General features: G+C 46.2%; 61 protein-coding genes and 1 tRNA gene (1 of these 62 only partly in view). 15 read left to right on the top strand and 47 right to left on the bottom strand.

Annotated elements, in window-relative coordinates:
• Nucleotides 1-650: 650 nt before the first annotated feature.
• The 6 genes from B092_RS0112955 to petA all read right to left on the bottom strand — a co-directional run bounded on the left by B092_RS0112955 (nt 651) and on the right by petA (nt 5,016).
• Nucleotides 651-726, bottom strand: a tRNA-Thr gene (locus B092_RS0112955).
• 100 nt (nt 727-826) lie between these two features.
• The gene (locus B092_RS0112960; protein ID WP_018575645.1) at nt 827-1,243 is read right to left on the bottom strand and encodes a ClpXP protease specificity-enhancing factor; all 417 of its coding nucleotides are present in this window, start codon (nt 1,241-1,243) and stop codon (nt 827-829) included.
• Between the two features lie 102 nt (nt 1,244-1,345).
• Complete coding sequence (locus tag B092_RS0112965) at nt 1,346-1,957, bottom strand: glutathione S-transferase N-terminal domain-containing protein (RefSeq protein ID WP_018575646.1); 612 nt, start codon at nt 1,955-1,957, stop codon at nt 1,346-1,348.
• A 104-nt stretch (nt 1,958-2,061) separates the two neighbouring features.
• Nucleotides 2,062-2,910 (bottom strand): cytochrome c1, encoded by an 849-nt coding sequence (locus B092_RS0112970; protein WP_018575647.1) that lies wholly within the window; start codon nt 2,908-2,910, stop codon nt 2,062-2,064.
• A gap of 15 nt (nt 2,911-2,925) precedes the next feature.
• Nucleotides 2,926-4,311 (bottom strand): cytochrome b, encoded by a 1,386-nt coding sequence (locus tag B092_RS0112975; protein ID WP_018575648.1) that lies wholly within the window; start codon nt 4,309-4,311, stop codon nt 2,926-2,928.
• A 57-nt stretch (nt 4,312-4,368) separates the two neighbouring features.
• Nucleotides 4,369-5,016: a ubiquinol-cytochrome c reductase iron-sulfur subunit gene (petA, locus tag B092_RS0112980; protein WP_018575649.1), complete on the bottom strand. Its 648-nt coding sequence runs from the start codon at nt 5,014-5,016 to the stop codon at nt 4,369-4,371.
• Between the two features lie 171 nt (nt 5,017-5,187).
• Between petA and mscL the strand changes: the two genes are divergently transcribed.
• Nucleotides 5,188-5,682, top strand: a complete 495-nt coding sequence (mscL, locus tag B092_RS0112985; RefSeq protein WP_018575650.1) for a large conductance mechanosensitive channel protein MscL — start codon at nt 5,188-5,190, stop codon at nt 5,680-5,682.
• A gap of 80 nt (nt 5,683-5,762) precedes the next feature.
• Here mscL and B092_RS0112990 read toward each other — a convergent pair whose 3' ends face one another.
• Nucleotides 5,763-6,542, bottom strand: a complete 780-nt coding sequence (locus B092_RS0112990; RefSeq protein ID WP_018575651.1) for a Nif3-like dinuclear metal center hexameric protein — start codon at nt 6,540-6,542, stop codon at nt 5,763-5,765.
• Nucleotides 6,543-6,561: 19 nt separating this feature from the next.
• Between B092_RS0112990 and B092_RS0112995 the strand changes: the two genes are divergently transcribed.
• Nucleotides 6,562-7,767: a S1C family serine protease gene (locus B092_RS0112995; protein WP_018575652.1), complete on the top strand. Its 1,206-nt coding sequence runs from the start codon at nt 6,562-6,564 to the stop codon at nt 7,765-7,767.
• 52 nt (nt 7,768-7,819) lie between these two features.
• Here B092_RS0112995 and tatC read toward each other — a convergent pair whose 3' ends face one another.
• From tatC to B092_RS0113090, 19 genes are all read right to left on the bottom strand, one after another.
• Nucleotides 7,820-8,581 carry a twin-arginine translocase subunit TatC gene (gene tatC / locus B092_RS0113000; RefSeq protein ID WP_018575653.1) on the bottom strand — a complete coding sequence of 254 codons (762 nt, stop codon included), beginning with the start codon at nt 8,579-8,581 and terminating at the stop codon, nt 7,820-7,822.
• Nucleotides 8,574-9,590, bottom strand: coding sequence for a Sec-independent protein translocase protein TatB (gene tatB, locus B092_RS14820; protein ID WP_018575654.1), 1,017 nt, complete (start codon nt 9,588-9,590; stop codon nt 8,574-8,576). The genes tatC and tatB overlap by 8 nt, the downstream gene beginning before the upstream one ends.
• Nucleotides 9,591-9,622: 32 nt before the next feature.
• The gene (tatA, locus tag B092_RS0113010; protein ID WP_018575655.1) at nt 9,623-9,883 is read right to left on the bottom strand and encodes a Sec-independent protein translocase subunit TatA; all 261 of its coding nucleotides are present in this window, start codon (nt 9,881-9,883) and stop codon (nt 9,623-9,625) included.
• 80 nt (nt 9,884-9,963) lie between these two features.
• A complete protein-coding gene (locus tag B092_RS0113015; protein WP_018575656.1) occupies nt 9,964-10,314 on the bottom strand; it encodes a phosphoribosyl-ATP diphosphatase in 351 nt (116 codons plus the stop codon).
• Between the two features lie 16 nt (nt 10,315-10,330).
• Nucleotides 10,331-10,732 (bottom strand): phosphoribosyl-AMP cyclohydrolase, encoded by a 402-nt coding sequence (gene hisI / locus B092_RS0113020; RefSeq protein ID WP_018575657.1) that lies wholly within the window; start codon nt 10,730-10,732, stop codon nt 10,331-10,333.
• Nucleotides 10,733-11,536: an imidazole glycerol phosphate synthase subunit HisF gene (gene hisF / locus B092_RS0113025; RefSeq protein ID WP_018575658.1), complete on the bottom strand. Its 804-nt coding sequence runs from the start codon at nt 11,534-11,536 to the stop codon at nt 10,733-10,735. It abuts the gene before it with no gap.
• A complete protein-coding gene (gene hisA / locus B092_RS0113030) occupies nt 11,536-12,294 on the bottom strand; it encodes a 1-(5-phosphoribosyl)-5-[(5-phosphoribosylamino)methylideneamino]imidazole-4-carboxamide isomerase (protein ID WP_018575659.1) in 759 nt (252 codons plus the stop codon). Before hisA ends, hisF begins: the two co-directional genes overlap by 1 nt.
• Nucleotides 12,295-12,544: 250 nt before the next feature.
• The gene (gene hisB, locus B092_RS0113035) at nt 12,545-13,132 is read right to left on the bottom strand and encodes an imidazoleglycerol-phosphate dehydratase HisB (RefSeq protein WP_018575660.1); all 588 of its coding nucleotides are present in this window, start codon (nt 13,130-13,132) and stop codon (nt 12,545-12,547) included.
• Nucleotides 13,133-13,158: 26 nt separating this feature from the next.
• A complete protein-coding gene (hisD, locus tag B092_RS0113040; protein WP_018575661.1) occupies nt 13,159-14,460 on the bottom strand; it encodes a histidinol dehydrogenase in 1,302 nt (433 codons plus the stop codon).
• A 2-nt stretch (nt 14,461-14,462) separates the two neighbouring features.
• Nucleotides 14,463-15,116: an ATP phosphoribosyltransferase gene (gene hisG, locus B092_RS0113045; protein ID WP_018575662.1), complete on the bottom strand. Its 654-nt coding sequence runs from the start codon at nt 15,114-15,116 to the stop codon at nt 14,463-14,465.
• Between the two features lie 2 nt (nt 15,117-15,118).
• A complete protein-coding gene (gene murA / locus B092_RS0113050; protein ID WP_018575663.1) occupies nt 15,119-16,378 on the bottom strand; it encodes a UDP-N-acetylglucosamine 1-carboxyvinyltransferase in 1,260 nt (419 codons plus the stop codon).
• Nucleotides 16,371-16,613, bottom strand: coding sequence for a BolA family protein (locus tag B092_RS0113055; protein ID WP_018575664.1), 243 nt, complete (start codon nt 16,611-16,613; stop codon nt 16,371-16,373). The genes murA and B092_RS0113055 overlap by 8 nt, the downstream gene beginning before the upstream one ends.
• A gap of 27 nt (nt 16,614-16,640) precedes the next feature.
• Nucleotides 16,641-17,513 carry an ABC transporter permease gene (locus B092_RS0113060; protein ID WP_018575665.1) on the bottom strand — a complete coding sequence of 291 codons (873 nt, stop codon included), beginning with the start codon at nt 17,511-17,513 and terminating at the stop codon, nt 16,641-16,643.
• Complete coding sequence (locus B092_RS0113065; RefSeq protein WP_018575666.1) at nt 17,506-18,300, bottom strand: ABC transporter ATP-binding protein; 795 nt, start codon at nt 18,298-18,300, stop codon at nt 17,506-17,508. The genes B092_RS0113060 and B092_RS0113065 overlap by 8 nt, the downstream gene beginning before the upstream one ends.
• Before the next feature lie 146 nt (nt 18,301-18,446).
• Nucleotides 18,447-19,061, bottom strand: a complete 615-nt coding sequence (locus B092_RS0113070; RefSeq protein WP_018575667.1) for an MlaC/ttg2D family ABC transporter substrate-binding protein — start codon at nt 19,059-19,061, stop codon at nt 18,447-18,449.
• A 162-nt stretch (nt 19,062-19,223) separates the two neighbouring features.
• A complete protein-coding gene (locus B092_RS0113075) occupies nt 19,224-20,171 on the bottom strand; it encodes an MlaA family lipoprotein (protein WP_018575668.1) in 948 nt (315 codons plus the stop codon).
• 49 nt (nt 20,172-20,220) lie between these two features.
• Entirely contained in the window at nt 20,221-20,688 is a 468-nt protein-coding gene (gene mlaD, locus B092_RS0113080) for an outer membrane lipid asymmetry maintenance protein MlaD (RefSeq protein WP_018575669.1), read from the bottom strand.
• A 15-nt stretch (nt 20,689-20,703) separates the two neighbouring features.
• A complete protein-coding gene (gene mlaE, locus B092_RS0113085; RefSeq protein WP_018575670.1) occupies nt 20,704-21,477 on the bottom strand; it encodes a lipid asymmetry maintenance ABC transporter permease subunit MlaE in 774 nt (257 codons plus the stop codon).
• A 1-nt stretch (nt 21,478) separates the two neighbouring features.
• Nucleotides 21,479-22,411 (bottom strand): ABC transporter ATP-binding protein, encoded by a 933-nt coding sequence (locus B092_RS0113090; RefSeq protein WP_018575671.1) that lies wholly within the window; start codon nt 22,409-22,411, stop codon nt 21,479-21,481.
• A 138-nt stretch (nt 22,412-22,549) separates the two neighbouring features.
• On the opposite strand from B092_RS0113090, the gene dbpA reads away from it, so the two are divergent.
• Entirely contained in the window at nt 22,550-23,944 is a 1,395-nt protein-coding gene (dbpA, locus tag B092_RS0113095; protein WP_018575672.1) for an ATP-dependent RNA helicase DbpA, read from the top strand.
• Nucleotides 23,945-24,108: 164 nt separating this feature from the next.
• Nucleotides 24,109-24,999 carry an RNA polymerase sigma factor RpoH gene (gene rpoH, locus B092_RS0113100; RefSeq protein WP_018575673.1) on the top strand — a complete coding sequence of 297 codons (891 nt, stop codon included), beginning with the start codon at nt 24,109-24,111 and terminating at the stop codon, nt 24,997-24,999.
• A gap of 226 nt (nt 25,000-25,225) precedes the next feature.
• On the opposite strand, the gene B092_RS0113105 is transcribed toward rpoH, so the two are convergent.
• A complete protein-coding gene (locus B092_RS0113105) occupies nt 25,226-25,858 on the bottom strand; it encodes an SCO family protein (RefSeq protein ID WP_018575674.1) in 633 nt (210 codons plus the stop codon).
• 136 nt (nt 25,859-25,994) lie between these two features.
• On the opposite strand from B092_RS0113105, the gene B092_RS0113110 reads away from it, so the two are divergent.
• The 8 genes from B092_RS0113110 (at nt 25,995) to B092_RS15795 (ending at nt 33,556) form a co-directional block, all read left to right on the top strand.
• Complete coding sequence (locus B092_RS0113110; protein ID WP_018575675.1) at nt 25,995-26,813, top strand: NUDIX hydrolase; 819 nt, start codon at nt 25,995-25,997, stop codon at nt 26,811-26,813.
• Nucleotides 26,814-26,851: 38 nt separating this feature from the next.
• Nucleotides 26,852-27,634, top strand: coding sequence for a PhaM family polyhydroxyalkanoate granule multifunctional regulatory protein (locus B092_RS0113115; RefSeq protein ID WP_018575676.1), 783 nt, complete (start codon nt 26,852-26,854; stop codon nt 27,632-27,634).
• 63 nt (nt 27,635-27,697) lie between these two features.
• Complete coding sequence (gene glmU / locus B092_RS0113120; protein ID WP_018575677.1) at nt 27,698-29,074, top strand: bifunctional UDP-N-acetylglucosamine diphosphorylase/glucosamine-1-phosphate N-acetyltransferase GlmU; 1,377 nt, start codon at nt 27,698-27,700, stop codon at nt 29,072-29,074.
• A 10-nt stretch (nt 29,075-29,084) separates the two neighbouring features.
• Nucleotides 29,085-30,512 (top strand): MFS transporter, encoded by a 1,428-nt coding sequence (locus B092_RS0113125; RefSeq protein WP_018575678.1) that lies wholly within the window; start codon nt 29,085-29,087, stop codon nt 30,510-30,512.
• A gap of 6 nt (nt 30,513-30,518) precedes the next feature.
• A complete protein-coding gene (locus B092_RS0113130) occupies nt 30,519-31,328 on the top strand; it encodes a glycosyltransferase family 2 protein (protein ID WP_018575679.1) in 810 nt (269 codons plus the stop codon).
• Nucleotides 31,329-31,524: 196 nt separating this feature from the next.
• Complete coding sequence (locus B092_RS0113135; RefSeq protein WP_018575680.1) at nt 31,525-32,076, top strand: methylated-DNA--[protein]-cysteine S-methyltransferase; 552 nt, start codon at nt 31,525-31,527, stop codon at nt 32,074-32,076.
• 18 nt (nt 32,077-32,094) lie between these two features.
• Nucleotides 32,095-32,919 carry a dGTP triphosphohydrolase gene (dgt, locus tag B092_RS15790; RefSeq protein ID WP_197933428.1) on the top strand — a complete coding sequence of 275 codons (825 nt, stop codon included), beginning with the start codon at nt 32,095-32,097 and terminating at the stop codon, nt 32,917-32,919.
• Entirely contained in the window at nt 32,903-33,556 is a 654-nt protein-coding gene (locus B092_RS15795; RefSeq protein WP_197933429.1) for a hypothetical protein, read from the top strand. The genes dgt and B092_RS15795 overlap by 17 nt, the downstream gene beginning before the upstream one ends.
• A 70-nt stretch (nt 33,557-33,626) precedes the next feature.
• Here the strand turns inward: B092_RS15795 and B092_RS0113145 are convergent, their stop codons facing one another.
• The 3 genes from B092_RS0113145 to B092_RS0113155 form a co-directional block, all read right to left on the bottom strand.
• Nucleotides 33,627-34,811 carry an acetyl-CoA C-acyltransferase family protein gene (locus B092_RS0113145; RefSeq protein WP_018575681.1) on the bottom strand — a complete coding sequence of 395 codons (1,185 nt, stop codon included), beginning with the start codon at nt 34,809-34,811 and terminating at the stop codon, nt 33,627-33,629.
• Nucleotides 34,812-35,021: 210 nt separating this feature from the next.
• Nucleotides 35,022-36,173: a baeRF3 domain-containing protein gene (locus B092_RS0113150; protein ID WP_018575682.1), complete on the bottom strand. Its 1,152-nt coding sequence runs from the start codon at nt 36,171-36,173 to the stop codon at nt 35,022-35,024.
• A 54-nt stretch (nt 36,174-36,227) separates the two neighbouring features.
• The gene (locus B092_RS0113155) at nt 36,228-36,551 is read right to left on the bottom strand and encodes an HPF/RaiA family ribosome-associated protein (RefSeq protein WP_018575683.1); all 324 of its coding nucleotides are present in this window, start codon (nt 36,549-36,551) and stop codon (nt 36,228-36,230) included.
• Between the two features lie 372 nt (nt 36,552-36,923).
• Here B092_RS0113155 and B092_RS0113160 point away from each other — a divergent pair, with 372 nt between their 5' ends.
• Nucleotides 36,924-37,667: a DUF3108 domain-containing protein gene (locus B092_RS0113160; protein ID WP_018575684.1), complete on the top strand. Its 744-nt coding sequence runs from the start codon at nt 36,924-36,926 to the stop codon at nt 37,665-37,667.
• 14 nt (nt 37,668-37,681) lie between these two features.
• Here B092_RS0113160 and B092_RS0113165 read toward each other — a convergent pair whose 3' ends face one another.
• Nucleotides 37,682-38,800, bottom strand: a complete 1,119-nt coding sequence (locus tag B092_RS0113165) for an extracellular solute-binding protein (protein WP_018575685.1) — start codon at nt 38,798-38,800, stop codon at nt 37,682-37,684.
• Between the two features lie 122 nt (nt 38,801-38,922).
• Entirely contained in the window at nt 38,923-40,200 is a 1,278-nt protein-coding gene (gltS, locus tag B092_RS0113170) for a sodium/glutamate symporter (protein WP_018575686.1), read from the bottom strand.
• Between the two features lie 199 nt (nt 40,201-40,399).
• Here gltS and B092_RS0113175 point away from each other — a divergent pair, with 199 nt between their 5' ends.
• Entirely contained in the window at nt 40,400-41,212 is an 813-nt protein-coding gene (locus B092_RS0113175) for a thioesterase family protein (protein ID WP_018575687.1), read from the top strand.
• A gap of 23 nt (nt 41,213-41,235) precedes the next feature.
• On the opposite strand, the gene pdxA is transcribed toward B092_RS0113175, so the two are convergent.
• A complete protein-coding gene (gene pdxA / locus B092_RS0113180; RefSeq protein WP_018575688.1) occupies nt 41,236-42,276 on the bottom strand; it encodes a 4-hydroxythreonine-4-phosphate dehydrogenase PdxA in 1,041 nt (346 codons plus the stop codon).
• Between the two features lie 82 nt (nt 42,277-42,358).
• Complete coding sequence (locus B092_RS0113185; RefSeq protein WP_018575689.1) at nt 42,359-43,105, bottom strand: DUF3540 domain-containing protein; 747 nt, start codon at nt 43,103-43,105, stop codon at nt 42,359-42,361.
• A 347-nt stretch (nt 43,106-43,452) separates the two neighbouring features.
• Between B092_RS0113185 and B092_RS14565 the strand changes: the two genes are divergently transcribed.
• Entirely contained in the window at nt 43,453-45,774 is a 2,322-nt protein-coding gene (locus tag B092_RS14565) for a nitric-oxide reductase large subunit (protein ID WP_051077740.1), read from the top strand.
• A gap of 94 nt (nt 45,775-45,868) precedes the next feature.
• Here B092_RS14565 and B092_RS0113195 read toward each other — a convergent pair whose 3' ends face one another.
• The 13 genes from B092_RS0113195 to B092_RS14570 form a co-directional block, all read right to left on the bottom strand.
• Complete coding sequence (locus tag B092_RS0113195) at nt 45,869-46,699, bottom strand: tetratricopeptide repeat protein (RefSeq protein WP_018575691.1); 831 nt, start codon at nt 46,697-46,699, stop codon at nt 45,869-45,871.
• Nucleotides 46,699-47,166 (bottom strand): cytochrome c-type biogenesis protein, encoded by a 468-nt coding sequence (locus B092_RS0113200; RefSeq protein WP_018575692.1) that lies wholly within the window; start codon nt 47,164-47,166, stop codon nt 46,699-46,701. Before B092_RS0113200 ends, B092_RS0113195 begins: the two co-directional genes overlap by 1 nt.
• Before the next feature lie 13 nt (nt 47,167-47,179).
• Complete coding sequence (locus B092_RS0113205; protein WP_040608617.1) at nt 47,180-47,725, bottom strand: DsbE family thiol:disulfide interchange protein; 546 nt, start codon at nt 47,723-47,725, stop codon at nt 47,180-47,182.
• Nucleotides 47,726-49,681, bottom strand: coding sequence for a heme lyase CcmF/NrfE family subunit (locus B092_RS0113210; protein WP_018575694.1), 1,956 nt, complete (start codon nt 49,679-49,681; stop codon nt 47,726-47,728).
• Nucleotides 49,678-50,166, bottom strand: coding sequence for a cytochrome c maturation protein CcmE (gene ccmE, locus B092_RS0113215; RefSeq protein ID WP_018575695.1), 489 nt, complete (start codon nt 50,164-50,166; stop codon nt 49,678-49,680). Before ccmE ends, B092_RS0113210 begins: the two co-directional genes overlap by 4 nt.
• Nucleotides 50,163-50,348, bottom strand: a complete 186-nt coding sequence (gene ccmD, locus B092_RS0113220) for a heme exporter protein CcmD (RefSeq protein ID WP_018575696.1) — start codon at nt 50,346-50,348, stop codon at nt 50,163-50,165. The genes ccmE and ccmD overlap by 4 nt, the downstream gene beginning before the upstream one ends.
• A gap of 2 nt (nt 50,349-50,350) precedes the next feature.
• The gene (gene ccmC / locus B092_RS0113225) at nt 50,351-51,121 is read right to left on the bottom strand and encodes a heme ABC transporter permease CcmC (RefSeq protein ID WP_018575697.1); all 771 of its coding nucleotides are present in this window, start codon (nt 51,119-51,121) and stop codon (nt 50,351-50,353) included.
• Nucleotides 51,122-51,125: 4 nt separating this feature from the next.
• The gene (locus B092_RS0113230) at nt 51,126-51,770 is read right to left on the bottom strand and encodes a heme exporter protein CcmB (protein WP_018575698.1); all 645 of its coding nucleotides are present in this window, start codon (nt 51,768-51,770) and stop codon (nt 51,126-51,128) included.
• A 3-nt stretch (nt 51,771-51,773) separates the two neighbouring features.
• A complete protein-coding gene (ccmA, locus tag B092_RS0113235; protein WP_160115312.1) occupies nt 51,774-52,445 on the bottom strand; it encodes a heme ABC exporter ATP-binding protein CcmA in 672 nt (223 codons plus the stop codon).
• Nucleotides 52,446-52,455: 10 nt separating this feature from the next.
• Nucleotides 52,456-53,199 carry a molecular chaperone TorD gene (gene torD / locus B092_RS0113240; RefSeq protein ID WP_232244291.1) on the bottom strand — a complete coding sequence of 248 codons (744 nt, stop codon included), beginning with the start codon at nt 53,197-53,199 and terminating at the stop codon, nt 52,456-52,458.
• 115 nt (nt 53,200-53,314) lie between these two features.
• Nucleotides 53,315-55,864 carry a trimethylamine-N-oxide reductase TorA gene (gene torA / locus B092_RS0113245; RefSeq protein WP_018575701.1) on the bottom strand — a complete coding sequence of 850 codons (2,550 nt, stop codon included), beginning with the start codon at nt 55,862-55,864 and terminating at the stop codon, nt 53,315-53,317.
• 18 nt (nt 55,865-55,882) lie between these two features.
• On the bottom strand, nt 55,883-57,124 hold the full coding sequence (torC, locus tag B092_RS0113250) for a pentaheme c-type cytochrome TorC (RefSeq protein WP_018575702.1): 1,242 nt from the start codon (nt 57,122-57,124) through the stop codon (nt 55,883-55,885).
• A 152-nt stretch (nt 57,125-57,276) separates the two neighbouring features.
• Nucleotides 57,277-57,312, bottom strand: the 3' end of a protein-coding gene (locus B092_RS14570; RefSeq protein WP_018575703.1) for a periplasmic nitrate reductase, NapE protein. 159 nt of this gene lie beyond the right edge of the window; 36 of the gene's 195 nt are visible here — the last part of the coding sequence; its start codon lies off the right edge, out of view — the gene reads right to left on this strand; its stop codon occupies nt 57,277-57,279.

Genomic DNA, 57,312 nt, shown 5'->3' on the forward strand with positions numbered 1-57,312 from the left:
ATTGACTTCGATAAGCAACTAACTTAAAAAGCTAATCACTCATCGCGCTTAATTACTTTATTACTCAAAGAAAAAGTACAGAGTTAAATATCACACAAGATATCAAACCTTACTATTTCTTCATAACTTAAGTATAAGCACTTAAAACATAATTTATTTGGCTCACCGTCGTGAAACGGTGACTGCACATTATGCCAAGTGCCCACACTTATCGGTTGTTAAATTGTTAAAGAACATATTGGCTGATTTCAACCAAGTAATTAATCAAACTAAATCGCATCCTAACGATGCACCATTTAATCAATTAATTTGTTGTCATCACCCTGTCACATCCGCCGTTAATAATAAAAACTAGAACTTATTAACTCGTGCTTCGTGAGCAGCAAAGATTTAAATTATGACTCATCTAAATCTCTTTGTCAACACTTTTTATCAAAAACTTTAAATTAATTTAAAAGCTTAATTCGAAGTGTTGTTTTCTTTTGCAAAGAGTTAATATCACTAACCACTTGTTTTGCGAAAGATGATAATTATGAATTAACTAACTATCCTTGTCAAGTCTTTTTGTTTAATTACACAAATCAATATAAACGGATAATCTTATTACCCAACGTCAACTTGACTATATATACCAAATCAACAAAAAGAATTGGTGCCGGCTACAAGAGTCGAACTCGTGACCTTCTGATTACAAATCAGCTGCTCTACCAACTGAGCTAAGCCGGCTGAAGAATGAAATTATAGACCTTTTAGAAAAATATGCAAGCCCTATTTTCATTCATTACCAAAAAAGATACGTTTTTGTACTTTTTACAACAAATAGTGTTTATTTAATGATTTGCAACACGGTAGCTTTCTTATTATTAGCGCCGTCTTTTGCAGCGGCATCCGAAGAATCGGCGCCGGCAGAAGGACTAGCCAGCTCATAATCCTCTTCAAAGGGAAAGCCCATACCCTCTTGAGTCTCTCGCGCAAAAAAACTGACAACAGTAGCGACAGGAAAATGTACATCTTGCGCCTGACCACCAAAGCGAGCACTAAATGAGACCCAATCATTATTAACCAAAAAATCTTTGGTCGCCATTGGCCCTACATTAAAAGTAATATAGCCATCTTTTACAAAGGCTTTTGGGACTTGGCAGTTTTTATCGACTCGCACAACAATATGAGGTGTTAAGCTCTCGTCATAACACCATTCATATAGCGCTCTAATTAAATATGGTTTACTAGATGCTGGAAACATAACCACCTCAACTATTTAATATGCCAATGTACAACAAGGTACGTTATAAAAAATACCCGAACATTAGTATAACAACTGTTCGGGTATTAACTAGACAAGTAATTAGCGACGCATTACTTTTTCGCTTGGTGTGAGCGCTTCAATAAATGAAGGTCGAGAAAACAATCTCTCTGCGTACTTCTGAATTGGTGCCGCACTGCGTGGCAGCTCAATACCATAATGCTCTAAACGCCACAATAATGGAGCAATAGCCACATCAGGCATAGAGAATTCCTCGCCTAATAAGTAATCGTTTTTACTCATTACCGGCGCCAATACAGTCAACTGATCGCGAATACGATTACGGGCAGCCTCCGTTTCTTCAGAATCTGGACTTAACTGACGATCCTCAAGTACGATAACGTGAGAAAAAAGCTCACGCTCAAAGTTATGCAAGAACAAACGCGTACGAGCTCGCATAATCGGTTCGGCCGGCATTAATTGTGGATGAGGAAATCGCTCATCGATATATTCATTGATGATATTAGACTCATATAGAATCAGATCGCGCTCTTCTAAAATAGGCACCTTACCATAAGGGTTCATCACTGAGATATCTTCCGGCATATTGAACAGGTCAATATCACGGATCTCAAAATCCATACCCTTTTCGTAAAGAACAAAGCGACAACGCTGTGAGAATGGGCAAGTTGTGCCTGAATGAAGAATCATCATATAAATTGGTCTCCGTTAAACAAATTAAGGTCAGCGCCCTAAGACACTGACCTCGTATGCCCTGCAAGTGCTTTGCAATTGCAGGAGGTGTTGTCCATGCTGAATTATTTTACATGCTTCCAGTATTGCTTGCTTAAGAACCAAGCAACAACAAAGAACAAGGCTAAGAAAATCATCACCCAAGTACCAAGTACTTTACGGAAATGTTGATCCGGCTCAGCCATCCAACCTAAAAAGGCGCTTAGATCGGCCATATCCTTATCAAAGGCTTCTTTCTTAGATTCATCTAAATACTTAATTTCAGCAGAATAGTCTTCGCCACCCTTATAGTTAGCTAATTCCTTTTCGCTTTCTAAGGTAGCAAACCCGTCTTTGTCAAAACGAGTAACTGTCTCTATCCACTTGATGCTGTCGCCATCTTCAACCGGCTTAACCTCAGTAATAATTGCCTCAACAGGGCCTTGCGCTTTCCAGAAAGGATTAGGCATTGCCGCATTTGGGAAAACTAGGTTATTCCAGCCGGAAACGCTACTTTGGTCACGGTAAAAAGTACGTAAATAAGTATATACATAGTCTTCGCCCGGCTGACCTAAGTTAGCAGATCGAGAGCGTGTGATAACCGATAAATCCGGAGGAGTAACACCCATCCATGCTTTGGCATCTTTGGCTGTCAAAGCGATATTCATCATATCGCCAACACGCTCACCAGTGAATAGCAAATTCTCTTCGATTTGCTCCTCGGTTAAACCGAGGTCCATCAACTTGTTATAGCGCATATAGTCAGCACTATGACAGTTCAGACAGTAATTAACAAATAGTTTGGCACCATTTTGCAACGCTGCTTTATCAGTCACTTTAACAGGCACCTCATCCCAAGCATAGCCTGAGGCAGCTGTCGACGTCGTAACCGCAGCAATAGTCAAAGCCAAAACACTTAATATCTTTTTAAACATGATTCACCCTTGCTCTTAGTGTGGCTTGTAAGTAACACGTTCCGGCACTTCTTTGAATGTACCCAAACGGCTCCAAATAGGCATAAAGAAGAAGAACGCTAAGTAGACTACAGTACTTATCTGAGAAATAAGGTTCAGCAAGTCACTAGGCACCTGAGTACCGATATAGCCTAAGATCACGAAGTTAATCATGAACACCGCGTAAACCAACTTGTGCCAGCCCGGACGATAACGAATTGACTTAACAGGTGACTTGTCTAACCAAGGCAAGAAACCAAGGATAACAACCGTACCACCCATCACCACAACGCCCCAGAACTTAGCATCAAACACGCGTAACGTGATAGCCACAGCAATTAACACGACCGGCCAAACAATCTTCCAAATACCGCGAGTATTTTTGCTGAAGAACAAACCAATCGCGAAGATCACGCAGAAAGCAACTAACGCCCAAGTAAACTGGTCAGTTGTTGCACGCAACATTGAATAGAACGGTGTGAAGTACCATACAGGCGCAATGTGCGCAGGCGTCACATACGGGTCAGCAGGAATAAAGTTATTGGCTTCGAGGAAGTAACCACCCATGGTAGGCGCAAAGAACATAATTGCCGCAAACACCAATAAGAAACCGGCCACACCAAGAATGTCATGCACTGTGTAATAAGGATGGAATGGAATACCATCAAGCGGACGACCTTTGTCATCTAGCTTGTCTTTAATTTCAACACCATCGGGGTTATTAGAACCTACTTCGTGCAACGCAATAACGTGCGCCACAATCAGACCGATTAACACTAATGGAATCGCGATCACGTGGAACGCAAAGAAGCGATTAAGTGTCGCGTCTGAAACAACGAAGTCTCCACGAATCCAAGTAGATAAACCCTCACCCACAAATGGAACAGCAGCAAAGAGGTTAACAATAACCTGTGAACCCCAGTATGACATTTGACCCCATGGTAATAAGTAACCGAAGAAGGCCTCAGCCATTAGACAGAGGAAAATTGCCACACCAAAAATCCACACTAACTCGCGTGGCTTACGATATGAACCATACAACATACCGCGTAGCATATGTAAATACACTACGACAAAGAACATAGATGCACCCGTAGAGTGCATATAACGAATTAACCAACCAAAAGGCACCTCACGCATGATGTACTCTACGGAGGCAAATGCCAATTCGCCATCAGGCTTATAGTGCATCACCATAAAGATACCGGTCAAAATCTGGATGACCAGTACTAACATGGCTAATGAACCAAAAAAATACCAGAAGTTAAAATTCTTAGGGGCATAATACTCAGTCATGTGATCTTTGACCATTTTAGTCAAAGGAAAACGTCTATCAACCCAACCAAGAAGACCTGTTGTTTCAACAACTTTCTCGCCGGCCATGTAAGGCTCCTTTTATAACTAGCTAAAAATTAAAAATCCCTGCAAGTTCCCAAGCGATTAAGCTGGACTATCCATACCAATCATGATGTTTGTATCATCGATGAAATAATATGGAGGAACAGGTAAGTTATCAGGGGCTGGCATGTTTTTAAACACACGGCCAGCAAAGTCAAACACAGAACCATGACACGGGCATAAGTACCCGCCCAACCAATCAGAGCCCATGCCCTGAGAAGTGCCTGCAGCAAATCGCGAAGATGGTGAACAGCCTAGATGCGTACAAATACCCACCATAACCATCCACTCCGGATTAATTGAACGATGCTCATTTTGAGCCCACTCCGGTGTAAAGCCCGGGCGCTGAGACATTGGATCTACTAAGTCATCAGTCAACTTAGAAAGCGTAGCTAACATCTCGGGCGTACGGCGTAAAATCCATACCGGCTTACCTTGCCACTCCGCAGTGATCATCTGCCCCGGAGCTACTGCTGAAATATCAACCTGCACAGGCGCCCCAGCAGCCTTTGCACGTTCTGATGGTGACATTGAAGCAACAAACGGTATCACCGTAGCAACTCCAGCAACGCCACCTACCGCACAGGCGGTACCTAACCAAAAACGGCGACTCGGATCATCAGGCAACACATCCGGTGACGCCTGCTCGAACTCTACCACCTCTTTTGAAAAAGTAGATTCTTGACTCATATCATTCCCTATTACTGCCAAGGTCTAAAAAAATAACGTATAGCGACCCAAACTGTCGCTATTATCGTACAAATAAAATCTTGAAACGTAAAAATATTACGATACGCAATACTAATTAACCCCTTATTATATACTTTATAAATCTGTTACAACCAAGAAAAGGAACTTTTTATGAGCAAGGCTTCTAATTTTGTACAAGAATTCAAAGAATTCGCGATCAAAGGAAATATGATTGACCTCGCTGTAGGGGTAATTATCGGTGCAGCGTTTGGAAAAATCATCGACTCCTTGGTAAAAGATGTCATTATGCCCCTGATTAGTTTCATCATTGGAGGCTCTGCTGATTTCTCCAATATGTACGTCGTTCTCTCACGACCTGAAGGATATAGTGGCCCCGAGACTTATCAAGCTCTGACAGAGGCTGGCGCCAACGTCTTTGCCTATGGCAGCTTTATCACCATCCTCATTAACTTTATCCTACTCGCCTTTGTCGTTTTTCTCTTAGTCAAAGTTATCGCAAAAGCTCGTGCCAGCTTTGAGGCAGAAAAACAAACAGTAGAGGAAGCCCCTGCGGAAGATCCTGCAGACGTCGCTCTACTCCGAGAAATTCGCGACTTATTACAAAAGCAAGAAAGTAACTTAACCTCGCCCAAGACGCTTGAGTAACATTAATTACTGACGATATTACACAATAAAGCGCGCCCTTAAATCAAGAGTGCGCTTTGTTTCTTTTGAGCTAAAGCAAATCAAACCGGATTATCTATATCCAAGTATTCTAATTCAAGCATCGGGTACTGCTGCTGCATCACTTGCATCAGTCCCTGCACACCGTAGCGCTCTGTGGCATGATGCCCGGCACCGTAATAAGCCACGCCATACTCTTTGGCCAGATGAAACACAGGCTCAGAAGCCTCGCCGGTAATATAGGCATCGGCACCCGCCAAGATAGCCTCTTCAAACATACCCTGAGCACCTCCTGTACACCATGCGACTGTCTCAACTTTTTGTTCCGGATCGCCAATAAATAATGGCTGACGAACCAACTTCTTTTCAATTGATTCGGCAAACTGTCCCGCATTTACCACACCCTCAGGCGCCCTACCGAGCCAGATAAGACCGCCCCTACCGAAAGTCTGTGGTTTATTATCCACATAATTTACACACAAACCTAAGACTTGCGCTAACATGGCATTATTGCCCCATTGGGGATGAGCATCCAGCGGCAAATGATATGCAATGAGGTTAATATCATGCTTGATTAGCTTAGCCAAGCGCTCATATTTGGCATTGATAATTTTGGGGTTTTCATTCTTCCAAAACCATCCATGGTGCACAATAATAGCGTCGGCTTGCTTTTTAATTGCTTGCTCAATAAAGTCCAAACTTGCTGTGACGCCAAAGACCACTCTTTTAAGTTCAGGCTTCCCCTGCACCTGTAGTCCATTAGGTGCATAATCCTGAAATAGTGTTGGTTGAAGCTGTTGGTCTAGCCAAGCAATAAGTTCTTTGACTGTAATTTTATCCACGATTGATTCCTAATAATATATGTACCGCTATTGGTTGATTTTCTCACAAGCAGTAACTATTGTTTTGGCGCTGATTTTTACAATTAGCACAGTCAGACCCGGTTGGCTTGGTCAGCAAATCGAAATCCAGTCACAACCGACTGCCACGGTCAAAATTCAAGCTGAAGCGATCCCAAATCCAACAAACTCCAATAAAGCTCAAGCACCAATTACAACCACTGCAACCGTTTTTACATCGTATGCAGATGCGGTTAAATTAGCTGCGCCATCGGTCGTTAATATTTATACAACTAAACGCATCAACTCGCCGCTGCGGGATCTCAATGATATCCCATCACTGCGTCCTTTTATTCAAGAACAAAATGAGCGTCAGCGCTTAAGCGATCCCACCAGCCTTGGCTCGGGAGTGATCGCCTCTGAACAAGGCTATATCTTAACCAATTATCACGTCGTTGAAGCAGCTGACGCGATTGAAGTCCTACTTCACGATGGCCAACGCGCCCCTGCTAAATTTATTGGCGCCGATCCGGACACCGATCTGGCCGTATTACAAATCACGTCAACCGGCCTTCAACCGATTAAAACCGATCCCAATCAGGCCCTTAATATCGGTGATGTCGTCTTGGCCATTGGCAACCCGTTTGGGGTCGGCCAAACAACGACCATGGGGATTATTTCAGCCCTTAACCGCTCAGGTTTAGGCATCAACACCTACGAAAACTTTATTCAAACAGATGCCGCCATTAATCCCGGTAACTCAGGTGGCGCACTCATTAATGTCAACGGCAGCTTGATTGGCATCAATACTGCCATTTATTCTGAAGCGCACTCCGGCGGCTCTTTAGGCATTGGCTTTGCCACACCGGCCAGCACAGCGGTGAAAATTATGGAAGAGATTATAGCCACCGGAAAAGTCTCCCGCGGTTGGCTCGGCGTAGAACCCCAAGACGTAACAGCCGATCTCGCCAAAGCTTTCAACCTGCCACAAGTACGCGGCGTGATTGTCGCTTCTATCGGTCAAAATAGTCCGGCCGCAAGTGCCGGCCTTGCCGTAGGCGATATCATCATCAAGATCAATGACCTACAGGCAATCAATACGCGCCAGATGCTTAACGAGGTAGCGACCTTAAAGCCAGGCACCGTAGTCAAGCTGGAAGTATTAAGAAGCGGCCGCCCGCTAGAGTTTAATGTCACGCTAGCACAACGACCGCAAACTTTTGAGTAACAAAGCGATATCTCTTATAAGGCTGAGCGCATCAATTTGAATTGCCGGTGCTCTACTCTGCCTGCGGTTTTCTTACCTTAACAAAACGGCATAAGAAAATACCCAGCTCATACAAAAGACAAATGGGAATGGCCATTAATAGCTGACTAATAACGTCAGGCGGCGTAATAACGGCAGCGACAACAAAGGCGCCGACAATCACATAGCCCCGGACTGACTTTAGCTTTTCGACCGTAATGACGCCAAATGACACCAACACAATAACCGCTACCGGGACCTGAAAAGTCACGCCAAACGCCAGAAACATGGTCATCACAAAACTTAAATACGCAGCAATATCCGGTGCTACGGTAATAGACTGTGGCGCGACCATCGCAATAAACTGGAACACCGTGTTAAATACCACATAGTAGCAAAACAGCATACCGACAAAAAACAACAGGGTGCTGGCCAAAATCAAAGGCAAAACAAGACGCTTCTCATGTCGATAAAGGCCGGGAGCTACAAATGCCCACGCCTGATACAACACGACCGGCAAAGCGATCACAAAGGCCAGCAACAACGTCACCTTCAAGGGCACCAAGAAAGGAGTAATAACGCCCGTTGCAATCATCGTATGATTTTCCGGCAAGGTATTGACCATTGGTTGCGCCAAGAAATCATACACTGCACCGGTCCCGGGAAATATGGTCAAGACAACAAAAACGCCCAGTACCGCAAGCAGCATGCGGATAATACGTGTGCGTAGCTCAATTAAATGCGAGAAAAAGCTTTGACCTACATCTTCTGCTGCAGACTTAACCTCTTTAGACATTTAAGCCACCATGATCATTAGAATTCTTTTTATCTTGCGTATTGGCATCGGCAATTGCCTGCCCATCCTGCCCTCTAACCACCTGCTCTTCGTCCGACGGCTCCTGAGGCATCTGTTCCCACAATGCCAATCCCTCTAAGCTCCTATCGGCATCAACAGGGCTAGCGCTGTCCTCGATAAACGCAGTCGAATCCTGACCCCAAGCTTCGCGCTCTTCAGGGCTAGGCTCCGGTGCTTCTAAAGGCTCAAACGTCGGACCATCATAAATACCTGCAACCTGCTGCGGTGCGGAGCCATCGGTGGACACCTGCTCGTCTGCGGCAGACCATCTTTGCTGAATCACATCAGCAGCGCTGGCTACGCTGTCATCATTTTCGTCGGGGTAAATCAGTGAACCACCCGCAACCGTAGACTGATGCGCATCCACCAGCGTACTGGTCGGCGCAAATGAAGCGGATGGATTAACGGAGAAGGCTTGCGAGGGCTCTATGACCTCCGCCTTAGCGTCAGAAACCACGCCCATGGCGGTAACGCCGGTTGTTTTACCGGCTTTAGCGACTGTATCGGTTGCTTTAACAGCTGCTGATTTAGAAGCGCTCGACAACGGATTGGCAACCGCTTCTTTGACCGATTTATCAATTGCCAACTCTTTTAAATCAGGTAGCGGATTAAGATCGCCCTTGAGCTGCTTTTCTAAATCCGTCACTTCCGACTTGACCGCATCTAAAGGATTACTGATTTTCTTTAAAGGATCTGTCACTGAAGCAATCTCCCCCTCAACAGAGGATTTCACCTGAGTGACATTAGACGCCACCTCATCCTTAAACTTTTTGATGTCTTCGACATGCATCTCACGCTCGATATCGCTTTTGATATCGTTAACATAGCGTTGAGCACGCCCCACCAACAGACCTAAAGCTCTTGCCGTTTTAGGCAAGCGCTCTGGTCCTATGACAATTAAAGCGACCAGCGCAATAATAAATATCTCGGAAAGACTTAAACCAAACATATTACCCTAATACTACCTATCACGTTACGTGCTTAAGCAGTAGGTTTATCCTCACGCTTAACCTCTTTGAACTCTGCGTCTTGGACATCGCCGGCTTTTACAGCCTTAATCTCATCTTCTGCACTGGCTTTCTGTGTGGTTGTATTGTCATCTTCCGCATCACCTAGGCCCTTTTTGAAGCCTTTGACTGCCGTGCCTAAGTCCTCGCCTACATTACGTAGCTTCTTAGTACCAAAAACCAAAGCAACTACCACTAAAACGATTAACCAATGCCAAATACTTAATGAGCCCATCTCATTCTCCTAAAGAATTTTTTGTTACTAAAAAATAGTATGTTAAATTTACACTCATCGATGAAACAAATCACCTATGCCTACTCACTGCGTGAGGCTTTTTCCACTAAACCGGATAAGCCCTCACGTCGAGCTAATTCATTTAATATCTGCTCAGGCTTAACACCATAATAAGTTAAAGCGACCAAGCTATGGAACCATAAGTCTGCCGCTTCGTAAATTATCTTATTCTGATCCGCCTCTTTGCAGGCCATAATTAATTCAGCGCTTTCTTCGGCAACCTTTTTTAAAAAAGCGTCTTCGCCCTTATGGTATAGCTTAGCCACATAAGAACTACTAGGATCACCGCCATTTGCCGGTAACCGACTCTCAAGCACCTGCTCTAACTGCTTTAAAATATGCTTTGCATCAAATTCCATGTGCTGTGACATTGAATACCCTATGTAACTACTCTGATGGATACATGGTGTCGGGATCAACCAGCACAGGATCGACATCTTCCCAATCCTGCACCTCGTTGCTGTGAGTTACTAACTTCTTATAGAAGCAACTTTCGCGACCCGTATGGCAAGCCACGCCGCCAATTTGTTCGACCTTGAGCAAAACGACATCCGCATCACAATCCAAGTAAATATCATGCACTATTTGCGTATGACCGGAGCTCTCACCCTTGCGCCATAACTTCTTGCGGGAACGTGACCAATAAACGCCGCGCTTTGAATTGACAGTTTCAACCAACGCCTCGTGATTCATCCAAGCGACCATCAGTACACGCTCTGACTGCCAATCCTGCGCAATCACCGGAATGAGTCCTTGCTCATTGAAGTTGACACGAGTAATCCACTGCATTTAATCTAACCTAACCGAAATACCTTGATCACGCATAAACTGCTTGCACTCCTCGATGGTATAGTCACCAAAGTGAAAAATACTGGCAGCTAACACAGCGCTTGCACCGCCAATAGTAACACCATCGGCCATATGCTGTAGATTACCGACACCACCTGAAGCAATCACCGGGATAGTGACAGCGTCGCTAATTGCTCGCGTCAACTCCAAATCAAAACCGTCTTTGGTGCCATCTCTATCCATGCTGGTGACCAAAATCTCGCCGGCACCATAATCTGCCATCTTAGAAGACCACTCAACCGGGTCTAAGCCGGTAGCGGTTCGCCCACCATGAGAGTAAACCTCCCATCGCAAAGGCTCGCCCTCTGCATTGACACGACCTGCGTCAACCGCAACCAGAATCCGCTCCGAGCCAAAGCGTTTGGCAGCGTCACGAATTAATTCCGGATTAGCGATTGCGGCACTGCCAATTGACACTTTGGAGGCACCAACATCTAAAAGACGCTGGATATCATCTACACTGCGTATGCCTCCACCAACAATTAAAGGAATCGAAATCACCGCAGCAGTTTGCTGAATAATCGGTAAAATCAAATCACGACCTTCACTTGTCGCCGTAATATCTAAAAAAGTCAGCTCATCAGCGCCCTGCTCACTGTAACGCTTCGCAATCTCAACCGGATCGCCCGCGTCACGCAGATCAACAAAATTTACACCCTTAACAACACGACCACCATTAACATCCAAGCACGGGATGACTCGCTTATAAGAACCAGATTGTTGGTTAGTTTGGTCGTGTTGCATTATGCCTGCTCCTCTATGCCATCAAAATAATCGTCAACATAATCTAAGGCTTCCTCAAAGTTTAAGGTACCTTCGTAAATGCTACGACCTAAAATCACCCCTTCGACACCCTCATCGGCTACCTTGCAAAGGGCTTCAATATCACGTAAATCTGTAACACCACCGGACGCAATCACCGGAATACGGGTCGCTTGTGCTAAACGCACGGTGGCTTCGATATTGACACCGCTCAACATGCCGTCTCTGCCAATATCAGTATAAATAATTGACTCTACGCCTAGGTCTTCAAAGCGTTTAGCCATCTCAATGACGTCATTTTTAGTCACTTTCGCCCATCCGTCGGTAGCGACCTTGCCATCTTTGGCATCTAAACCAACAATGATGTGACCACTGAATGCGCTACAAGCGTCTTGTAAAAAACCGGGGTCCTTAACCGCAGCGGTACCGATAATGACATAATCCATGCCAAGGTCAAGATAGCGCTCGATAGTTTCCATGTCGCGGATACCACCACCGATTTGCACCGGAATTTCGCGATCAATCACGTTTAAAATAGCTTCTATCGCGTCTTGATTTTTAGGGCGTCCCGCAAAAGCACCATTTAAATCAACTAAGTGTAAGCGCTCCGCACCTCGTTTGAGCCAAGTTTCAGCCATGGTGCCGGGGTTATCAGAAAAAATTGTGGTGTCGTTAAGATCACCTTGTCTAAGACGTACGCACTGGCCGTCTTTTAAGTCGATGGCTGGGATCAGCAGCATGATATTACAGAAAAATAATTTAGATTTAAATCAAATAGCAGCGATACGTTATTCGCCACCCCGTAAATAGTATTTATACCCTATTTTTGATGTCGAGGATAAATAATAACCGTCATAAATACAATTAAATTGTCCAAGCTCAATAATCACCGACAATTTGTCGTTCTAATCCGACGGAAAGAACTGATACACAAAAAATGAGGCCTCATAACAGAAGCCTCATTGCTTTATGGAATTACTAAACTCTCACTTAGAGTACACCCTTGGTGGAAGGAATGACACCGGCCATACGAGGATCCTCTGCTAGGGCCATGCGCAAAGCTCGTCCAAACGCCTTAAACACAGTCTCAGCCTGGTGGTGCGAGTTAATGCCCTTTAAATTATCAATGTGTAGTGTTACCGCAGCGTGATTAACAAAGCCTTGGAAAAACTCTTGAAACAAATCCACATCAAAACGACCAATAAGCGCTCGAGTAAAGGGGATGTTGTAATACAACCCCGGACGACCTGAAAAATCGATAACCACTCTGGACAGGGCCTCGTCTAATGGCACATAAGAGTGACCATAGCGCACAATTCCTTTTTTATCACCCACTGCTTTAGCAAAAGCCTGACCCAAGGTAATACCCACATCCTCTACCGAATGATGATCGTCAATGTGAGTATCACCATCACAGTGGACTTCTAAGTCAATTAAGCCGTGACGGGCGATTTGATCTAACATGTGATCTAAAAAAGGCACGCCCGTATTAATATCTTGCTTACCCGTACCATCCAAATTGATCGCGACGCGGATCTTGGTCTCTTGGGTATGACGACTAACTTCAGCACTACGCATTGTAACTGTAACTCCTCAAAAATAGATTAATTCTTATAACGATACTCTGCACTCTTGGCGTGGGCCTGCAACCCCTCACCATATGCTAAGGTGCTGGCGATTCGCCCTAATGTATCGGCTCCTCTCTTGGAGATATTGATTAAGCTTGATCGCTTTTCAAAATCATAAACCCCTAGAGGTGATGAAAAACGTGCTGTTCTTGATGTGGGTAAAACGTGGTTAGTGCCCGCGCAATAATCACCCAAGGACTCAGAACTATAGGGCCCAATAAAGATAGCGCCCGCATGTCGAATACGATCAACTAAAGGCTGGGGCTCTTGCACCGAGATTTCTAAGTGCTCTGCAGCAATGTGATTGGCAATATCACAGGCTTCATCCAAATCGCGAACTTGAATCAAGGCACCGCGATTAGCCAGACTGGTCGAAATAATCGCTTTACGCGACATCTCCGGCAACAATCGCTTGATTGACGCCTCAACCTCATCCAGATAAGCAGCGTCAGGGCACAGTAAAATGGCTTGAGCTAACTCATCATGCTCTGCTTGTGAAAACAGATCCATGGCAATCCACTCAGCAGGCGTTTTGCCATCACATATAATCAAAATCTCGCTTGGACCGGCAATCATATCGATACCAACCACGCCGAATACTCGTCGCTTCGCCTCCGCAACATAGGCATTGCCCGGACCGACAATCTTATCAACCTGTGCAATACTCTCTGTACCATAAGCTAACGCCGCCACCGCCTGAGCACCGCCGATCGTAAGCACACGATCCACACCTGCCACTGCAGCCGCAGCAAGCACGATAGGATTTTGCTCGCCACCGGGCGTAGGCGTGACCATGACGACTTCCCCAACGCCCGCAACCTTGGCCGGAATCGCATTCATCAGCACAGAAGAAGGATAAGCAGCCTTGCCCCCCGGCACATATAGCCCAACACGGTCCATCGGTGTAACCTTTACACCCAATACCGTCCCGTCTTCCTCTTCATAGGTCCAACCGGTGCTTTTTTGGCGCTCATGATAGGCGCAAATGCGTTTTGCTGCCTGAGTTAGTGCATCACGCTGCTCCTGAGGTAAAGCGGCAAGCGCTGCTTCACATGCTTCATTAGAAACCTCCAGCTCAGCCATATGCTCTGCGCTAACCCCGTCAAACTTACGACTATACTCAACGACGGCCGCATCACCATGCTCGCGCACATTGGCCAAAATCTCACTCACAGCAGACTCAATTTGTGAGTCTTGCGCTTCATCGTAGGCTAGCAACTGAGTTAATTGCTCATCAAAGCCCTGATCACTAGAATTTAAACGATTAATCACTGACATAACTATTCCAACGCGGCCTTTTCAAAGGCATCAAGAAATGGCTGTAAACTTTTACCACGGGTTTTTAACGCCGCCTGATTCACGATTAAGCGCGAAGAAACCGGCATCACATCCTCAACATCAATCAGATTATTGCCGCGTAAGGTGCCACCAGTGGAGACCACATCAACAATGGCGTCAGCCAAACCGGTTAGCGGCGCTAACTCCATCGAACCATACAACTTAATAATATCAACGTGTACCCCCTTCTTAGCAAAATGCTCGCGCGTGATATTGACATACTTAGTTGCGACCCTTAAGCGACTGCCTTGGCGTACCGCCTTTTCGTAGTCAAAGCCCTGGCGTACAGCGACTGCCAAACGACACTTGGCAATATTTAAGTCAATCGGTTGATATAAACCACCCGCATGGTCTTGGCTGTATTCATATAAAATATCCAAACCTGCCACGCCAAAATCTGCAGCACCATATTGCACATAGGTCGGCACATCCGAAGCCCGTACAATTAAAATCTGTAGATTTGGATCACTTGTCGGCAAAATCAATTTGCGCGACTTGCTGGGGCTCTCTGTCACCTCAATACCTACCGCAGCTAAAAGCGGTAAAGTGTCATCAAAAATACGTCCTTTGGAGAGGGCAAGCGTGAGCTTATCCATGATTAATTTATCCTTTCAATATTTGCGCCCACAGCACGGAGCTTTTCTTCCATATTGACATAACCGCGGTCAAGGTGGTAGATCCTATCAATGATTGTTTCACCCTCGGCAACCAAACCGGCAATCACCAAGCTGGCAGAAGCACGAAGGTCTGTCGCCATCACTATCGCACCAGAGAGCTTATCCACACCATTAATCACCGCAGTGGGGCCATCGAGTAAAATATCGGCGTTTAAGCGCAATAACTCCGACACATGCATGAAGCGGTTTTCGAAAATATTTTCTACTACAACACCGGTGCCCTCGGCAACAATATTCATCGCCATCATCTGTGCTTGCATATCGGTAGGAAATCCGGGGTGTTCGGCTGTACGAAAACTGACTGCCTTGGGCCGGGTAGGCATTTTAGCGCAAATCCAGTCTTTGCCCTGTTCGATTTGCAGCCCTGCTTCTTCTAACTTATCTAAGGTAGCACCCATGGTCGCCGGAGCGACATGGCGCAAAAGTAATTCGCCACCGGTAGCGGCAACTGCGCACAAGAACGTGCCTGCTTCGATCCGATCAGGAACAATCGAGTAGTCAGTACCATGCAAACGCTCAACCCCCTCGATCTCGATTCGATCGGTACCATGGCCGGTAATCTTTGCCCCCATCGCAATGAGGATATTAGCTAAATCAACGACTTCCGGCTCTCGCGCTGCATTTTCCAGCACGGTTGTGCCCTTGGCCAGTGCAGCTGTCATTAAAAACTGCTCAGTCCCGCCCACGGTCACCATATCGGTACGGATTGAACCACCCACCAAGCCGCCATCAGTGACTGCGCCAACAACATATCCGTGCTCAACCTCTAACTGAGCACCTAATTCTTTTAGGCCTTTGAGATGCTGATCCACCGGACGCGAGCCAATGGCACAACCACCCGGCAAACTGACTTTTGCTTGACCGATGCGAGCCAATAACGGCCCTAAGACTAATATGGATGCGCGCATGGTACTGACCAACTCATACGGCGCTTCATAGGAGCTGACTTCCTTTGTTTGTAAACGCAGCACATCATCGTCAAGCCACTCAGCTTCTACACCTAACTGCTGGAGGACAGCGACCATTGTTTCCACGTCTTTGAGGCGAGGAATATTGCGCAAAATAACCGGCTCATCAGTCAACAACGTCGTGCACAAAATAGGTAATGCTGCATTTTTTGCACCTGAAATAACGACCTCACCGTGCAGGGGTTGGCCGCCGATGATTTTTAATTTAGCCATTTTGTGCGAATTCTTCTGGTGTTAAGGTTTTCATAGATAACGCGTGAATTTCAGCCTTCATGCGATCACCCAATGCCGCATAAACCAACTGATGACGTTGAATCAAGCGCTTACCGGCAAATTCCGGACTGACAATAATTGCTTGAAAATGTGAGCCATCACCTACCACATGCACGTGCTCACAGGTCATATTACTCTCAATATATTCTTTGATCTGATCAGGTGTAGGTAACATAGTGATAAAACCCTTTAAACTTAAAAATTAATTTCTTAACTTATAACCGCTAACAATTAATCGTAAAGCGATGATTGAAACAAAAATAAAAACCCCGCCCACCACGAGTAAACAAAGCCATGGTGAGCTATCGGACACGCCGAAGAAACCATATCGCATCCCGTCGATCATGTAAAAAACCGGATTCCACTGGGACACTGCCTGCCAAAATGGAGGCAAGGAGTGAGTCGAATAGAACACACCCGATAAGAAACTCAGGGGCATGATTAGGAAGTTTTGGAATACCGCGAGCTGATCAAACTTCTCAGCCCATAAGCCTGCAACCAATCCTAAAGTAGACATAATACCGCAAGCCATTACGCCAAACACTAAAACCCACAGTATATTATAAGGTAGTACAACCCTAAAAAGCATTGAAAACAGCCATAGAAAAATACCAACTAATAAACCTCGAGCAACGCCACCAAGCACATACGCTGCGTACAGCTCGTAAGCAGACATCGGTGGCAGCAAAATAAACACTAAGTTACCGGTAATTCTGCTTTGGATTAATGAAGAAGAAGCATTAGCAAAGGCATTTTGCTGCATACTCATCATGATTAAGCCGGGAATTAAAAAGGCGACATAATCAATCACAATATTAGAATCCGGATAGGCCTGAACTCGCCCTTCTAGCACATGAGAAAACACCAACAAATAGAGTAAAGACGTCACGACCGGCGCTAAAATCGTTTGCAAAGCGACACGCCAAAAACGCCTAAACTCCTTGTATAGTAGTGTGGGAAAGCCTGAACCAAAGTGCTGATTATTACGCAATCTCTGGTAGGCCTCGCTACCCAACGAATCAGTTTTGTGCTGATCGGAAAATTGCTGAACCTGATTATTCATGCTGTTACTCACTGACCATCTCCTGCGCCGGCGTATACATAGCACGTGTAAAGGCATCTTCTAAGTTTGAACTCCCATAACGCGCTAAGATCGCTTCTGTTGTCTCTAAAGCAATTAAATTACCGCGCTTTAAAAAAGCTAAACGGTCACACATCGACTCAGCCTCTTCGAGATAATGTGTTGTTAATAAAATTGTATGACCCTTTTTGTTTAATCTTGAAATAAACTCCCAAAGACCACGACGCAAATCAACATCAACACCGGCTGTCGGCTCATCCAAAATAATGACTGGAGGACAGTGCACCAAGGCTTGTGCCACTAACACACGTCGCTTCATACCGCCGGACAAGGCACGCATATTTTCCTCGGCCTTGTCAGTCAATCCCAAATTAAAAAGGATCTCGTCAATCCAGTCATCATTTTTCCCTAAACCGAAATAACCGGATTGTAAACGTAATGTTTCGCGAACAGTAAAAAACGGGTCATAGACAAGCTCTTGTGGCACAACACCTAATGCTCGACGTGCCTGCCTAAACTCGCTTTGCACATCATACCCCATGACCTTGGCGGTACCGGAAGTTGCTTTGACCAAACCGGCCAACACTGAAATCAATGTGGTTTTACCCGCACCATTCGGACCCAGCAAGCCAAAGAACTCGCCCTCTTTAACCTCAAACGAGACATCGCTAAGCGCCTGAAATCCGTCTATGTCCGCATCGTTGCTAAAAATACGGCGCCACATAGACACATCTTTTGCATAGGCTTTTGAAACATGCTCGAATTGAATTGCACTTGACATGATTTTTTAGTTTCTTATAACGTAAGAAGTGAGGTTAAGCCACTTGAACCTAACCTCACTTTGATAATTTGACGGTGTTTGAAGAGTACGCTAGCTAGCGATTAACTCATCAAATAAGTATGTTTAAAATGTGTGGCAATTGACACCTAGCGCTGTAGGCTTTTAATTAAGCCATCGATCCCATTGCGGTTAATTTCGCCTGCAAACTGGTTACGGTAATTTTGAATTAACCAAATGCCCTCAACATTCACATCATAAACTTTCCACGAATCACCGCTTTTTTCTAATCGGTAATCCACGCCCACCGGTGTATTGCTAACACCACTAATTGTAGTGCGTACAACCACGTCATCCGCATTAGGATCGCCACGGAACTGCAGCATATTAATGATTGTACTGTCTTTAACATCCTTGAGTGCGCCACTATAAGTACGAATCAGCGTACCCTTGAAGCCTTCAACCAATGCCGCTCGCTGCTCGGCAGTCGCCTGACGCCACGGCTGCCCCACGGCTAAACGTGTTGTCTTCTCCATATTAACATGTGGCACCACATGTTGTTCAATCAAGCGGTTTGCTGCGTTGATATCACCGGAACGCGCGGCTGTATCAGCTAACAAACTTTTTAGCGCTCTATCAGCGATCTCTTCAACAAAGTCATTGGGATGTACTGCTGCTTGTGCATGTACACCGGCAAACACACTGGTCGCTAATAATGCTGCTAATGCGCTACGGCTTACTACTTTATTGGTAACAAACTTCATAAACTCTCTCCATCATCAGAATCAGATGAGTTATCGATCAACATAAGGTAGACGGTGGAACTTCATAACACCTGCGATAACTCGTTGACTCAATGTACAGCATTTGATGCTGTACATTTTTTAGTCTTTGTATAGATATGTAACCTGCCAGAAACCCCGATTTTATTCTTCGGGATCGTCATATTGAGGTACGCCACCCGCTGTGCCTGTACTACCTGCCGCACCAGCTTCCGGATCATCGTAAGCTTCAGGGTCATCGTAGCCCGGGAGAGTCTGATACTCATAATCATCGGTCGTAGGTACGTATTTATCAAACGTAGGCTTCATGAACATATCCTCGCCCGGACCATACCTTCTATCGTCTTCTTTAGTCCATGCCGGGACCTTGGTACCATCCTTAATTTCAGGCTCTTTCTTTTGTGCGACTAAAGCTCGACGGTTCTGTAAATACGCATCACGTACAAAACTATACTTATCCAGCGCAATGTCAGACGCCAAATCATCGGCATCCAGCAGCGAAGCGCGAGTATCAATCGCATCAATAACGACCACTGGATTACGTAGACGGACATTATCAATACTCCATGGCGAAATATGAGCAGCTGTTGAACCGACTGAATCAACCGCCAGACCACCCATGTCACGGAAAGTGCTGGAAGCAAGGACGGGTAACACAACATAATTACCTTCACCAAAGCCCCAAACAGCCAGAGTCGTACCAAAATCATTAGGGATTTTATGGGCACCATTCATTGATGCCACATCAATACAGCCACCCAGACCCATCGTGGTATTAAACATAACACGCCCAAAGGTATTGACGGCATCTAAGCCACGCCCTTGCAGCATGCTATTAAAGCCGGACCAGACATCACCCAAGTTGCCGAATATATTACTGATACATGTTCTAATCGGATTGGGTGTCAACACCTCATAGGTACGAGCGACCGGACGCAGAATGGCACCATCTAAGGCCTCATTCACCTCGAACATCGTACGGTTATAACTTTCAAAGGGATCGTTTGGATCAGGATTTGGTACGGATACACAAGCCGACAAACCCAATCCGACAGCCCCTATTGCGGCTAATCTTTTGGTTGCATTAAGCATAAAATTCTCAATTAGTAATGTAGTTTTTTATAAAAATTGTGCTTAGCTCTTAATCCGATGAGCCTGCCTTGTCTGCGGTTGAAAATAGGAATCGACTAATGAGATCCTCAATGACAACAGCGCTCTGAGTATACATAATAGAACCGCCATCCTTTAACATCGCTTCCTCAGCGCCCGGTGTCAGATCGAGGTATTGCTCACCAATCAGACCTTGGGTTTTAATCGATGCCGACGTATCCGTAGGAAACTCATACTGCTGCTCAATGTCTAATTCAACGATAGCACGATAAGACTGATTATCAAATGCAATATTTTTTACTCGACCAACGACAACACCATTACTCTTGATCGCGGAACGCTTTTTTAAGGAGCCGATATTGTCGAAGTAAGCACTGACCGTATAATTTGGTTGTAGACTAAAAGTGCTTAAGTTACCGGCGCGCATCGCCAAAAAAGCGAGAGCTAAAAGCCCTAACAAAACGAAAACACCAACTACAAACTCTACTCGTTTACTCATTCTTAAACCTTTGATTTAAAACATGACGGCGGTCATTAAGAAATCCAGACCTAAGACCGTTAAAGAACTAATTACCACAGTACGAGTGGTGGCTTGCGACACACCTTCCGGCGTGGCTCTACACGTCCAACCTTGGTGCAAGGCAATCAACATACATGCCACACCAAAAACCAAGCTTTTAATCGCACCATTTAACACATCGTCAAAGACATCTACCCCTGCCTGCATTTGTGACCAGAAGGAACCATCATCAACGCCTAATGAGACAACCCCAACAAACCAACCGCCCAACACTCCGACAGCAGAGAAAATGGTGCCCAAAATCGGCATTGCGATCACGCCCCCCCAAAAGCGGGGTACTAAAATACGCTCGACGGGATTAATCCCCATCACCTCAACAGCATCTAATTGCTCTCCGGCCTTCATCAAGCCAATCTCAGCTGTCATTGACGTCCCGGCACGACCTGCAAAAAGTAAAGCCGTCACGACCGGCCCCAATTCTCGCATCAGAGAAAGTGCCACCATCATACCGAGCGCCTGCTCTGAACCGAACATCGACAGGATGCTATAGCCCTGAAAGCCTAAAACAAAGCCGACAAATAAACCGGATACAGCAATAATCAGCAGCGAATAAACACCGATAAAGTGAATTTGCTCAATCAACAAACGAGGCCGCTTAAAAATAAAGCCGGTGCGCGCCAACATCTGGAATAGCAAGATGAAAATATTGCCTAAATAGGCGATGGATTTAATAACACAACCACCTAAAGTAGCGATCCACTGAAACATACTATCGCTCCCTATGTTGAGATGGTTTATGACGGGCGAGCAGCTTTTGCTTTTCTGTATACCAGCTCTCGTAATCAGGCGTGATAGGATACTCAAAGCGCGCGCCTTCCTCTGGCGGCAAGCCATTGATGAAATTTTGTACTCGGCTGTCATCCAGCGCTCGAATCTGCTCAGGCGTACCCTCTGCAATGACCGCCCCTTGGTGCAGCATATACACATAATCCACGATTCGGAAAGACTCCTCGATGTCATGAGTAATTAACAAACCCGCCGTACCTAACTTATCTGTAATGCCACGCAACATATCCGCTGTCTGATTCATTGAAATCGGGTCAAGCCCCGCAAACGGTTCATCGTAGAGGAGCAGCTCAGGCTCCATGACGATAGCGCGGGCTAAAGCAATACGTCTCGCCATACCGCCCGATACCTCTGACATACCCAAGTGCGCAGCAGCCTTTAAGCCGACGGCAGATAATTTTTCCAATACTCTATCAACAACCTGTGCTTCATCCATCGTGGTTAACTCCCGCAATGGATAGGCGACATTTTCAAACGTATTTAAATCAGTAAATAAAGCACCTTGCTGAAACAACACGCCCATTTTTTTGCGTAATAGGCTCAGCTCTTTTTTGTTGATATGATTGATCACTTGGCCAAATAGTCTCGCCTCTCCGGCCATAGGACGAATTTGTCCGGTCACGCCACGCAAAATGGTTGACTTACCGGAGCCGGAACCACCAATTAAGGCGATTAACTGCCCCTTGTGGATGGAAAGATTAACTCCAGTGAGGACGACTCGCGAACCGTAACCAAGACTAACATTATTAAACTCGACTACTTTTTCCGAACGAGAGAAATCAGTTTGTTTAGCTGGGTGATCGGACGATACGATCGGTGTATCCCTAGAAGAGCTATCAGAGCTAGTAATTGACATTAAATGTATTATTTACTTTATATTTAATAAAGAATGCTTAATTGTAGAAAATCAAATTTTTTTATGCAATAAATATAACATCAATTTAGCCACCTCGTTACAATAAGTGGTATCAATCAACTATTTACTGCTTAGGCAATGAAAAACAATCATCAACCCCACCCATACTCCTTTCATCAACTTAACTTAGCGACCGAGCAGTTGCGTAATTTGCAACAACTTGGCTTTGAGCAAATGACTCAGGTTCAAGAACTTGCTCTGCCGCCGGCATTGGCTGGCGATGACCTGATTGTACAGGCCCACACAGGCAGCGGAAAAACCTTGGTTTTTGCTTTGACGATTATGCAAAAGCTGGCACTTGAACTAAACAACGCACAAGCGGTGGTGCTTTGTCCCACGCGTGAGCTCGCCTCTCAGGTCGCTGACTCCATCCGCCAAGTGGCTCGCGCCTATCCTTCTGTCAAAGTCAGTTTATTATGCGGTGGCAGTTCGGTGCCTCGACAAATCGATTCCCTGGCACACGGCACTCATATTATTGTCGGTACGCCAGGACGCATTGAGGACCTAATCGCTCGTGGCGCTCTTTTATTAGGTGACGTCAACACATTAGTATTAGATGAAGCGGACAAGATGATGGATATGGGTTTTTACGATAGCCTTAGCGCGATTGCTAATGCCTGCCCTCTAAAGCGCCAAACGCTGATGTTTTCCGCGACCTACACACCGGAGCTGTTAGAGAGAACGGAGGGGTTTCTCATCAATCCACACATGATCCAAGCCATCGACCAACAGAAGCCCGCTATCCAGCAAAGCTTCTACGTAGTGGAAGAGGAGGATCGTGCGTCAGCCATCATCAATCTCTTAGACCAACTTCAGCCGCTGTCTACGATTGCTTTTTGCAATACGCGTGATGACTGCGAAGTCTTGCAACAGCAACTGACACGAGCCGGGATTCACAGCGCTGTGTTGCACGGCCAAATTGATCAAAGAGAACGAGAAGACATTATTATTCAATTTGCTAACAACAGCTTAAGCGTCTTAGTGGCGACGGATGTTGCCGCTCGTGGTCTCGACATCAAAGAATTAGACTTAGTAATTAATGTGCAAATCTCGCCCAATGCTGACACCCATATTCATCGTATCGGTCGTACGGGCCGTCAAGGCGCAGAGGGTCGTGCAATTACCTTGGTCAGCAAAGATGAACTATTTCGCAAAAAAAGAATCGAAGAATCATTAGGCACAGAGTTTGAGCTCATGCAAATCCCTTCACGTCGTCGCACTCATTCCACGCTCAAACCACCAAGACAAACCATTATGATTCGTGGGGGCAAGAAAGACAAATTAAGAGCAGGTGATATTCTAGGTTCATTGACAAAAAATATGGGACTCACCATGGAGCAAGTCGGCAAAATCACGATTCACGATTTTGTCAGTTTTGTAGCGATAGATCGTACTATCGCACCGCAATTGATTCAGCGTTGGCACGCTGAGACCATCAAGGGCAAGACTCGCAAGATGCGTTTACTACCCTAATTCACTTGTGATATCAAAGAGTTAATTCCAAAAACTGAGGAACTTATCAGCCAATTGATAGTCCAAATTAGCACTCAGACAGAGAGAGTGCTAAAATATACACTGACATTTCCGTATAAGACAGCGTTTTATCTGCGAAATCACCTTAAAGGACAAATATTACTATGACAAACCAAGCATTAGCTTTAACTAACCGCGAATTAGCCACACTTGGCTCAGGTTCGATAGGGAGTATTGAGTCATATATTAGTAGTGTTAATCAAATTCCTATGCTGACGCCTGAACAAGAAAAAGACTATGCAGAGCGCCTACAATACCATGGAGATTTACAGGCAGCCCAATCACTGGTCTTGTCTCATTTACGCTTGGTCGTGTCGATTGCACGCCAGTATTTAGGTTATGGCTTGCCTCATGCCGATCTTATCCAAGAGGGTAATATCGGTCTCATGAAGGCGGTTAAGCGCTTTGATATTAACCGCGGGGTACGTTTAGTTTCTTTTGCTGTGCATTGGATTAAAGCCGAGATTCATGAGTACGTGATCCGCAACTGGCGCATGGTACGAATCGCCACCACCAAGGCACAGCGCAAGCTATTCTTCAATCTACGCAGCATGCGCCCCGACAGCTCAAGCTTAGATCCTGAGCAAATTCAAGGCATTGCAGACAAGCTTAATGTTAAGCCCACCGACGTTGTAGAAATGGAGATTCGCCTGACCGGTCGTGATATGTCACTCGATCCGGGACCAAGCTCACGCTCTGACGACGAAGAGTTTACACCTATTGACTACCTGGCTGACGAAGAAAATACGCCCTATGAGGTGCTTGCCAGACGCGATCATGAGGAACTACAAACCCATGGCTTAGCAGCTGCACTGGAGTCGTTAGATCCGCGCTCGCGTCGCATTGTAGAATCTCGTTGGTTACAAGATGATGGCGGCTTAACCCTTCATCAGCTGGCTGAAGAGTTTGGTGTATCTGCCGAGCGTATTCGCCAGATTGAGGCCGCAGCGATGAAAAAAATGCGCGCTTTTCTCGGTGAAGATGCCTTGCAATAAGTCATCACCGGTTATTCACAAAAAGATACAATTTAAAAGCGATTTTTCTTGGAACAAAACGAGAAACCAACTGACTAACACACATGAGCGGCAGAAGATATAGCAACTGCGCTCATCATTCGTCCGTTTTTCTCCTCTTTCCCTTCCCCTTGAGGACGAATGCTTACAACACTTCCGGCTCCCTTACCGGAAGTGTTTTTTTTAGTTATTCTAAAGCGGTATAGAGTTATTGAAACTGCTGCAATTTTCGCAAATCGCTCAGCATGTCTTCGATAGGCATACCCTCTCTAAAAAGCAAGACAGATCGTGCCTCTTTATCCAAAACAAACACATAAGCACTATGCTCCATCGTGTATTGCTCTCCTGCTATTGGTACTTTGTTGTAAAACACATGAAACGATTTAGCCATTGCTGCCACTTGCTCTTGGGTGCCTGTCAGCGCTTTAAAATCAGGATCAAAATAAGACAAGTACTCTGTCAGACGATCAGGTGTATCACGCTCCGGATCAACAGTAATTAAATACACTTGTAGCTGTTCTGCTTCATCTGCAGTTAACGCAGTTTTTAACTGGCTCAGTTGTAATAAGGTCGTCGGACAAACATCAGGACATAGGGTGAAGCCAAAAAAAACCAAACTGATTTTCCCCTTGAAGTCCTCAAAATAAAATGCCTCACCCCCTTCATCTGTCGCCACTAATTCCCGACCAAACTCCGTCCCTCGAATATCACTCCCATGAAAATCTGCAGTGGTCAGATTAAATAGATTTCTTAATTGTCCCTGAGCAGAAGAAGTGACCAAGAAACTGCTGCTCAATCCTAACAATATTAAGCAGCCAACACTCAACAACTTCCTCATCATTTTCAACCCTCTTCAAATCGACCCCATGATGTGACCTAAGTCACCACTGGACACAGTTCAAGCACTAACTGTTGTTATATACTGAGTGATACAATAATTTTTAATATAAGCTAGTATACATAGGAAGATTTAATCATTGAAGCGTGAGAAACTGCAGGCGCTCTATAGGCAATTAAACCAAAAAGTACAAGAAGTCCCGGTTAAGGGGTCAAGACCACTCATCATTGCCGACAAAATAGCCGGATTTATTCATCCTGGGGCAATTCTTGCTCTACAAGACAAGGAATATTGTAAGCAAGACGAGCAGGCGGTTTATTTGGCAGAGTCGTCCATGCCTAAACCCATCTTGAATGACATTCTACTTGATGTCGCTTTAAGCCTCCGTGCTGCAGGACTGACTAGAGCTTGGCGCGACGAACTACTTAATGTATACGCCGAAGGCACCGCCATCGGTCAAATAGAGCGTGCGGCCATGCGTCCTTTGGGTTTATTAACCCAAGCTATTCATTTAAATGGCTGGACCCCTGACGGTGATATTTATCTACAATTACGAGCCAGCACCAAAGCCTTCGATCCTAATATGTGGGACACCTTGGTCGGTGGTCTGCTCAATGCCGAGGATAGCGTCACCGAAGGTTTAAACCGCGAATCAGAAGAGGAAGCCGGGCTCAGTCCAAGTGATATGAAGTTACGCACGCCAATCCGCTCGATTTTGCGAATGCGTCGCAGGCTTCCCGAAGGCTATCAACTCGAAGACATTTTAGTCAGTGACTGTATCATTCCGCCCGGCACCCAACTAAAAAACCAAGATGGTGAGGTCGAACGTATTGAGTGCTTCACACCCAAAGAAGTAGTACAAATGATCGAGGATAGGGTCATTACGATTGAAGCCGCTATTGTGCTCTTAGACAGCCTAATCAATCCCCATGTTAACAATCTACGTCAATCAACTTAAGCGACCCCATCAATCAACAGCACCCCAAGGAGAGCAAAATGAGTAACGATCCTATTAATTTCAATTTTCCGTTTGTTAATATGATGCCGGACGATATGGGAGACCCCAATCTCATGCTCAATAGCATGAAAATGATGGGACAAGCATGGCAAAATTTTGCGACTGTCGCGCCACAGGCGTCGGGTATGGCCATCGATCCTAAGGAACTCGATAAGCGCATTGAGGAATTAAAAGCCGTCGAGGCCTGGCTTAAATTAAACTTATCCATGCTAAGCAGCAGCATTCATAGCTTAGAAATTCAAAAAGCCAATCTACAACACTTCAATAGCCTGATGGAAATGATGAGCGAACCCATCAAGGCGGCTCAAGCGACAGCAGCGAGCACAGCAAAACAGCCACAAGATGAAAAGCAAAGCCAAGCCGGCACTCAAGAAAACAACCCAACAGCACAAAGCGATGATACGGACAAAGCGCCGGAAGACAATAATGACGAGGAAGCAAGCTTTGCTGAAGCCAGTAGCCTAGTCCAAGAACAGGCACTCAACTGGTTTAACTTGCTGGGCGAACAGTTCAAAACCATCGTTGCCTCTGTCGCTTCAGCTACACCGACAGAAGCAAACCAAGATAATCCGCTCAAAGAAACAACTGAAGGCATCAAAGCAAGTGCTAAAAAAGCCACTAAAAAAGTCGTAAAAAAAGCCGCAAAACGTACGACTCAAAAAACAGCCGGTGCCAAAAAAACCGGTGCCAAAAAAAGCAGCACAACCGTAGCCAAAAAAACAGCCGCCACAAAAAAAACGGCGACAAATAAAGACAACTAATTAAGACAACCTAAGCATCAATCACATACACATTAACCATTTATTAATTTACACAATAGAGTCATGAAATTAACCATCGTAATCTTAGCTGCCGGCATGGGTAAGCGCATGCAATCCGACTTACCTAAAGTACTTCACACACTGGCGGGCAAACCCATGTTGGCTCATGTCATAGATAGTGCGAAGCAATTAAAGCCGGCACAAATTGCCGTCGTCGTAGGTCATGGTGCTGACACAGTAAAAGCGGCTTTTGAACAGCAAAAAGACTTAGTCTTTGCTTTACAGCAGCCACAACACGGCACAGGCCACGCAGTGCAGCAAGCCGAACCTTTATTTGTTGGTGATAGCGATGAAGATAGGACCTTAATTCTTTACGGTGATGTCCCTTTAGTGCAAGCAGCGACCTTAGAGCGCTTACTTAATGCCTCTGAAAATGGCGTTGCGGTATTAACTGAATTCCTTGATGACCCGACAGGTTATGGTCGCATTGTTCGAGACGATCAAGGCAATGTCAATCGCATTGTTGAGCACAAAGACGCCACCCCGCAAGAGCATGAGATTCAGGAGGTTAACACAGGTATTCTTTGTGCCCCTACCAATCAACTGAAAAAGTGGTTAGCCAACATTGACAACAACAATGCCCAAGGGGAGTACTATCTGACAGACGTCATCGCCTTAGCGGTCAAAGATGGAGTGACTGTCAGTGCAGCTCATCCTGAGGCCTCATGGGAAACGCTCGGTGTGAATAGCCGCCTACAACAAGTCGAACTGGAGCGCGCCTGGCAGCAAGAGCAAGCTCGTCAGCTGTTGGTTCAAGGCGTGGCCCTAGCCGATGACAAACGCATTGATATCCGTGGCACTCTCACGTGCGGACGTGACGTGTTTATTGATGTGGGTTGTATTTTTGAAGGTGAGGTAGTGCTTGAGGATGGTGTACAAATCGGTCCTTATTGTGTACTGAAAAACGTGAAAATCGCTAAAGACAGTCAAGTCGATGCTTTCAGTCACCTAGTTCAAGCAGACGTTGCAGACCAGTGTAAAGTGGGGCCTTATGCTCGCCTTCGTCCGGGTGCACAGCTTAGCAAGGGTAGCCAGGTAGGTAACTTTGTAGAAATTAAAAACACCCGCTTAGGTGCCTTTAGTAAAGCGAGCCACCTTAGCTACCTCGGTGATGCAGTCATCGGTCAGCGCGTCAATATTGGCGCAGGCACCATTACCTGCAACTACGACGGTGTTAATAAATTCACGACAACCATCGGTGATGACGCCTTTATCGGCTCAGATACCCAATTAGTAGCGCCAGTCACTGTTGGCGAAGGGGCGACCATTGGCGCCGGCACTTCCTTGCGTCAAGATGCACCGGCCAATCAATTAACAGTCACGCAAAGTACTCAAACTACCATTGCTAACTGGAAGCGCCCAACTAAGAAAAAGCACTGATAAGCAATCCATGCCAAAAATCAAAGCCAAACCCAGTAGCAGCCCCAAACCTCAGCACACCGGCACTGAACGGCCTGAAGCCATAGGTACTAAGGGCCTGCCCAAGCCTCAACGCTACTGGGCGGTGATAGCCATCATCTTGGCTATCTCTGTCAGTGTCATGGATGCAAGTATTGCGAACTTGGCCCTACCCACCATTTCTAACGATCTTGGCGTTCCGCCACACCAAAGTGTGTGGGTAGTTAACGCATATTTAGTGACATTAATCGCAACGACCCTACCCATGTCGGCTCTTGGTGAGCGAATTGGCTTTGTTAGCATGTTCCGCAGTGGGATATCGATTTTTATGTTTGGTAGTATCATCTGTGCTTTATCTACCAACCTACCCATGTTGCTCACGGGCCGAGTAATTAACGGGCTGGGCGGTGCAGTGATGATGAGTATTTTCGGTGCCATGATGCGGCATATTTATCCTCCCAGAGAAATTGCTAATGGCATCAGTATCAACGCCATGGTAGTGGGGACAACAGCCGTATTAAGTCCGGCATTGGGCGCGTTTATTATATCGATTGCTTCTTGGCAATGGATTTTTATCATTGCCATACCGCTTTGCATTTTATCGTTATTTTTCTCACACGCTTTGCCTAAAGTTGCTCGTGTGACCAGTCCTTATGATTTTAAAAGTGCTTTTTTAAACATTATTACCTTAGGTAGCTTTATTACCGGCTGTGATTTGGTCGTGAGTAATACGCCGGTGGGTATTGCTTTGCTGAGTCTTGCGCTCATTTGCGGCATCATTTTGTGGCGCTTTTCCTCTAGGCTGGAAGCACCGCTTTTTCCGGTCGATTTGTTTCGTATACCGACCTTTAAATATGCCGTGATTGTGTCCGCTCTATGCTTTGGGGCAGCGGCTTCAGCCATGTTAAGCCTACCTTTTTTCTATGAAAATACGATTGGGCTGGCAACCAGTACGGTGGGCATGTTGTTTATGGCTTGGCCTGTAGGCTCGACACTCATGGCCAGACCGGCAGCTTATCTGTCAAATAAATACCCCGCCTCTATCTTGGCCGCTATCGGCTCTACCGTGATGTGCTGCGCTCTGAGCATATTGATATTACTCCCCAACGATGCTTGGCTGGGCTTGTATGCACTGTGCATGTTCTTCTGCGGCGTAGGCTTCGGTTTTATTCAAACCCCTAACAACAAAACGATTTTATTATCGACTCCCATCCACCGTAGTGGTGCGACGGGTGCAACACAATCCAGTGCTCGCGTGTTTGGCCAAAGTGTGGGTGCTGCCTGTGTGGCGATTTGCTTTCATTTATCGGTCAATCACGGAGTATACTATGCGATAACGACAGGTATTGTGGCTGTCGCTATTTCCACACTCATCAATTTAGTGCGCTTTTTCCGTGGCAAAGACATCGAAATTATTTAAACATTAATGAACAGTTCAACGACTTTATCCCGCCCGACACTCGCCGTGGCAATGATTGTTAAAAACGAAGCCAAGGTCATTGAGCAATGCTTAGAAAGTATCGCTCAATTGGCCGATGAAATTGTGATTTTGGACGCCGGCAGCACCGATGAGACCGAAGCAATTGCCCGTCGCTATACCGATAAATTTTATGTTAATAGCAACTGGCCGGGCTTTGGACGACAAAGACAAATAGCACAAGGCCACATCACTTCTGACTGGATCTTATGGCTAGATGCAGATGAGGTCGTCACCCCCGAGCTCGCTGAGAGTATCCGGGATGTGCTTGATAAAAATGATCAGCAAACCGTTTATAGGGTGGATCGCTTAAACTGGTATTTTGACCAATTTATTCGCTATGGCAGCGCAAATCCTGATTTTGTCACCAGGCTCTACGCCACCGCTTACACGGGCTATAACGACAATCTAGTTCACGAAAGCGTCATTATTCCCGATGGGACCAAGCAAGCTAGACTCAAAGGCCACCTACTCCACTATACCTTTAGCAGCTATCATGAGTATTTAAAAAAAAGCACTGCCTACGCAGAAGCTTGGGCCGAGCAACGGGCTCAGGCTGGAGAGACCGCCAGCATTACTAAAGCGATTCTGAAATCCCTTGGTCGCATACCCAGAGACTATATTTTAAAAAGAGGTTTCCTTGATGGCCGTGCCGGCATCACCCTCACGATCCTATCGATGCAGTACGTTTTTAATAAATACGCGATGCTGCATTACAAGTCGAAGGGAAAAAGAGATCATGAAAATCCTCCAAATTAAGATAGCCTTAACCAAGCACTCAATCGGGATGATATAACCAAAAATCAGCTTATACTGGCAGAAGAGTATGCGATTGCAAATCACACCGCAGAGGTCATGGCGAATCGCTACTTAACTGCCTTTCAGGTTTTACTTGACCAATCCTAGCAGATTATCGCTTAGGCAAAGCAAAGGCTAACTTCATGGAGAGATGACGATGAGCTCAACTACGCCTATTATTTACTATGCGAGCGCTAAGACGGACATAGCGACCGTGTTAGTGGCAACACTTAACGAAGAAATATACTCCATATCGCTTGGCGACTCAGAAAAAGAGCCTTTGCAAGATTTGCGTGACTATGTGGCAGAGCATTTAAGCGATGCCGATATCCACAAAGCAGATAAAAACAATCAACTTCTCAATCAATCCCTGAAGCTTTTAACAGACTACCTAAGCAGCCCAAGCGTAGCTACCTACAAGAAAATGCAAAAACTGCCTTTATACATCGAGGGTACTGAGTTTCAGAAAAAAGTCTGGCATGTTCTTAAGGATATCCCTGTCGGCAAAACCGCGTCCTATTCGGAAATAGCTCACCATATCGGTTCGCCAAAAGCAGTTCGTGCGGTAGCCAACGCGTGTGCGCATAATCGTCATGGCATTGTTGTACCTTGTCATCGTGTGCTACGCAGCGACGGCGGCATTTCGGGCTATCGCTGGGGAGTTGAAAGGAAGAAACAAATCATTGCTTTAGAAGCGAAAGCAGTTTAATAAATGTTGGAGTATAGGATGGACTTTACACATCGTGATCTGAAGAGCCACCTTGCCTGGCAGGACCGGTTTGACCCGGATGTTTCCGGGTCCGGCTCAGCGCGTGAGGTCAGAACCCCTTGGGAGCGTGATTATGCGCGCCTCATTCACTCTTCAGCGTTTAGACGCATGCAGTCCAAGACTCAGGTCTTGGGCTTAGGTGAGAGTGACTTTTATCGTACTCGCCTAACCCATTCTCTCGAGGTCGCACAAATCGGTGTAGGTATCGTCCGTTGGCTGGAGCAAAAGCTGCAACACGATGAATTTCGTATGACCGAAGTAGAGCAGAACTACATCGCACAACTTCAGCAACTCTTACCTGATTATGAGTTAATGAATGCCATTTGTCTGGCGCACGATATTGGTCACCCACCCTTTGGTCATGGCGGTGAAGTCGCACTAAATATCTGCATGCGCGACTACGGTGGCTTTGAGGGCAATGGTCAAAGTCTAAGAATTTTATCGCGCCTCGACAAATACACCGAATACAACGGCATGAACCCGACAAGACGGCTTCTACTTGGCGTACTTAAGTACCCACTAGCCTATAGTCACGTCGTTAACCACACTGCTTATGGTGAGCTTAAAGAGCCGCTATGGCTCTGCAAAGCCAGTCAACAACTTCCGCCTAAGTGCTTCTTAGACTCAGAGCAAGATATTGTGGATTGGATTCTTGAGCCTTTGTCAGAAGAGGAAAGGCAGGCATTTACATCAACAAAGGACGCGTCGACTGAAACCGAAGCAAAGCATTTAAAAACACGCTATAAATCCTTTGACACGTCCAATTATGGAACTAGCGGATGATATTTCCTACGGACTACACGATCTGGAAGATGCTATTTCGCTTGGCCTGATTACTCGTGAAATGTGGCAAAGGCACTTTGACGGCAAAATTGACTTATTTAAATCCCTCTTAGACGAAGCCGAGAAGTCGGATGAGAAGACGATTCAAGATAAAGCCAAAGAAGTAGAGGAGCTTTTATTTTCTCAAGCAAGCTATCAACGCAAGCGCCAAATCGGTCGTCTGGTTCATAGCTGCATTACTCATATTTTTATTGATACGAGCGGTATTAAAGAAGCAAAAGAACCCTTGATAAAATTTAATGCTTTTCTTCATAAACCACAACTCGAACTGCTGAAACATATTGCGGATTTGGTGATGAAGAAAGTCATTCTCAGCGCCAATGTACAGCAACTGGAGTTTAAAGGACAAAAAATCATCATTGAGCTGTTTCAGGCGCTTAGTGCAGACCCTTTACGGCTACTGCCTGACAGCCATAAAGAACGCTATCAAAAGACAGCCGAGGCTTATCCTGATAATGAAGCGAAGTTAAAGCGTGTTATTTGTGATTTTATTGCCGGTATGACCGATGAATATGCCGCACGTTTTTATGAGCGCATCTTCCAACCCCACAAAGGCTCTGTATTTGATCGTATGTAGGGAAAAAATTCAAGCCGCTCCCAGCTGAGAGCGGCTTGAACCTAACTAATACAATGAGCAGTGTAAAGAATTACTCAACACGCTCAAAAATAGCAGCAATACCCTGACCACCACCGATACACATGGTCACTAAAGCGTATTTACCACCGGTACGGTGTAATTCGTGAATGGCTTTAGTTGTAATGATGGCACCGGTTGCACCGATTGGGTGACCTAGACCAACGCCACTACCATTAGGGTTAACTTTGGCAGGATCAAGGCCTAAGCCTTTAGAAACGGCTAGCGCTTGGGCTGCAAAGGCTTCGTTAGCTTCGATCACATCCATATCCTCTACCTTGAGACCGGCTTTTTCTAAAGCTTGCTTAGAAGCAGGTACGGGGCCAATGCCCATGATGTGTGGCTCAACACCGGCGTGCGCATAGGATACTAGGCGCGCTAAAGGCTTAGCACCGTGCTTTTTAACCGCTTCTTCGCTCATTAATACGACAGCAGCGGCACCATCGTTAATACCTGATGCATTACCTGCAGTCACTGAACCATTTTCTTTAACGAAAACCGGACGCATCTTAGCTAGGCTCTCAACCGTGGTGTCCGGACGTACGTGCTCGTCCGTGTCAAAGACGGTCTCACCCTTGCGCGTCTTAAGCACAACAGGAACAATTTGCTCTTTGAAGTAGCCTTGCTCAATCGCATTAGCAGCACGGCGATGAGATTCAGCGGCTAAAGCATCCTGCGCTTCGCGGGAAATATCAAACTCTTTGGCCACGTTTTCAGCTGTCACACCCATGTGGACAACTTCAAATGGATCGGTAACCGCACCGGTCATCATATCGACGATCTTATTGTCGCCCATACGCGCACCCCAACGTGAGGTAGGTAGGATATAGGCGCCACGGCTCATCACCTCAACGCCACCGCCGATAGCAACATCCGTATCACCTAATTTAATAGATTGTGCCGCAGAAATAATGGCTTGTAGACCGGAGCCACATAAACGGTTAACGTTCATAGCAACAGAGTCTTTAGAAACACCGGCATTAACCGATGCTAGGCGCGATAAGTATTGATCGCGTGGCTCAGTATTAACCACATGACCGATCACCACATGACCTACATCATCACCGGAAATGCCGGCTTTATCGATGGCTGCCTTGAGCACCGTCGTACCGAGTTCATGAGGCGGTACATCTTTTAAAGAGCCACCAAAACCACCGATAGCTGAGCGCATGGCTGATACTACATATACGTCTGTCATAATCTCTTCCCAGAAAAGTGAAATAATTATTTAAGTTATAAAACAAGAGTTTATAACTTAATCACAATGCTTGATTTTTATTGTCTTACTTATATTCTATGCTAAAAGTGTGTCAAATATATTATTTTTGAACAAACATGTTTATTTAGTAAAACGCCCTACTCAATGGTAAGCAGGGCGTCATAATACAACCAATTAATCACTACAACATTAGAAGCGATAAATAGCTGCTAGGCCTGTATCAGTTGGCATATACTGGCTTGGAATGATTTTTACATCACCACTGCGACGGATAACCATCTCAGCTAAGTCATCTAATACGTCCTCTGCCTCGGGATCAGAGAAATCGTTTAATAGCTCAACCTTACGATTTTCGCGATCGATCTTACCAGCGATTCTCTTTTCAGCATCAACCATTAAGGTATCCACGCGACCGTCTAAGACAGCGCCTAAGACATTTTCTAAATCGCCATTAGCTAGACCGGTACCATGGGCTTGCTTAAAGCGAGCAATTTCATCTTGAACACGCTTAGCTGCCACTGGCTCGACCACCGGCCACGCCTTTTTAAGTAGCTGCTCAACAGTAAGAGAGGTAGGATCAATATTGATCTCCTGCTCTAATACGTATGGGTTTTGGTTGTTTTTCCTGAAAACACCAATGTTTTCGGGTAACCCTACTAGAACCACAGGCAACTTACCTTCTTTACTGATATTGTTATATAAAGCGCGTGCCACAGCACCTAAGAAGCGCTCTTTATCAGTTTGGATCGCATCCTTGCGACTGCCCTTATAGTACATTACTTGGCCCTGTCGATTTGATGGACCTAAGCCATAAGAAGTAACAGGAACATCTACAACCTCTTCCGTAGGATCATCAATATGCTCAGGGAAATCATCCGCAAACAATACTTGGTCTAAACCATCACGAGTACCCTCGTACATTTGAATATCAGTACGTGACACACATAAAACTTGGAATCTGTCTTGTGTCTGAGTTAAGCGTAACAAAGGCTTTAAGTGGAAAGAGTCTGACACGACGGCAAACTCCTCGGGCTGCCTTTGTAGGGTGAAAATCTGGAAGCGCGTTTCATCAGCCAAAATGGCTAAGCCATCAAGAACTTTTTGCTGCCAAAAATCACGATCCTCACCTAAGTCATGAAACGGCTTCATGATGGCTGTGATATCACGTTTAGCATATTTTTCAGCTAAAGAACTCTCAAGCTCTTTAACTAAATTCTTGTAACGAATAATATCCTGTTGGTTTTCAGGATGGCTACGATGAGTCGGCTGGTATAAAGACAAACATGGACCCTCGTGTCTTTCCAGGAAATAAGTTAAACCTTGAAGATTTACTTGTTGCATAAGACTCTCCTTTTTAATGTTTTTTATGAAAACCACCTCTAATCATCGGATCCCTTAGGCGCGATGATTTTGTGATTTGGATATTACTTTTTCTAAGCCACGAACTAATTGACGTGTTGCCTCTAGAATGGCTTGTTGAATATCTTCTGAGTGATGCTCTGCCGTTACTGGTTTTAGACCAGCAACGCGACCCTCGACCAAGCAACGCTTATCGGTGGCGCCTGCACGGGTCTCACTATTAATATCAGACAAATGATACTCAACGCGAGTTAATTGTTGTGCTTGATGTTTTAATTCTTTTTGAGCGATAGCCTCAACACGCTCTACTAAATCTGCAGTGCGTTCGATATGTCTATCAGTGTTAATGAATACTTGCATATTGCCTCCTTGTATAGCAGAACCGATTAAATTTAGTTCATTAAAAACTAACACTCTGTACTATTATTATTGCTGTTTCTACAACAATAATCCAATGCTTAGTCAATATTCATAAATACGTTAGATTGCAACTAAAAGTAATTTTCATTTATGGCTTTTTATACTCACAAAGCCTCTAAGCCTTATTAGCACTAATCAGTGAAAGTAGTAATCTAAATATGGTAACGCTCTTTTAAGAAAATGCATAGTGCAATAAAACTTACAAACGCTTATATTTATAGTCAATTTTTAAAGCATTGTTGTCATAATCTGTATAAAATCAATTGATTAGGCAACCATTAAAATGAGCAACTGAGGACAACGAGAAACTTTATGAGTTTATTTACTACCTATAAATCGCGCTATAAACACGGAATGTGGCTCCTTACTTTAACCTTAGTCAGCCTATTTTCTACTCCCATTTACGCCCAAAGCAAGGGTGATGTTGAGTTCGTTGATGCTGTTTTTGCGGTGTCTTATAACAATGCAGCCTCAGCCGGAGATGCCAAATTAATGATTAAAAACCATCAAAACACCTATGATGTGAGCTTTAATCTTAAGCATAGCTTGATCGATATCAATCAAAAAGCGAGTTTTAGCGCCAAAGATTGCCACATCACACCACAAAGCTATCAGTCGTCAACGAGTCCGGCACTGCGCAGCACCACCAAGGAGTCACTTAACTTTAATTGGGCCAACAAAACGGCGATCCGTCACTACAGTAAAGACGGGGATACGACGTTTAATTTGAAGCAGCACGTTTATGATCCGATGAGTTTATTTTTTAAAGCGCGTTGCGACTTAATGGCGGGCAAGAAACAACTCTCCTACCCTCTGCTCTACAAAGGGCGGGAAGCTAATCATCAGTATCAAGTGATCGGTACGGAGAAGGTCAGTACCGGCATGGGTGATTTTGAAGCATTAGTAGTACAACGTCAACGCCGTAACCCTGATCGTCGTACTACCTTTTTTGTGGCACCGGAATTAGACTATTTGATCGTTAAAATCCATCATCGTGAGAGCAAGATGGCTAACGTTACCATGACCTTAAAGAGCATGGACTACAAGACCAAATAGCTCCCGACAGCGCCCTAACGACCTGCCTTCAACTCAGCCCACAGGCGGGTCTGTAGTCTCAATAATTCCATCGACTGCGGTTGCATTAAGAATAGGTTTTCACGTACTTCTGCCGGCGGATACAGCATGGGGTCATTAGCGATTTCAGGTTTCACGTGCTTGACTGATTCGAGATTCGCATTGGAGAAGAACATTTCATTGGTAATTTCAGCGTGAACCTCCGGCGTTTCCATGTAGTTAATAAACGCCATGGCATTGTCAAAGTTTGGCGCCCCCTTAGCAACGGCCATCATGTCCATCCAGACTAAGGCTCCTCCACGAGGGATAAAGTAACCAATTTCATAAGGGCGATTAGCCTCCGCAGCACGGTCTTTGGCAATATACACATCACCATCACCCGCATAGACTAAGCAAATATCATTTTGCGCTAATTCTTCGATATGTGCCGCCGGACTAAAGTGCTTGATATAGGGACGAATCGACTTTAGCACCTCGAAAGCGGCCAGATAATCATCCTTATCCTGAGATGCAGGGTCCTTGCCCATGTAGTTCAGAACGGCAGGGAAAATCAATCCCGCTTCATCATAGAGAGAAATACCGCACTCAGCGAATTTCTTAGCTTTTTCAGGGTCAAACAAATTACCCCAATCCAAGAAATCAATGTCTTCACCCGCTACTTCCTTGGCGCGCGTCATGTTGTAACCCAGACCTAAGGTACCCATCGCCCACGGCACTAAATACTCATTACCCGGATCGACCTCTTCTAAAATCTTCATAATCTCAGGGTCCAAGTGCTTAAGGTTAGGAATCTGAGACTTATCGAGCTTTTCTAACAGACCGGCTTCGATCTGACGCTTTGCATAGTAACTACTGGGGATCACTACGTCATAACCGGATTTACCAATCAGTAATTTAGTTTGTAAAACGTCATTATTGTCAAAGGTATCAAAATTGACCTTAATGCCGGTCGTACGTTCAAATCGCGGGATCGTGTCCTCAGCCACGTACTCAGCCCAGTGATAAATATTGACCACGCCTTTGTCTTGAGAAAAAGCACCACCACTAACAGCAACGAGTGCGCCCACCAAGGCAGTGCGTTTAGCAATGCCTTTAATTAACTTATTAATCTTCATTACATCCCCCAGTTAAAGTAGGATATCGTTAAAAAAGACATTGCTGTCTCACCAAATTTTTAGGTAGATTTTATTGTATTTTGACGACAGAAAAGAGCCTATTAACTAAATTTGACAAAAAACTACTGTAAAAAAGGTAGTTGGGTAAAGATTTGCAAGACCGTTGCGTTAATCAGATCCACAAAAAACGCCCCCACGATTGGCACTAACAAAAAAGCCTTATACGACGGACCGTACCTATCGGTCACCGCCTGCATATTAGCTACCGCTGTAGGTGTCGCTCCCATACCGAAGCCACAATGGCCTGCGGCCAACACAACCGCATCATAACCCTTGCCCATGACGTGATAGGTAATGAAAATAACGTAAGTGATCATGAGCACGATTTGCACCGCTAAAATCGCCAACACGGGCAATGCCAAGTCCACAAGCTCCCATAGTCTTAGCGAAAGCAGAGCCATCGCCAAAAATAACGACAACGAGGCATTACCGAAGATATCAATGGCACGATCAAACATGTCGAAGCTAAACACATGGGTCAACACATTACGAATAATCACACCGCCCATCAACGCCCAGACAAAGGTCGGCAACTCAATGAAAGTACCTTTAGCGACATGCGTCATTACATCAGCAAACGCTAAGCAAGCAGCAAACAATGCCAAGGTTTCGATCGCGGAAGAAACGGTCAGACGACGAATTTGATCCGGCTTATCAAAAAGCGCGTCCATAAAACCATCATCATCTTCATCGTGCTGCGTCTTATACAGTGACGCTTTACTTGCCTGCTCTTCAAGAGGCGTAAGATGCTCTTGTGGCGGCAATGGCTCTCGCTTCATTTTTTTTAATAAAATCTTAGCTACCGGACCTCCAATCATGCCGCCAGCCACTAAACCAAAGGTCGCTGTCGCCACGCCGAGTGTTGTCGCACCGACCACACCATAACGGTCCTCCAGAATTGGCCCCCATGCAGCAGCGGTACCATGACCACCGGTTAGGGTGATAGAGCCCGTCACTAAGCCCATCAGAGGGTCTAAACCAACCAAGGCAGCCATTGACACACCGACCACATTTTGCACAATAATTAATCCGGATACCGTCATACTGAAGATAACTAATGGTATCCCGCCAACCTTCAGGCGTTTAAAATCAGCACTTAAGCCGATGGAGGCGAAAAACATCAGCATAAAGGCGGTTTGCAAATCACTATCAAAGATAAACGAGACGCCGATGAAATACTTAATCAGTACAACAACACAACCTGCCAACAAACCGCCGGCAACCGGCTCGGGAATGTTATAAGTCGCTAAAAACTTGATTCTGCGGGTCAGAAAACGCCCGAGAAGCAGCACCAGAGTCGCAAGAATCAGGGTGTAATAAGCATTTAATGTTATTTCCATCTCTATCTCTCTTGTTCTTTTTACAAAATTGCTGACAGTTTAAAGCCATCTGCTCTACACGTAAACCCTTAATTCACCCATAACGATCTTTTACCGGTAGTTGACGTCACGTTACCTAGCACTTATGCTTATTTCCATTCGCGTCAAACTAACTTATGCTGTTAGCACGTCATTTATTTAGAACCTGATTAATTGAACTATGAACGCTTATTACACCCTTCTTTCCAGACAAACCAACGCCGATGGCAGCGTTGTTGCTGAGTACCAAGCCAATATCCACAGCCAGGGTGCATGGAATGCACACGAACAGCATATGGCACCGGCGTCAGGCCTGATGAGTTATGAGTTGGAACTGTTTGATCCGCGTGAAGAGATGGTTTACGGCCGCATCAGTTACGATATTTTAGGTCTCATCCCACTTAAAAACTTCACCGTGACGACACGCTCTATCCGTCCCGGCAAAACCATCGAACTTATTGAAGCCGTGCTAAGCTGTGACGGTAAAGCAGCCATCACGGCAAGAGCATGGCGTTTAATTAAAAGTGATACCTCGGCGGTCGCCAGCTATGAAGATCAGGCGATTATCAGTCGCAACGACATGCGACCGTGGCCCGAAGTAACCGATATTTGGGCAGGTGGCTACATTAAGTCAATAAAAAACCATCTTCATACCAGCGTTGATCGCCGTAACGGCAGAGCACAACTATGGCTTAGCAATGACTTAGAGATGGTGGAGGGGGTTAAGACCAGTCCCTTTGTGAAGCTCATCGGTATGGTGGATACCACCAACGGCATGGCGATCGCTCAAAACTCCCCATTTAGCCATATGTTCCCTAATGTTGACTTGCAAATTCATCTGTACCGCCTGCCTGTAGGCCAGTGGTTAGGTTTAGACACTCGTCAGCAGTACGGCGCCAGCGGTGTGGGTTTAACCTCCACTGTCTTACACGATGAAGAAGGACCTTTTGGTCATAGCGAGCAAATCCTAACCGTGCGCCCTATGCCTACCTAGGCACCCTGCCTAAGCTCTGACATTTAGGCACTTTGTCGGGCTGCTTCCCAAACAGCAGCCCAACCCACTGCCAATTCTGCCGCGCGCTCTGCCGCCATCACTAAGCTGTCCTCACGGGCTATATTTTTGCCGGCAATATCAAATGCGGTACCATGATCCACCGATACTCGAACCACCGGCAAACCCACCGTAATATTAACGCCTTGATCACCGTAAACCGCCTTAAATGGCGCATGTCCCTGATCGTGATAGCACATCACCAAGAACTTCCAACGCTTCTCGCGTACCGTTTGCGGCCAAATAACATCACCGGGAATGGGGCCATGCACATTAATCCCACGCGCCTTGGCACGATTGATTGCCGGCATAATGATCTCAGACTCCTCGGTACCGAAAAGATTATTTTCACCGGCATGAGGGTTTAAACCCGCAACGGCAATCGCTTCGCCTTTACGGCCTAAGGCCGTAGAAAAAGCATGCACTAAGTTGAAAATCTCATCAAAACGGGCCGGTGTGCAATCCTCAACCGCCTGCTTCATTGAAACATGAGTCGTCGCGTGAAAGACAAACAGATCGTCATTGGATAACACAAGCGAAAAGTTATCTACACCAAATTCATGTGCTAATAACTCCGTGTGACCCGGCCAGTCGTAGCCACCCATATGCATCGCTTCTTTGTTAAGCGGTGCGGTCACAATACCATCCACCTCACCGGCACGAGCGAGCGCACAGGCTCTCATGACAAACTCCGCAGCACCGGCTCCGGCTCGTGCATCGACAGCGGCCAGTTGCACATCCGCTAAGCTCGGACCGACTTGAATCACCTCAATCGTCCCCGGCGCATTGCTAAGCTCTGCCGGGCTTTGTACCTCAAACACCTGACTACCATCAAAGCCTATTTGCTGCGCTGCCTTTTTTAATGAGGCCACATCACCAATCACGACGAACTTTGCTTTTTGGCGTAAATTATCGTGTTTTAGCAACATCTTAGCGGTAACTTCAGGACCGATACCCGCCACATCACCCAAGGTAACAGCCAAGACAGGCAATACATTGTTATTCATTAACCTTCCTTTTTACTGGTTTGTCACCGCTCGCCGATGCGCCCTCAACTCAACAATAAAAAGCTGACAGCACAACAAGCCGCTAGACTAACTTGCCATCAACGACGGTAACTTCATAATTGTTTATTTTAGTCGTTGTGCCTAAAAACTTGGCAGAAGACTGTGCAGCATAATGAATATTTAATGCTTTAACCTTGTCTGTATCGCTTACCACGCGAATAGAATTGGTAAATGCTGAGGTGGCAGTTTGCGCAACAATATCTAGTTTGGTGGCGTTTTGTTTTAAATTGCCGGCACTCAAATAATATTGACTCGTCACTGAGCTCGCGTGATTTGCCTTAAGGCTATAGGCGCTGGTCGCTATCGTAAACTTTTTACTTTGAACCGTAAAATCACCGGCACTGAATGTCAATGACTTAGCGCCAACTACCGAGTCTTCGGGCAGATCGATACGCGTGACGACATCCTTTGACTTAGCAGACTCTAACACCGCCATCACATAGATGGAGCCGTCCTCAAAGCCCTGCAACATCACCAAATCATCGGTTGCAGGTACTTGCAGACAGGAAGAAGCACGCAAGGCGACAAATCGTTCCTTTGAGACAACAGCTTCCAGCTCAAGTGTTTTATGATCTTTACGCGCTCTAAGTACCCTGGCCTTGCGCACAAAAACTCGCTCTGTCGACTCATGCTTAGTGAGTGTTTCTTTGCGCATTAAGGACTGAAAATCACTGCTATCAGACACTACTTTTTGCTGTACCGAACGCTCTTCATCCTCTTTGTAGATGTGTGCGGCTGCCGTCTCACCGTGATTTAATTCCCTCGTCATGTACACACCGCCTCATCCATATCAATCAACTGTAAAAATTGTAAGAATGCCAATTTAACCACGTTTATATTTAATTAGTGTGACGAAATAATGACACTTACGATGTAAAAATCACAAGGATTTAATGAAATAAAGCCGACAAAATAAAACCCAATAGCAATTAACAATCGTAAACCCTAAGAAATAGATAGCCAAAAGAAGTAAAAGTTTGTATACTCCCTTTAAAGATGTATTTTTTATATATCTTTAATCTTTATAAGTAACGTGGTTTTACTTATAAATAACGTGGTTTTACTTATAAATGTTTAGCCGCCGAGCAACTGCTTGGTTTTTTCATGGAGCACCGTATGGGACAGTATAAAAAACTTTGGTGGACTCTTATCGCAGTAATGATAATAGGGATGTCGCTTCTAGGATATCTAGGAGTCGAGATTTACCGCCACGTGCCGCCTACTCCGGCACAATTTAAAGTTCAAACAACAGATCAAGTCCTCATGACAAAAGAGGACATTTTACGCGGTCAGTCCGCCTGGCAAAGCACAGGTGGTATGCAAGTCGGATCAATTTGGGGGCATGGTGCATACCAAGCACCCGACTGGACAGCTGACTGGTTACACCGCGAGTTAGTCGAATGGTTAGAGTTAGCAGCACAGGAAGAATTCGGTGTTGCTTTTGACCAATTAGACGTTGGCCAGAAAGCGATGCTTGAAGGGCAATTAAAGGCTGAGTATCGCACCAACACCTATGATGCAGCGACAGATACTGTGACTATCTCTGAGCGTCGCGCTCAGGCGATTGAAAATATCAGTGGCTATTATCAGGGCGTATACGGCGATGAGCCAAGCTTACGCACGACGCGCCAAAGCTTTGCGATGAAGGAAAATACACTTCCTGATCCCGAGCGTCGCGAAAGACTGACCAACTTCTTCTTCTGGACTGCCTGGGCAGCCGCCACGGACAGACCGGGTCATGACGTAACGTACACCAATAACTGGCCGCCTGAGCCTTTAATTGATAACGTACCTTCTGCTGAAAACGTTGTCTGGTCGATTATTTCTATCGTCTTATTATTAGCGGGTGTGGGCTTCTTAGTCTGGGGCTGGTCATTCTTACGCAATGAAGAGCCGGATACCACAACGCCTCCTAAGCGTGACCCAATTAAGGCGATTGCACTGACTCCTTCTCAGAAGACGCTATGGAAATTCGCCGTCCTGACGGTCGCTCTCTTTGTCTTCCAGATATTCCTTGGCGGTGCACTTGCTCACTACACGGTTGAAGGTCAGCACTTCTATGGGATTGAGCTATCTAAGTGGTTCCCTTACTCCCTATTAAGAACCTGGCACTTGCAGAGTGCGGTGTTATGGATTGCCAGTGGTTTCCTAACGGCAGGTCTATTCTTGACGCCTATCATTAATGGCGGCACCGACCCTAAAGGTCAGCGCTTAGGAGTGAACCTATTGTTTGGCGCGCTTTTAGTGGTCACCATCGGTTCCTTTGTAGGTAACTACATCGCCATTGCCGGTCATATGCCTGAGCACCTTAATTTTATGTGGGGTCACCAGGGTTATGAGTACCTCGACTTAGGTCGCGTATGGCAATTCTTACTCTTTGTCGGCCTTGCTTTCTGGTTAGGTCTCATGATTCGCGGTTTAATTAACGGCGTACGTCGTGAAACTGACAAGAGCTTGCTGATTATATTTACCGCCTCCGTCGTCGCTATCGGTCTATTCTACGGTACCGGCTTATTCTACGGCGAGCGCACACCATTGCCGATTATGGAGTACTGGCGCTGGTGGGTTGTTCACCTATGGGTAGAGGGCTTCTTTGAAGTATTTGCAACTGCTTCTTTATCTGTTATTTTCGTTGCGCTGGGTCTGGTATCTAAGCGTATGGCGACCATGGCAACGCTTATCGCTGCCTCGCTCTTTTTGGTTGGCGGTATTCCGGGTACATTCCACCACTTATACTTCGCCGGTACAACAACACCGGTGATGGCTGTGGGTGCTGCGTTTAGTGCTCTGGAGTCAGTACCTCTGATCCTCTTAGGCTACGAAGCTTGGGAAAACTGGAGATTAAGAGAAAAAGCGCCTTGGATGGATACCCTTCGTTGGCCGATCATGTTCTTCGTTGCCGTTGCATTCTGGAATATGCTTGGTGCAGGGGTCTTCGGTTTCATGATTAACCCACCGATCTCATTGTTCTACATCCAGGGTCTTAACACCACGCCAGTTCACGCTCACGCTGCCCTCTTCGGTGTCTATGGCTTCCTATCTTTAGGCTTTGTCCTATTGGTATTGCGCTATATCCGTCCGGACATGGTCTTTAGCGAGAAACTGATGAAAACCGGTTTCTGGAGCTTAAACCTTGGCTTAGTACTGATGATCGCAATCAGCTTATTACCTATCGGTTTATTTCAATTCCACGCGAGTGTGACTGAAGGTATGTGGTATGCACGTAGTGAAGGCTTCTTACAGCAAGACTTCCTACAAACCTTGCGCTGGTTACGAACTATCGGTGACGTGGTCTTCATCGTCGGTGGTTTAGCTATCTTCTGGCAAGTTGTTAAAGCGATTTTAAACAAATCCAACAGCACGACTTCTGAGGAAGAGACAGAAGATGAAAATGCCTTTAGCTGCTGCGGTGGTTGTGGCTCTGCAAGCGGTCACTAATCCGCTACAGCCTAATTAATACAGGCTAAACTTAAAGCCGCTACGCCATACAACTCCGGCGTAGCGGCTTTTTTATGTCCTTAAGACGAGATGCTTATTGATGTGGATTAGGCATATCCGATGGGGCACCAAACATAAAATCAGGATGCGGTGACCCGCCAGTTGGCGGCATACCCATCACAGGATCTGAGCCCATACGACCAACGGCTCCACTAGGATGCGCACCACCCTCACCGAACATTTCCTGTTCACGTTCAGCAAGTAGTTCTGCATAAGCTGCCGGGTCTTCATAAGCAAGCTTGGCTTCTTCAACCTGCTGCTCTATCCAGACCTTATCCTCGTCTTGAATGCGTTTGTCGGCTAGTAACTTTTCCCAACTTTTAATGGCTTCTGCATAGTTTTGCTGCTGGAACATAGCGCCCCCTAACAGCATTAAGGCATCGGGATTGTCCGGCTCTAAAGCAAGTGCCTGACTGATTAACTCCAGTGGCTTGCCCTCAAAACCACCGCGGAAAATAGCCAAAGAACCGGCAAACAGCGCTAAGTTATTAGGGTCTTTTTCAACAATCGGCCATGCCTTACCAAAACGCGCAACCGCATCTTCATAGCGTCCCATGGCTCGATAACTATGAGCCAACATCACTTGACCTTGATAGTCCTCAGGATTAGCGTCAACACGCTGCTCCAACATACCGACTGCATCAATAAACTGACCAATATTACCGGTTCGCTCAAAGGTAGCCGCCGGATTGGCCTGATCCTTTAAGATTAAGAAATAAAAAACGCCACCGGCAATGATCGGAATCAATAAAAAACCGAGATACCAGCTACGGCCATGCTCTTTGGGGCGTAGGCGCAAAAACAAAACAATACAAACGAGCAGCGCGGCAATGACACCGGCAATTAACCAATAAGAACTTTCCATTATTCAGCAGACTCCGAATCCTTCATACTTAACCCCTTACTCTGTTTGCCAATAGTACGTATTAAAAAAAACAGCATAAACAATAACACCAAGCCCGGTCCTATCCAAAGCAAAAAGGTTTTACTGTTAAGTGGCGGGTTGTAATTAATAAACTCACCATAGCGATCGACCATGTGCTGGACAATCTCCTGATCACTTTTACCTAAGCTCAGCTGCAGACGAATCTCTGCTTTTAGGTCATCGGCCAGACCGGCACCTGACTCAGCAATGGATTGGTTTTGGCAAACTAAACAGCGTAATCGCTTAGACAACTCATGTTCGCGCTTCTCCAGCTCAGGACTCAGCGCCAAACGTTCCGTGGTTTGAGGTTGAGCGTGTGCGGTCGAATTGATGAGACTAATAAACAGCGTCGCTAAGACTGCACTTAATAAAACAGCCAATAGCTTTAAATTCAAATTTTTATTCATAAGAGTAATACGATTAATTAGACTGCTTTTCTTCGAGTGCTCGATAAACAGCAGGTAATAAATTCTGCTGCCACGATTCCTCATCAAAAGCACCTACATGACGATAGGTGATAATGCCCTGCTCATTAATGACATAAGTCTCAGGTACCCCATAAACACCCAGTTCAAAGCCCAAACGACCCTGTACATCCTGTAGGATTAACTCATAAGGATCGCCTAAATCACGTAACCACATCAGCGCCGGTCCAGTTTGATCTTTATAATTCAATCCAATCAGCATGGCGTCCTCAGGCAAGGGCGATTCAACAAAAATCTTATGTTCATAGGTACAAGCCTCACACCAAGAAGCCCAGACATTTAACACAAACACCCGCCCCTTAAATAGGGACTCATCATAAGTGACTCGCTGATTTTTCAATGCAGGCAATTCAAAGGCCGGCATGGGTTTACCGACCAAGGCAGACGCCAACGGCTTCTGCTCTCTGCCCAATCCAAACGCTAATAAAAGCACCAAAGCAGCAAGCAATAACAAAGGCCAGAAACGCTTAAGAAACATCATTTACTCCTTTACTTGCGGCTCTTTTTTAAACTTTTGACGCTTAACCCCACGAAATGAGAGGGCAGCGGCAATCGCCATCATCACAAACCCCGCCCACACCCAATTCATTAAGGGCTTATAGTAGAGTCGCACCGTCCATGGACTGGTTTCAAAATCCACGCCCTGCATTTCGCCTAAGCTCATGTACAGGTCTCGGAAAAAACCACGGTCAATCGAGGTCTCGGTCGTTGGCTCGCCACCTGAAAAATACTGGCGCTTTTCGGGACGTAGTCGCGCAATGCGCTTACCATCAACGACCACATCAAAATGCCCAATTAAGGAATCAAAGTTTGAACCGACCTTACCCTCTAAATGCATAAACGTCACATCATAGCCCTCTACGTGCAGGGTTTGACGAGGGTAAATCACACGATTGTATTCGCCGGCATAGTTTTTAGCGGCCAAAGCGCCCACCACAAAAATGGCTAAACCAAGGTGTCCCAGACTCATGCCAAGGAAGTGCTTAGGTAAACTCCACAACGCCTGACGGTTGCGACGCATTCTATCAATCACCTGATAAATAGTCGAAAAGGCAACCCACCAAGCCACACTGAAGCCCAGTCCGATCCAGAGCGAGAAATCTGCCCAAATCATCGGCATTGTCATACCGAGCATGACTGCCGGCACCAAAGGAATCAGCAAGTCCCGACGAATCCGAGCGACTGAGTCATACTTCCAGCGCGCAAAAATACCAAAAGGCACTAAAATCAGCAACAACAGCCAAAGCGGTGCCAGCACAGACTCAAAATACGGCGGGCCAACGGAAAACTGACCAACGGCAAAGGCCTCTGTAAAGAGTGGGAATAATGTCCCCACCATCACCGTGACACAAGACACGACGAGTAAGACGTTATTAACCAGCAGCAAAGACTCTCTGGAAAAAATCGCAAAGCGCTGCGCATTTTCTTGTAATTTAGGGGCACGCCACGCATACAAGGTGAGTGCCACACCAATCACCAGAAATAAGAACATTAAAATAAAGATACCGCGCGTCGCATCACTGGCAAAGGCGTGTACCGAGGTTAAAACCCCTGAACGCACCAAGAACGTGCCAAGTAGCGACAAGGCAAAGGCGGTAATACTCAATAAAATACTCCAGTGCCTAAAGACCTCTCGCTTCTCCACTACCAGTAAACAATGAATTAGCGCGGTTAAACAAAACCATGGCATCAGAGACGCATTTTCCACCGGATCCCAGAACCACCAGCCACCCCAGCCCAGTTCATAGTAGGCCCACATACTACCGATTAAAATACCGATCGATAGAAAGCCCCAAGCCGCCAAGGCCCAAGGACGGCAGCTGCTGGCCCACGCTCTACCGGCATCACCGGCAATCAGGGCAGCCAAAGACAAGGCAAAGACATAGGTCGTGCCCACATAGCCCAAATATAGAAATGGCGGATGAATAACCAGACCGATATCTTGCAATAGAGGATTTAAATCCGCGCCATCGGCCGGTGGGTTATCTAATAAGGCAAAAGGACTGGAACCGGCTAAAATAAACAGCAAAAAGCCACTCATGACCGCATTTAGCACGCCCAGTGCATTAAGCGCTAAGCTTGGCGTTAGGCTTTTAGCCCAGCGCTGGAAGATCTGATTCCATATCCCCAATAATAAAGCCCAGAATAATAACGAGCCCTCATGACCACCCCAAGCAGCAGAAATCTTATAAAAAACCGGTAATTGACTATTGGAGTGCTGTGCCACATAGCGCACATAAAACTGATCATTAATCAGTAACACCAATAAAGCAATAAAGGCAATCAGCACGAAGAGATTGGTCAACGTGCCGCTTAACTTAACTAAAGGCGCCAGCTCACGACGCTTTTGCGCCGCATAAAAAGCGGCCACAGCGGCAAAAAGCGAAAACATCACGCCCAACAATAAGGAGAAACTACCTAAATTCACCCAAATCATGGTGTCCCCTCGGCATAAGCGTCTTTTTCAGCACCCTCCAGAGGAATCGCACCACCGGTGTATTTGTTGTGCATGTCGGTCGCTGCCTTGGCAACCTCAGGCGGCATGTAGTTTTCGTCGTGCTTGGCAAAGACGCGTGTAGCCATAAAGCGCTCACCGTTCCACTCACCCTCCAGCACAGCACCTTGGCCCTCACCGAAGAGATCCGGCAACAACCCCTCATAACTCACGGGAATACTGTCCCAATCATCGACTAATTCAAAATCAATTTGCACCGATCCCACGTGCTTGACTAAGGTTCCCGGCTTAACCAGGCCACCGACACGCACGTACTTATTATGTTCGACTTTTTCAGCACGGACATCGGTCGGTGTATGGAAAAACACCATGTTATTACGTAAAGCGTTGACCACCAGCACGGCACAGACAATCAAGACCAGTACCAACGCTAAGACCCAAAGCAACCTTTTTTGCCGCTTATTCATTTACTACCCTTTTTAGATGCTAAAAGACGAATCCGACGGAAACGCTTCACTGTTTTTTGCTTTAATTGCCTGAGGGAAAATAACTCACCCAGCACTAACAGTACGGTTAAGAAAAAAACAGACCAAACATAAACACCATGCCCATCCATGGCCAAAAACTCATTAAAGGACTGCCAATACATGATCAATCCTCCTCAGTAAGCACTAATTGCTGTGCCCACTCACTATGTGCGTATTTATTGAGTAACAGCCAACGCGCGCGTTTTAAAATCACTGCAATTGCATACGCCCAGGCAGCAAAGGTCATAAACAACAACGCGTAGAACATCGCGGGATGAATCGAGATACCGCGACTCATACTGATACTCGCCCCCTGATGTAAGGTGTTCCACCAAATGACCGAAAAATAAATAATCGGTACATTGACTGCACCTACAATAGACCACAAAGCGGCCACTAAGTTCGCTCGTTGCTCACTACGAATACTTTGTAATAAAGCAATGAGGCCTAAATAAAGAAACAGCAAGAGCAACATGGAGGTCAAGCGAGCGTCCCAGACCCAAAAAGTACCCCACGTCGGCTTACCCCAGATGGCCCCACTGACTAACGACAGCAGACACATCATCGCTCCGGTAGGCACCATCGCTCGCACCATCAAAATCGACGTGTGGGTACGCCAAACCAAATAAACCAGCGACCAAAACGCCATGGCCATATAGATAATCATGGCCATCCAACTACTCGGCACATGCAAAAACATAATGCGGTAGCTATTACCCTGCACCCCATCGACCGGAGCATATAAAAAGCCGTAAACACAACCAATCACGCCCAATACCGCTGCAATGATCAGCGCAATGATCGAGCCACGCTTGGCAACGTGCTGAAAATACAAAGGACTGGCAAAGCGACGCCAAGACAATGGCTTTTTCTGCGCTTGATCTGAAGAACTCATCTGATTACTCATAGGTTGTTTTAATAGCAAAGCGTGACGCTAATGGAAAAAATGCCCACGAAAATAAAGCTAATGCAATTAACAGCTGCAAGTGAACAAAATGATTATGCTCATCTAAGGCACCTGCCGAAAAAATCAAGGCCGGCACACACAAGGGAATATACAGCAAAGCCGGCAATAAGCTTTGGGACAGTCCCACGGTTAGCGCCGCTGCCAAGGTACCCACAGCCGTTAAAATTAATGTAAAACAAAACAACAGCGGTAGAATTTGCACAATTTGAGCGAGATCAAAATGATATTGCACCGCCAGCAACAACGCCCCAAACAGTAAGGGCAAGCAAATACATAGCCAATGCGCCAGCATCTTGCTATAAATCAGATACAGCGCATCCACCGGTGATAGCAGCATTTGGGCAAGACTACCATCCTGAAAATCGTCCTCAAAAATCAACGAAAGTGATAGTAAATTAGCCAATAAGGCGGCGATCATCATCACCCCAAGACCGATTTGTCGCAAAAACACTGGATCCCCACTGATCGCCAACGGAAATAAAGCCGCAACCAATAACAAGAAAAACACCGCGCGATAGATCGCTGAACGATTTTTGAGTATTAATTGCACTTCACGACTAACTAAGGACCACAACATAGGCTACTCGCTCCCAAGCTGAGGGCTGACAGTATCTGATAAATACAGTGAACGCACGGCCAACTCTCGGCATTGATCGGTATGACTGACCATAATCACCGCTCCCTGAGCCGCAATCTGCGCTTCAATCCACGACTCAAGACGCTCAACCGCGGTGCGGTCTAAGGAGCTGAACGGCTCATCTAAGAACCACACGCTACGGGCATCAAAAAGACGCAAACGCGCTAAGGCTATCTGCTTTTGCTGGCCCTGAGAAAGCAATCCTGCCGGCTCATCTAATAACGACAATAAAGCCACCTCATCGGCCCACGCCTCAATCGCAGCACCGGTCAGTTTAGCCTTGGCCCACAAGGCTTGCCGTTGAAGATTTTCTCTGATCGTCAAACGCGGATTCACCGCATTTTGTTGACGACAATAATGGACAAGGCGTTGCGCTGCCGCTTCAGTCGGTTTGAGTGCGGAGGCCTTTGGCATATCACAAAACCATCGTACCACCCCCTCATCTGCACTGTTTAAACCGACCAACAAATCCAAGAGCGAGCTTTTGCCACTGCCATTATCACCGCGCAAATGCCAAAGTTCGCCCCTCTGTATTTCAAAACTGAGGTTTGTAAAAAGCTGTCGATCACGACGGCTCAGGCATAGATTTTGGGCATGTAATAACACGGCAGACACGCTTATCTACTTAGTGCAGGGTATGATTACCGTCGACCGATTTGCGCACAACCTCGTCGACCGTTTTAGCAGACGCACCGTCATCCTGACCATCCAACATGGCTTCAGCATCGGTTTGGACATAGCTTAATAACAGCTGACCCATCGCCGGATAGAAAGTAAAGCTAAGGTTCGGCACTGCATCTAATCGCTTTGCCCAGCCTTCTAACCAGGGCAGTAATGCCTCGGTGAGGAACTCGTGCTGTTCAGCGATTTGACGTTGAATTTCAACCGGCTCCGTCAGATTAGCAACTTCGGTACACCAATCCGCCATCACCGCCAAATACACCACTAAGTGATCGGCCGGCTCCCTGAAATCCTCATGCAATTGCAATTGATTGCCTTGCAAAAACTCACGCATACGTGTGGTTGCCTCACCATAAAGCAACTTACTTTCTTCCAAATAATAAGAAGCGTAGGGTAAGGCTGACTGACGGCTATCCAATAAAAAGCAGGAAGCGAAATCAGCCATGAGATTGATACGCTCATCCTCTGTGCCTTTTAAGGAAGAAGTAAACGCTTGCAGTCGCTCTACCTCGGTCTCAAAGCCAAGCTGCTTCAGTACGTCAAGCAGAGAATCCAAACTGCCGTCACTGTAAAACTCAAACGCCTGCTTTGATAATTCTGTCGAAAAAGCACCGGCAAACCAACCGTAAAAAGCGGCTCGTTGCTGGTTAATTTTGTTCCAGTTTTGTTGTAACTCTTGATCCATCATCTACTCAGTGATTGATATATTAATTTAGAGACAAAAAGGCTGCGCCGTCCGGCCAGCCTTTTTGATGGTAATAGCACCGCTATGCCTTAGTCATAAACTAAGAGAGGCATCGTGATTAAGAAGCTTGCACTTCTTCCTCTTCCTCGTCATCAGGCACCGGTTGAATCGGATTGCCGTCGATATCGACTTCAATAGGACCACCAAAGGAAGTCACTGCCGGCGCTTCACCACGGAAGAACTCTACCTCAACCAAGCACGTATTGGCACTCGGTCCCTGAGCTAACTGAGACGTACCGACATCAAGCGTGACCGTGTTGGGGTCGCCATAGGTATCTAAGGCACCGATTTCCGGTCCGGTTGGACCATACCAAGCACCCTCTTGGATGCGTACAACGCCTTTAGGGAAGTTTGGAGACACCACCAAGCCGGCTAATAACTGGCCACGGTCATTGAACACACGCACCAAGTCACCGGATTTGAGTCCTCGCATCATGGCGTCTTCAGGTCCCATATAAATAGGCTCACGACCCTGAACAGTATAAACTGCACGACGAGTCTCTGACTCACACGTCTGCGAGTGCAGGCGCGTATCGGGGTGCACCGACTGTAACCACAGAGGATACTTGTCAGAGCCCGGACCACCGTGTGAACGCTCTGCCTTTTCCATCCAAATCGGATGGCCCGGGCAGTCGTCGTAACCATAGCTGGCAATGCGTCGACTGAAAATCTCAATATAGCCTGACGGTGTACCTAAGGCATTAACCTCGGGGTCTTCACGAAAGTCGGCATGACGTACCCAGTTTGGCCCCTCCGGGAACAGCACATAGCCGGTTTCCCAGAACTCCTCAAACGGCGGCATAGGGATGTCCTTGCGGGCATTTTCTGCGCGACACTCTTCGTACAGGAAGCGAACCCACTGCATCTCGTCCATATTGCGGCTGTATTCGATATCACGGTTCATACGACGGGCAAAGTTACGCCAAATATCAAAGTCGGAACGTGAGTGGTACAAAGGATCCACCAACTTATGCATGGCAATGACACCACGGTTTGAATACGAACCATAGGCATCAAGGTCGTTACGCTCATACGGCGTACACGCAGGCAACACAATATCAGCGAAGCGACACGTAGCAGTCCAGTTATAGTCAACCGACAAGACGGTTTCGAGCTCTAAATAAGCGCGTTTCATGCGGTTACGGTCTTGGTGACGATGCCACTGGTTACTACCGGAGAAAACCGCCATTTTATAAGGTGGTAAGGTAACCTCGGTACCGTTGAAATTAATTTTCTTACCGGGCTCTAATAAGGCATCAACTACCCGTGCGACCGGAATCACCGAACTATAGCCCTTATAATCATTATTATTGTGCTTAGGCGTACGACCGGTATCTAAGTTAAGCGGGAAGCTGCCCGGCATGGAAGCGCCGCTCGAGTTAACACCCACTGAACTATAGTGGTGTGAATAACTGATACCGCCACCCGGTAGACCAATCTGACCCAGCATAGAGGCAAGAATCGCACCCATCCAATACGGCTGCTCACCGTGCTGTTGACGCTGAATAGCCCAACCAAGCATCAATTGCGTGCGACCGGCCGCCATCAGACGTGCCAACTCGCGAATATCGTCTGCCGCTACACCGCAAATTTCCGCAGCCCACTCAGGTGTTTTTTCAACCATATCAATGGTTTTACCCATCAGGTACGGCGTAAAGTCATCAAAGCCCATCGCATAGGTATCAATAAACTCGCGATCATACAGTTCTTCGGTAAAGAGCGTATGGGCAATCGCCAGCATAAGTGCTACGTCAGTCATCGGATTAACGTAAAGCTGATCAGAGCCTAAGTAGTTTTGAGTTTTACTCTTGACCGGGTCAATCGAAATCACCTTAATCTCGCCGGCGGCTACTTTATCCTTGAGCTTTTCAAGATAGGCAAAGGCCTCGTGCGTCTCGGTGTTCCAGCCTACTTGGAGGTTTTTGATGGGGTCATTAGCCCAGAGAATAATGGTATCTGTCTCTTGTAGAATAATATCCCACGACGTACCTTGAGAATAAACCTCGGTCGAACCCAAGATATACGGCATAATCATCTGACCGGCACCGGTTGAATAGTCACCAGCCGTACCTACGCCATTACCGTGCATACCGACACCGCGCAACATGTGGTTACCGCAGCTATGCACCTGACCAACCGAGCGCCAGCCGACGTTGGCAATGTGTAGCGCCCAAGGTCCGTAATCCTTTTGGATACGCTCTAACTCTTCGTACAGAAGATCTAAGGCCTCGTCCCAGCTCACACGAATGAAGCGATTATCGCCACGTTGTGAACGATCACTGTGCTGGCGCTTGCGATACCAATCCAAACGCACCATGGGATAGCGCACACGAGAGGCACTGTAAATCACATCTAAGGTACCGTCTAAAATAGGTGTCGGGTTTTTATCAAACTCAAAGGGCTTAATTTCTACCACTCGGTCAGCCACAACGCGGGCACGAAATGCACCCCAATGCGCGCCTGAAAAGCGCCAACGTCCTAACTCCGGCGATGACGTTGTCGTAGCTTCTTGGGCTTTAACAATACCGGAACCGAGTAAGAAGCTGGGGACAGTGGCAACACCGGCTGATGCGGCCATCCCCTTTAGAAATTGACGACGTGTATGCATAAATATCTCTCCAAAATCTTAAGGACGTGCAGATTGAATAGTACTTTCTAACCCTGTCTCACTTGCAGTCGCAAAGTCAGATGAGTTCAGCTGTAAATACTTGAGCACAATATCTGCAGTATCATCATCCATATTGGTGAAACCAACCATACCCGCAAACAGACCAGGCCACTGGTTAGCATCATGGGATGCAGGTTGAGGTTGACGGTGACACACACTACAAGCATTATCATAACTATGACGTGCAATATCCCAAATTGGCTCAACACTGGTCAATAAATGACCCGGTTCAATCCAGACACTCGCTCTGACCTTTTGCCACTCCAAGCCACTCATTTCATCCATACGCGATTCGACAACAGAAATGAACTCTGAGTCCTTGTTAATATCACGATTTAAAATCGCATTGGTCACGTTCATACCGAACGTGTTGTACCAAACTCGAGCTAAGCCCTTATTTTTGCGCCATAAATCCAACTCAACCAAGAGCGCACTATCGGTCGCTTCAAGGATTTTAACCGGTGTACTGACCTCAATTGAACCAATTTGATTGCTTAAACCCTGATCCGAGTAAATTGCTTGTGGCGCAACCGAAATATAAGAACCGCCCGGACTGGCGTTGACATGGCTCGCCTCAGAAAGTAAGGAAGCGAATGCCGGGTTGCCTGCACCCTTAATTTCAGGTAACTCGTGGGCAATCCCGCGGTGACAATCCACGCAACTGGCATTACGCTCAGCCGCACTGCGCATCATCATTTGTGACGTCACCTTCATCTTATCGAAGTCCATGCTGTCATAATCGTGACAGTTACGGCACTCCTTGGAGTTGTTGGCTTTAAAACGAGCCCACTCACGCTGCGCTAACACCAGACGATGCTCTAAGAACTTCTCACGTGTACCGATAGTACCCACCACGTGACTCAACACCTCACGTGAGGCCTGCATCTTGCGGGCGATCTTGTCTGTGAACTCATGCGGTACGTGACAGTCCATACAGTAAGCACGAACCCCTGTGCGGTTCTTCCAGTGGACTGTCTTTTGTAGCTCAGGTAGCAGGTTATCGCCCATCGTATGACAGGAAACACAGAATTCTTCGGTGTTAGTATAGTCCATACCTGCGTTAAAACTTGCCCAGAACCCAACACCGGCAATAAAGCCACCGGTGACTAACAGCCCCAAACCAATACGGCGAGCCGGACGCGTAAACCAATCATAGATCCAACGAAATAAATTCGCTATCCAACGAAATATTGCTCTCATGGCTTATACCTTTAATTATTACTTATTGAATAAAAGCAATCGTCCAACCTCTTTATTGAAGCTAATTGCTCTGACGTAAAATAAATTATCATAAAACAAGTGACGGCCAGCCGATCATTTTCCCCACCGGGCGGGCACCGACAGACTGACTATCATGGTCCCGGAGGCCCCCAGAACAACTCCTGACC

It is taken from the genome of Oligella ureolytica DSM 18253 (assembly GCF_000373745.1).
GTDB lineage: Bacteria > Pseudomonadota > Gammaproteobacteria > Burkholderiales > Burkholderiaceae_B > Oligella > Oligella ureolytica.

What these genes read in the sequence shown, in the direction of transcription:
- B092_RS0113090 (WP_018575671.1), bottom strand. Translation starts at nt 22,411, where the DNA reads ATGTCAATTACTAGCTCTGATAGCTCTTCTAGGGATACACCGATCGTA.
- B092_RS0113185 (WP_018575689.1), bottom strand. Translation starts at nt 43,105, where the DNA reads ATGACGAGGGAATTAAATCACGGTGAGACGGCAGCCGCACACATCTAC.
- glmU (WP_018575677.1), top strand. Translation starts at nt 27,698, where the DNA reads ATGAAATTAACCATCGTAATCTTAGCTGCCGGCATGGGTAAGCGCATG.
- B092_RS0113070 (WP_018575667.1), bottom strand. Translation starts at nt 19,061, where the DNA reads ATGAAGTTTGTTACCAATAAAGTAGTAAGCCGTAGCGCATTAGCAGCA.
- B092_RS0113125 (WP_018575678.1), top strand. Translation starts at nt 29,085, where the DNA reads ATGCCAAAAATCAAAGCCAAACCCAGTAGCAGCCCCAAACCTCAGCAC.
- B092_RS0113210 (WP_018575694.1), bottom strand. Translation starts at nt 49,681, where the DNA reads ATGATTTGGGTGAATTTAGGTAGTTTCTCCTTATTGTTGGGCGTGATG.
- B092_RS0112975 (WP_018575648.1), bottom strand. Translation starts at nt 4,311, where the DNA reads ATGGCCGGCGAGAAAGTTGTTGAAACAACAGGTCTTCTTGGTTGGGTT.
- pdxA (WP_018575688.1), bottom strand. Translation starts at nt 42,276, where the DNA reads ATGAATAACAATGTATTGCCTGTCTTGGCTGTTACCTTGGGTGATGTG.
- B092_RS0113230 (WP_018575698.1), bottom strand. Translation starts at nt 51,770, where the DNA reads ATGTTGTGGTCCTTAGTTAGTCGTGAAGTGCAATTAATACTCAAAAAT.
- torC (WP_018575702.1), bottom strand. Translation starts at nt 57,124, where the DNA reads ATGAGAGCAATATTTCGTTGGATAGCGAATTTATTTCGTTGGATCTAT.
- B092_RS0112965 (WP_018575646.1), bottom strand. Translation starts at nt 1,957, where the DNA reads ATGATGATTCTTCATTCAGGCACAACTTGCCCATTCTCACAGCGTTGT.
- torA (WP_018575701.1), bottom strand. Translation starts at nt 55,864, where the DNA reads ATGCATACACGTCGTCAATTTCTAAAGGGGATGGCCGCATCAGCCGGT.
- ccmC (WP_018575697.1), bottom strand. Translation starts at nt 51,121, where the DNA reads ATGAGTTCTTCAGATCAAGCGCAGAAAAAGCCATTGTCTTGGCGTCGC.
- ccmE (WP_018575695.1), bottom strand. Translation starts at nt 50,166, where the DNA reads ATGAATAAGCGGCAAAAAAGGTTGCTTTGGGTCTTAGCGTTGGTACTG.
- B092_RS0113160 (WP_018575684.1), top strand. Translation starts at nt 36,924, where the DNA reads ATGAGTTTATTTACTACCTATAAATCGCGCTATAAACACGGAATGTGG.
- hisI (WP_018575657.1), bottom strand. Translation starts at nt 10,732, where the DNA reads ATGCAGTGGATTACTCGTGTCAACTTCAATGAGCAAGGACTCATTCCG.
- tatA (WP_018575655.1), bottom strand. Translation starts at nt 9,883, where the DNA reads ATGGGCTCATTAAGTATTTGGCATTGGTTAATCGTTTTAGTGGTAGTT.
- dgt (WP_197933428.1), top strand. Translation starts at nt 32,095, where the DNA reads ATGGACTTTACACATCGTGATCTGAAGAGCCACCTTGCCTGGCAGGAC.
- hisF (WP_018575658.1), bottom strand. Translation starts at nt 11,536, where the DNA reads ATGCAACACGACCAAACTAACCAACAATCTGGTTCTTATAAGCGAGTC.
- B092_RS0112970 (WP_018575647.1), bottom strand. Translation starts at nt 2,910, where the DNA reads ATGTTTAAAAAGATATTAAGTGTTTTGGCTTTGACTATTGCTGCGGTT.
- hisA (WP_018575659.1), bottom strand. Translation starts at nt 12,294, where the DNA reads ATGCTGCTGATCCCAGCCATCGACTTAAAAGACGGCCAGTGCGTACGT.
- hisG (WP_018575662.1), bottom strand. Translation starts at nt 15,116, where the DNA reads ATGGATAAGCTCACGCTTGCCCTCTCCAAAGGACGTATTTTTGATGAC.
- tatC (WP_018575653.1), bottom strand. Translation starts at nt 8,581, where the DNA reads ATGTCTAAAGAGGTTAAGTCTGCAGCAGAAGATGTAGGTCAAAGCTTT.
- tatB (WP_018575654.1), bottom strand. Translation starts at nt 9,590, where the DNA reads ATGTTTGGTTTAAGTCTTTCCGAGATATTTATTATTGCGCTGGTCGCT.
- B092_RS0113195 (WP_018575691.1), bottom strand. Translation starts at nt 46,699, where the DNA reads ATGGAAAGTTCTTATTGGTTAATTGCCGGTGTCATTGCCGCGCTGCTC.
- ccmD (WP_018575696.1), bottom strand. Translation starts at nt 50,348, where the DNA reads ATGTATTGGCAGTCCTTTAATGAGTTTTTGGCCATGGATGGGCATGGT.
- murA (WP_018575663.1), bottom strand. Translation starts at nt 16,378, where the DNA reads ATGGCTAAATTAAAAATCATCGGCGGCCAACCCCTGCACGGTGAGGTC.
- B092_RS0113075 (WP_018575668.1), bottom strand. Translation starts at nt 20,171, where the DNA reads ATGCTTAATGCAACCAAAAGATTAGCCGCAATAGGGGCTGTCGGATTG.
- B092_RS0112995 (WP_018575652.1), top strand. Translation starts at nt 6,562, where the DNA reads ATGTACCGCTATTGGTTGATTTTCTCACAAGCAGTAACTATTGTTTTG.
- B092_RS0113165 (WP_018575685.1), bottom strand. Translation starts at nt 38,800, where the DNA reads ATGAAGATTAATAAGTTAATTAAAGGCATTGCTAAACGCACTGCCTTG.
- mlaD (WP_018575669.1), bottom strand. Translation starts at nt 20,688, where the DNA reads ATGAGTAAACGAGTAGAGTTTGTAGTTGGTGTTTTCGTTTTGTTAGGG.
- B092_RS14565 (WP_051077740.1), top strand. Translation starts at nt 43,453, where the DNA reads ATGGGACAGTATAAAAAACTTTGGTGGACTCTTATCGCAGTAATGATA.
- B092_RS0113150 (WP_018575682.1), bottom strand. Translation starts at nt 36,173, where the DNA reads ATGCAACAAGTAAATCTTCAAGGTTTAACTTATTTCCTGGAAAGACAC.
- B092_RS0113115 (WP_018575676.1), top strand. Translation starts at nt 26,852, where the DNA reads ATGAGTAACGATCCTATTAATTTCAATTTTCCGTTTGTTAATATGATG.
- B092_RS0113130 (WP_018575679.1), top strand. Translation starts at nt 30,519, where the DNA reads ATGAACAGTTCAACGACTTTATCCCGCCCGACACTCGCCGTGGCAATG.
- B092_RS0113175 (WP_018575687.1), top strand. Translation starts at nt 40,400, where the DNA reads ATGAACGCTTATTACACCCTTCTTTCCAGACAAACCAACGCCGATGGC.
- gltS (WP_018575686.1), bottom strand. Translation starts at nt 40,200, where the DNA reads ATGGAAATAACATTAAATGCTTATTACACCCTGATTCTTGCGACTCTG.
- mscL (WP_018575650.1), top strand. Translation starts at nt 5,188, where the DNA reads ATGAGCAAGGCTTCTAATTTTGTACAAGAATTCAAAGAATTCGCGATC.
- B092_RS0113200 (WP_018575692.1), bottom strand. Translation starts at nt 47,166, where the DNA reads ATGAATAAAAATTTGAATTTAAAGCTATTGGCTGTTTTATTAAGTGCA.
- B092_RS0113135 (WP_018575680.1), top strand. Translation starts at nt 31,525, where the DNA reads ATGAGCTCAACTACGCCTATTATTTACTATGCGAGCGCTAAGACGGAC.
- petA (WP_018575649.1), bottom strand. Translation starts at nt 5,016, where the DNA reads ATGAGTCAAGAATCTACTTTTTCAAAAGAGGTGGTAGAGTTCGAGCAG.
- B092_RS0112960 (WP_018575645.1), bottom strand. Translation starts at nt 1,243, where the DNA reads ATGTTTCCAGCATCTAGTAAACCATATTTAATTAGAGCGCTATATGAA.
- B092_RS0113155 (WP_018575683.1), bottom strand. Translation starts at nt 36,551, where the DNA reads ATGCAAGTATTCATTAACACTGATAGACATATCGAACGCACTGCAGAT.
- torD (WP_232244291.1), bottom strand. Translation starts at nt 53,199, where the DNA reads ATGATGGATCAAGAGTTACAACAAAACTGGAACAAAATTAACCAGCAA.
- B092_RS0113015 (WP_018575656.1), bottom strand. Translation starts at nt 10,314, where the DNA reads ATGTCACAGCACATGGAATTTGATGCAAAGCATATTTTAAAGCAGTTA.
- B092_RS0113205 (WP_040608617.1), bottom strand. Translation starts at nt 47,725, where the DNA reads ATGATGTTTCTTAAGCGTTTCTGGCCTTTGTTATTGCTTGCTGCTTTG.
- B092_RS15795 (WP_197933429.1), top strand. Translation starts at nt 32,903, where the DNA reads ATGGAACTAGCGGATGATATTTCCTACGGACTACACGATCTGGAAGAT.
- B092_RS0113065 (WP_018575666.1), bottom strand. Translation starts at nt 18,300, where the DNA reads ATGTCAAGTGCAATTCAATTCGAGCATGTTTCAAAAGCCTATGCAAAA.
- B092_RS0113145 (WP_018575681.1), bottom strand. Translation starts at nt 34,811, where the DNA reads ATGACAGACGTATATGTAGTATCAGCCATGCGCTCAGCTATCGGTGGT.
- rpoH (WP_018575673.1), top strand. Translation starts at nt 24,109, where the DNA reads ATGACAAACCAAGCATTAGCTTTAACTAACCGCGAATTAGCCACACTT.
- B092_RS0113105 (WP_018575674.1), bottom strand. Translation starts at nt 25,858, where the DNA reads ATGATGAGGAAGTTGTTGAGTGTTGGCTGCTTAATATTGTTAGGATTG.
- dbpA (WP_018575672.1), top strand. Translation starts at nt 22,550, where the DNA reads ATGAAAAACAATCATCAACCCCACCCATACTCCTTTCATCAACTTAAC.
- hisD (WP_018575661.1), bottom strand. Translation starts at nt 14,460, where the DNA reads ATGTCAGTGATTAATCGTTTAAATTCTAGTGATCAGGGCTTTGATGAG.
- mlaE (WP_018575670.1), bottom strand. Translation starts at nt 21,477, where the DNA reads ATGTTTCAGTGGATCGCTACTTTAGGTGGTTGTGTTATTAAATCCATC.
- hisB (WP_018575660.1), bottom strand. Translation starts at nt 13,132, where the DNA reads ATGCGTAGTGCTGAAGTTAGTCGTCATACCCAAGAGACCAAGATCCGC.
- B092_RS0113055 (WP_018575664.1), bottom strand. Translation starts at nt 16,613, where the DNA reads ATGTTACCTACACCTGATCAGATCAAAGAATATATTGAGAGTAATATG.